Source organism: Pantoea sp. AS142, assembly GCF_037152305.1.
GTDB lineage: Bacteria > Pseudomonadota > Gammaproteobacteria > Enterobacterales > Enterobacteriaceae > Pantoea.
In genome coordinates, this window is sequence record NZ_JBBCMO010000011.1 from 115,344 (window position 1) to 172,586 (window position 57,243).

The following is a 57,243-nucleotide window of genomic DNA, read 5'->3' on the forward strand; positions in this document are numbered from 1 at the left end:
GTAATACGGTTGATATGGACCGCGAACGTGCCAACTTTGTTGATAATAGTGTGAAATATCAATCAGGTCTGACGATTCTCAGTGCGCAAATTAAAAATGTGATGAGCGCGATTAATCAGGGGTAATTATTGATATGTCACTGCTCAGTATTTTTGATATTTCCAGTTCAGCCATGACGGCACAATCGAAGAGGCTGAACGTCAGCGCCAGTAATATGGCCAATGCCGACAGCATCGCTGGCCCGGATGGCAAACCTTACCGAGCCAAAGAAGTTATTTTTAAAGTTGATGGTGCGCCAGATCAGCCAATCGGCGGTGTTCGCGTCAGTGATGTGGTGGAAAGTAACGCACCAGATCGACTGATGTATGAGCCGGGCAATCCTCTGGCGGATGGTAAAGGATATGTGCATATGCCGAATGTGGATGTAGCCGGTGAAATGGTGAATACCATTTCCGCTTCACGCAGTTATCAGGCAGATGTGGATGTAATGAATACGGCAAAAACCCTGATGCTTAAAACGCTGACGCTGGGTCAATAAGGAATAACAGAATGGCCATCTCGCCAATAATGGGCAGCAACAATAACAATGTTAATAACAATAACAGCAATACCACAACTGCGGCCACGGATGGCACCAGTACTGCGGACTTAATGAAAAACTTCATGACGCTGCTGGTTGCGCAAATGCAGAACCAGGACCCGACCAACCCGATGGATAATAACCAGATGACCTCGCAGCTGGCGCAATTTAATACCGCCGCCGGGGTAGAGCAACTTAACGATACGCTAAATAGCGTCGGGACGCTGGTCTCCAGTATGCAGCAGATGAATGCCTCTGCCTGGGTTGGGCGGACGGTGTTGGTCGAAGGCAAATCGGTGATCAATAACAGCGATGAGCAGGGCGCTAATAAAACCTTCTCATTCGCGCTGGATAGCGATGCGGATAATGTCGAAGTGACGCTCACCGACAAGGAAGGCAATGCCTATCATGCCGAACTCCCCCACGTCAAAGCGGGCGTTCAGAGCTACAGCCTTGATGACCTGAGCAACTTTGAGCCTGCCTCACCGCCGGAAGGCACTAGCTATGATGTCTCATTTTCCGCCAGCAACAGCAGTGGCGACGCACCGAAAATCGTGGCACTGAAAAAAGCCAAAGTTGAGAGCGTGGCCTTTTCTTCTGGCGGCTCGCTGCTGGAGTTGGGCATTGATGGCACGGCGACCCTCGGGCAGGTTTACGAAATCGAATAATTCAATAATTTGTTGATGGATCAGGAAAAAGAATAATGAGCTTTTCTCAAGGCCTTAGCGGGTTGAATGCAGCGTCACAAGCCCTGGATGTTGTCGGTAACAACATTGCGAACTCCCAGACGGTCGGGTTTAAGACAGGATCTATTGCCTTCGCCGATGTCTTTGCCGGTTCGCAGGTGGGTATGGGGGTACAGGTCTCCGCGGTGAATCAGAGTTTCACTGATGGCGTCCTGGGCGCAGGCACAGGCAGTCTGGATATGGGTATCCAGGGCAACGGTTTTTTCCGTTTGCAGAATGAAGCCGGGCGCGTCTTTTACAGCCGCAATGGGCAGTTCCAGAAAGATGCCAACGGCTACGTCATCAACAACCAGGGGATGTTTCTGACCGGTTATCAGGCCACCGGTACCCCGCCAACGATTCAGCCGGGTGCTGCGGTCGGTCCGATTCAGATCCCTGACGGACAGATGCCGGCTCGCGCCTCGGACAGCGGTACGCTTAACGGCAACCTGCCCTCGGGAAGTGATGTGGTTACTAATACCACCTTTGATCCGACCGACAGCACCAGCTACAGCACCGCGCCAACCATGATTAACGCCTATGACAGTCTGGGAAACAAGCACACTATCAACGTTTACTTCGCGAAAACGGCGGATAACCAGTGGACGGCCTATTCCAAAGATATGACCGCGCCGGGCGATGGCTTTCAGCAGACCGCCCTGCAGTTTGATACCTCCGGCCAGCTAACCACCAATCCGGCGAAACTCCACGTTCAGGGCGCGGCGTATCACGGCGGCGAAGCGCTTAATTTTGACTTAGACCTGACCGGCATGACCCAGCAGGCGTCAGAATTCTCGATGAACAGTCCCACTACCACCGGTTATGCGCCAGGCCTGATGAATGGTTACACCGTCGGCGATAATGGCCAGGTCATCGCCTCTTACAGCAACGGCCAGCAGCAGTTACTGGGTCAGGTGGTGTTAAGCAACTTCACCAACCCAGGCGGCCTCTCGTCGCAAGGCAATAACTGCTGGAGCGAAACGCCGGAGTCGGGTCAGCCGGTCACCGGTACCTCCGGTTCGGGTAATCTGGGCACTTTATACGGTAATAAGCTGGAAGCCTCTAATGTCGATCTGAGTAAAGAGATGGTCAACATGATCGTCTACCAGCGTAACTACCAATCCAATTCACAAACCATCAAAACCCAATCAGAGCTGCTGCAAACTCTGGTTAACCTTGGCTAACGGCGGCTCATTATGGATCGTGCGATTTATACCGCAATGGGCGCGGCTACTGCTGCGCTCAACCGCCAGGCGATAACGGCGAATAATCTGGCCAACGCCTCAACCACAGGTTTTCGCGCGCAGCTTATGGCGTATCGGGCGGTGCCGGTGAATGGCCCGTCGGTGCCCACCCGAACCCTGGTGACGGAATCCACGCCCTGGAACGACACCACCATGGGCGCGGTGCATCAGACCGATCGCGATCTGGATGTGGCGTTACCCCAGGATGGCTGGCTGGCCGTTCAACTGCCGGATGGCAGCGAAGCCTATACCCGCGATGGCAACATTGAGGTCAATAGTGAAGGTGGCTTGCAGGTTCACGGTCTGCCGTTGTTGGGTGATGGCGGCCCGCTTAGCGTGCCGCCCCAGTCGCAGATCACCATTGCTCCTGACGGCACCCTGAGTGCGCTGGGTGCTGGCGATGAGCCAACGGCGCTGGCGCAGGTCGGGCAGGTGAAGATGGTGAAAGCCGATGCCCGTTCTCTTCAGATGGGCGAGGATGGCGTGTTTCATCTTAGCGACAGCACATCAGCGGGCAGCAGCGCGCCATTGCCAATGGACCCCTCTCTGCGACTGATGCCGGGCATGCTGGAAAGCAGCAACGTCAGCCCGGTGAAGACCATGGTCGATATGATCGCCACCGCCCGTAGCTTCGATATGCACATGAAAATCATCAGCACCGTTGATGACAATGAAAAAAGCGCCAATCAGCTGCTAATGCTGAGTTAACCCCCGGCGAGGAGAAATCAAACCATGATCCGTTCTTTATGGATTGCAAAAACCGGTCTCGAAGCCCAGCAGACCAATATGGATGTGATATCCAATAACCTGGCCAACGTCAGTACCAATGGGTTTAAACGCCAGCGTGCGGTATTTGAAGACCTGATTTATCAGACGTTACGTCAGCCTGGCGCTCAATCCTCTGAGCAGACCACTATCCCGTCAGGCCTGCAGATTGGTACCGGCGTCCGCCCGGTAGCGACGGAACGTATTCACAGTCAGGGCAGCCTGACGCAGACCAATAACAGTAAAGATGTGGCGATTCAGGGTGGCGGTTTCTTCCAGATCCAGTTGCCGGACGGCACCACCGGTTACACCCGCGATGGTTCGTTCCAGTTCGATCAGAATGGACAGCTGGTTACCTCCAGCGGCTATCCGGTCCAGCCTGCTATTACCATCCCCCAGGATGCTGAGTCGCTGACCATCGGCAACGACGGGCTGGTTAGCGTTACCCTGCCGGGACAAACCGCACCGCAGCAGGTAGGTCAACTGACGCTCACTACCTTCATCAATGAGTCTGGACTGGAAAGCCTGGGTGAGAATATTTACCACGAAACCCAGGCATCCGGCGCACCCAATGAAACGACGCCAGGGCTGAACGGTGGCGGGACGCTCAAACAGGGCTATGTCGAAACCTCCAACGTCAATGTGGCGGAAGAACTGGTCAATATGATCCAGACTCAGCGCGCCTATGAGATAAACAGTAAGGCGGTATCAACATCCGATCAGATGTTGCAGCGGCTGTCGAATTTATAACGCGGGTCGCCGCGGGCTGTTAGCGGTGCCGCGGCATTAAGATATGTGGTTATAACATGAATGGTAAGGCTTATCCGGCGAGGAGTCTCGTCGCTTCCCCTCGCATTTTGCGCAGTTCTGGCACTCTGCTCTTTAGCATCATAGGGATGTTAGCGCTCAACGGCTGTGCTTATATCCCGCACACGCCATTGATTGAGGGAAAAACGACCGCCGAACCGGTAGCCGCAATGCCAGCGGTCAACAATGGCTCGGTGTTCCAGAGCGGTCAGGCGATGAATTACGGTTATCAGCCGATGTTTGAAGATCGTCGGCCGCGTAACGTCGGCGATATTCTGACCATCGTATTGCAGGAGAACGTCAGCGCCAGTAAAAGTTCCTCGGCAAATGCCAGCCGCGGGGGGTCTGACTCGCTGGCGTTTGATGCGACACCGAAATTTTTGTCCGGCTTATTCGGCAGCGACAGGACCAATACCAGCATCAGCGCAAAAAATGATTTCACCGGCAAGGGCGGCGCAGCGGCCAAAAACACCTTTAGCGGTACGCTGACGGTAACGGTGAATCAGGTTCTGGAAAATGGCAATTTGCGGGTGGTGGGTGAAAAGCAGATTGAGATCAATCAGGGAACGGAGTTTATCCGTTTCTCCGGTGTGGTAAATCCTCGCACCATCAGTGGCAGTAATACCGTCTCTTCGACGCAGGTGGCTGACGCCAGAATTGAGTATGTCGGCAATGGCTATATCAACGAAGCGCAGCAAATGGGCTGGTTACAGCGCCTTTTCCTTAACCTTTCTCCGTTTTAACTCACTGATTATGAAAATCGCACACATGAAGCGCTATCTGACTCTGCTCTGCGTGGGTCTGAATTTATTACTCCCGGTCGCCGTGCATGCAGAACGCATCCGCGATTTTACCTCAGTACAGGGCGTTCGCAGCAATTCACTGATGGGATATGGTCTGGTGGTGGGTCTGGATGGCTCCGGCGATCAGACCATGCAGACGCCGTTTACCACCCAAAGCCTGAGCAATATGCTCTCTCAGCTGGGGATTACCGTTCCGACTGGCACCAATATGCAGCTAAAAAATGTGGCCGCGGTGATGGTGACCGCGGAACTGCCCGCCTTTGCCCGCGCAGGCGATAAAATTGATGTGGTGGTCTCCTCGATGGGCAACGCCAAAAGTCTGCGCGGCGGCACGCTGCTGATGACGCCACTTAAAGGTGTGGATAACCAGATTTATGCGTTAGCTCAGGGAAATTTACTGGTGAGCGGCGCGGGTGCGCAGGGGGGCGGCAGCCGGGTTCAGGTTAACCAACTCAACGGCGCCCGCATCAGCAATGGCGCGATGGTTGAGCGGGAAGTTCCGACCAGTTTCGCGGATGACAATGTGCTGCGGTTGCAGTTGAATGAAGATGACTTTACCTTTGCGCAGCAGATCAGCGACGAAATCAACCGACGCTATGGCGGGGCGACGGCGTCGGCGGAAAATGCCAGAACGGTCCGTCTGAATGCGCCGCAGGATAGCGCCGCACGAGTACGTTTCCTGGCAAATATCCAGAATATCCCGATCAAGGCTGATGCGGGCGATGCCCGAATTATTATCAACTCGCGTACCGGGTCGGTGGTGATGAACCGCCACGTTGCGCTGGATGCGTGTGCGGTGGCGCAGGGTAATCTGACCGTCGAAGTGGCGCGCAGCAATCAGGTCAGCCAGCCCGATACACCACTGGCGGGTGGCAGCACGGTAGTCACGCCTGAAACCCAGGTGTCGATGCGCAACAGCGGCGGTTCGCTACAGCGGCTCAATACCAGTGCCGATCTCAACAGCGTTGTAAGGGCATTGAACAGCCTGGGCGCGACGCCAAACGATCTCATGGCCATTCTGCAGTCGATGAAAAGCGCCGGTTGTCTCCATGCCCGACTGGAAACGGACTGATGAGCAAGTCTGACTTTAAAACCGGGGCCGCCTTCGATTTACGTAATCTGGAGGCGCTAAAGCTGACGGCAAAGCGTTCACCGCAGCAGGGGCTGAAAGCAGCGGCTCAGCAGATGGAAGGACTGTTTGTTCAGATGATGCTGAAAAGCATGCGTGAGGCGTCATTTAAAGGCGGGCTGTTTGATAACCCGCAGTCACAGATGTTTACCTCCATGTACGATCAGCAGATTTCACAGGATATCGCGGCGCAGGGAAAACTGGGGTTTGCCGATCAAATCGCTCGGCAGATGGGGGCTGCGGAACCCGCTCCCGCGGCACCCACCCAGGAATCGCTGATTTCGACGCTGATTAATGCCAGCCTGCATCCGCAGCCAGCAGAACCGGGCGCCAGCGTCACGCATCAGCGGACCCCGGCTGGCAACCGGCCAGATAATGACAGCTTTATTTCCCGCCTGATGTCACCCGCCAGAGAGGTGGCGCGTCACAGCGGGATTCCACATCAGCTGATTATCGCCCAGGCTGCGCTGGAGTCAGGCTGGGGAGATCGTGAGATCCTGACCGCTCATGGTAAGCCGAGCCATAATCTGTTTGGTATCAAAGCGACGCCGGACTGGAAAGGTGAAACCACCGAGATCGCCACGTCGGAATATATCAACGGCGCGCTGCGGAAAGTGAAAGCCTCGTTTAAGGTTTATAAAAATTACGCGGAATCCTTAGCTGACTACGCCACGTTTTTAACCACCAATCCGCGTTATCAGAAAGTCATTAATAGCCCGTCAGTTGAAAAGGCCGCGCACGCTTTACAGGAAAGCGGTTACGCAACCGATCCGAATTATGCGAAAAAGTTAATGAATATTGTTCGTTATGTCCAGAATGATCTGGCTAGCGGGGCAGGCCGTTATAAAAAATCGCTGGAAGAATTATTTTAGCGTTTAAGATTTTAGTTTTTTCTGAAACTCACGATTAATTAATAATGATATAAAATTTCCAGGCCAGATCGTGGCCTCGACTCATAAAATATGAGGCTGGTAAAGCGATGAACTTATTTAATATTGCCCAGAGCGGGCTTAGCGCAGCCCAGGCAGCCCTGAATGTGGTGGGTAACAATTTAAGTAATGCAATGACTGACGGCTACAGTCGGCAGAATATTATTCTGGGTGAAGCGGGCGGCCGCGCCACCGGTTACGGTTTCTTCGGCTATGGCGTGCAGACAAATGATGTTAAGCGCAGTTATGACGGTTTTCTTAACAATCAGGTACGCGGTGCCAACGCGCAATTTGAAGGTCTGAACGGACGTTATGAACAGCTGACTCAGATTGATGACATGTTCGGTGACAATACCAACAATATTTCCGTCACGATGGGAAATATGTTTGGTGCAATGGAAAAAATGAGTAGCGATCCCGCCAACGCCGCCGCGCGTCAGGAGGTCTATTCACAGTTTAAAGCGATCGCTAACCAGTATCGAACCAATAGCGACACGCTGAAAGGATTAGAAAAAAGCACTAATACCAAAATCAGTCAGGCAGTGAGCGATATTAATGGCTGTGCTAAACAGCTCGCCAACCTGAATAAAGAAATTGCCAAAGTTCAGGCATCCAGCGGCACCCTGCCATCGGACCTGATGGATCAGCGCGATCAGGTATTGGGCCAGCTTAGCGGGCTGACCGGCATTAAGGTGAATGAGAACAGCACCACCGGGTGCGTAGATGTCACACTGGCGAACGGCTATTCATTAGTGAACGGTGAGGATGTATGTGAATTAAAAGCGCAACCTGCAGCAGATGACCCGAACAAACTGGTGGTGGCATACACCAATAATGCTGGTGACGACATGTTGCTGGATGACGATACCCTGAGTACCGGCACGCTGGGTGGACTGTTTAAATTTCGTAATACCGATCTGAAAGATGCTGAAAATCAGCTCAATCAGCTGGCGTTGAAGATGGCCAGTAAATTTAATCAGGTCAACCAGGCGGGGTACGATCAAAACGGCGATGCGGGTTCGGCTATCTTCTCGCTTGACGATCCTCAGGCGATCGCCAATAGCAATAATAGCGGTGACGCGTCATTGGTCATTTCACGTAGCGACAATAGCGCGGTTCAGGCGCAGGATTATACCCTGACCTTTACTGGCCCATCCGCAAGCGACTGGACGGTAAAAACCGGTGATGGGCAAACTATCACCCCGACTGTCGGGGATGATGGATCGCTGAGTTTTGATGGCGTAACGGTTAAACCGCAGGGCACCCCGCAGGCTAATGACAGTTTTGTGTTTAATCCGCTCGCGGGTGCCGCTGGCTCCCTGACGGTGGCGATCGACGGCGGCGAGAAAATTGCGGCCTCAAGCTCTGCCGACGCAACGGATCAAAGCAATAATGAAAATATCAAAAAGATGCTTGATATTAAAAACCAGCAGTTGATCGGTAAATCAACCTTGAGTGAGGCGTATGCCAGCCTGGTGAGCTCGGTTGGTTCTTCAATGACGTCACTAAAATCGGGCTGTGCTACTGCCTCCGGCGTGCTGGATCAGTGGAGTCAGCAGCAGCAGTCGGTATCAGGGGTCGATATGAACGAAGAATATATCAACATGCAAATGTATACCCAGTATTACCAGGCTAATTCCCAGGTATTACAAACGGCGACGACGCTGTTCGATACCATACTCAGCATTAAATAGCGCTTTCCGTTAGCGATTATTATTACTTAACAGAGGTTATAGCGATGCGCTTTAGTACTCACTATATGTATCAGCACAATATTGATAGCATCACTAAATCAATGGCTACCGGAAATACTATTCAAGCACATCTTGCCGCAGGTCAGACCTTATTAACGCCTTCGGACAACCCGGCAGGTGCGTCTCAGGCAGTCGCATTGCAAAACACATTAGCAAGTATGAGTCAGTATGACACTGCCAGGAGTTATGCGGAGGATACCTTAGGCCAGGAAGACAACACCCTGAGCAGTATTCAAAGCATCCTCACCGGTAGTCTGTCTGAGAAAATTATTGCCGGCGGTAATGGTGCTTATTCAGATCAGGATCGTCAGTCGCTGGCAACTGAATTAAAGGGGATCCGCGGCAGTCTACGCGAGCTGGGCAATAGCTGCGACAGCAATGGCCGCTATATTTTTGCCGGTTATAAAACCGGTAACGCGCCGTTTGCCGACGATGGCAGTTATGTCGGAGGCGATACGCCGCTTACCCAACAGGTCAGTGATAACGTTGAGATGCAGGTTGGCCACACAGGGCAACAGTTGTTTATGAGCGGCACTAGCGATGACCTGCTGAGCGCTATCGATAAAGCGATCGATGCGTTAAATAAACCCATCACGAGCGAGGATGAGCGCCAGGCACTGAAAGATACCCTGGACAGCGTGAATAACAGCGTTAAGAAAAACATTGATCATATAGGAAAAATCCAGTCAGAAGTAGGCTGTAACCTGCAACAACTTGATTCACTTAGCTTTAGCTCAGATGCGCAAAAAATAAATGTGACAGCGCGACTGCAACAGGCGATTGGGTCAGATTCAGATACCCAGATTTCCCAGTCAAAAATTGCTGCGTTCGCTCTCACCTCATCAATGACGGTATTCCAGGCCATGCAACAAATTTCGATTTTTAATTTCAAATGATAAAAATCTATTATTAAATTTTTAACGGCAATGTGAAAACACAGTAATTATTTATCGATTCTTCAGAATCCCGTAGGATTATCATGTTTAAAAATCTTAAAGTCTCGGCAGGGTTAAATACCCTGATGATTGTTTTTGTTCTGTTTTTGGCCATCATCTCTTTTTTCAATTTTACCAGCACACACCGATTTGACAAACAGGTTGAGGATGCGATTACCATTTCCAACGCCTCCAATCCGATTGAGGATGCGGTCGGTAATCTGAATAATGCGGTCGGCCTGGCGGTAATGGACACGTTTATTGAAAAAGATAATTTTGAGAAAAGTGGCGTCCGTAACGCTGATAAAGGGAACATCGCCATTATTGATCAGTTAGTGGCTAAAGCGAATGTCGCTTTCAAAGCATTTAAAAGTCAGCCCTCTCTCTCTACAGAGGAGTATGAGCAGGTTCAGAAAGTTAATAAGGCTTATACCGATCTGTTGAATTTTACCCTGAGTATGCGCGATGCGTTGATCGATCCAGCAGCAGAGCTAGGCGATGTCAGCATGCTGGAGAAACAAACCAGTCAGTATCGTATCGTCATAAAAGATGAAATGGATGAGTATGATCATGTGCTCAAGACGCTGCTGGCGCAGCACAAGCAGCAAGGGGATGAAAAAAATGAAACCATGCTGGCCTGCGCCTATGCCATCCTGATCATCTCAATCATTATTGTAATAATCGCGCGTATCTGGTTAAAAAGGACTGTATTTATCCGTCTTAACCAGACTCGGGAGACGTTCGCGTTGCTGGCATCAGGTAATTTAAGCCAGCCGATTAAAATTGGCGCGGAAAATGAAATTGGTGAAATGCTGGCCGAGCTCGAAAAAATGCGCGTCTCGCTAACCACAACCGTGTCAGATATCCGCATCGGCGTATCCAACATCTATGGCAGCGCCCAGGAAATTGCCAATAGCAACAACGAACTCTCTTCGCGCACCGAGCAGCAGGCGTCCGCTTTACAACAGACCGCGGCCAGCATGGAAGAGTTGAAAATTACGGTGCGTCAGAATGCCGATAATGCGCACAGCGCCAAACAGTTGGTAGAAAGTGCCAACAGCAGCGCGCGCAAAGGCGGCGATGTGATGGTCAATCTCGACAGTATTATGCGTGAGATTACCGAAAACTCGCGCCAGATCGCCGATATCAATGGCGTTATCGACAGTATTGCCAACCAGACCAATATCCTGGCGCTGAATGCGGCCGTGGAAGCGGCGCGTGCCGGTGAACAGGGCCGTGGATTTGCCGTGGTGGCCGGTGAAGTGCGTAGCCTGGCGAAGCGCAGTGCGGATGCGGCGAAAGAGATTCGTCAGCTGATTAATGTCTGCGTCTCCAACATGAGTACCGGTTCGCAAGAGGTGGAGCTGGCGGGTACCGCGATGAATGAAGTGGTGAAATCGGTTACGCAGGTTACGGACATCATGTCGGAGATCACCTCGGCGTCTGATGAGCAAAGCACTGGCATCAACCAAATCGCGCAGGCAGTAAACGAGATGGATTCAGTGACTCAGCAAAATGCCAGCATGGTTGAGCAGGCTGCCAGCGTAGCGCGCAGCGTTGAAGAGTATGCGCATAATCTGGAGCGAGCGGTGTCGCAGTTTTCGCTGCAGGACAATGCGCAGGCAGGTGAAGAAAGCAGCACCAAATATGTCAGCACGGCCGCGATGAAAAAACCGATGGTTAAGAGTGAACTGGCATTCGGTAAAAATAAAACAGAAAGTGACTGGTCAAGTTTTTAATTAAACCAGAACTAAACGGATAAACAAACATCGGTATTTCACTGTTGTTTGTTTATCAATTCTGTTTTTTTTCGGCAGGCGAAATGCGCTTATTTGTACTGGCTTATCAGGCTATTTGATTTTTGGCCGATCGTTAATAATGGTATTCTGTTTTGCTGGCGTGGAATCGTTAATTTTGGATGGTATCTATACCTCAGAAGGTGTGGTTGATAAAAATGCGCTGTGGTTAAAGTACCGTTTTTGGGTGCGCCGGGAAGCGCTAAATTTACAGGTTAAATTACCGGCAAGCGTGGAGTTGGATGACCTTATTCAGGCGGGTGCGGTTGGATTGTTAAATGCTATTGATAATTATGATCCTAAAAAAGGCATCGCACTGAGTACCTATATCAGTCAGCGGGTTCGTTGGGCTTTAATCGATGAGTTACGTGAGCGGGATTGGGTACCAAGGCGAGTACGCAGTAACTCGCGGCGGCTCTCTACCGCCATTCAGCGCATTGAACAGGAGAGCGGCCACCCGGCGTCAGAGGCGGAAGTGGCGCAGGCGTTAGACGTTTCGCTGGCAGAATATCAGTCAATGCTGGCGGAAAATAACAACAGCATGATCTATTCACTGGATGAGTTGCAGGAAGAGTTTGGCGATAGTTTCGAACAACCAGACAGCCATCACGAAGCCTTAAATCCACTTAATGAAGCGCTGTTTTCCCGGTTAGCCGCTCATATCAGCCGGGAAATAAAAAACCTGCCTGAAAGGGAACAAACGTTGCTGAATCTCTATTATCAGCAAGAGCTTAATATGAAAGAGGTTGGCTATATTCTTAGCATCACTGAGACGCGTGTCAGTCAGTTGCACAGTCAGGCGATTAAACGGTTACGCGCCAGGTTAGATTTACATAAATAACCTCATCGTTTATGAATTGCCGCCCGTCAATGCAAAAAGTATAAGCGATTAATAACTATGATGAAAACAGGTATGTACAGTTACGATGATCGGTTGCAAAAGATCTATGCCTTTAATCTCTCTTACTTGCTGCTGGCTCAGAATCTTATCCGGCAGGACGCGTGTACAGCGGGCTTTTTTTTGGGCATCGATGACGAGCTGCTTAATTTGTTAAAGAACCTGCCATTGCCGGAATTATTGCGGCTGGCCTCGGTGGACAGAGTGATCTGTCAGTTACGTATTGAAAGCGAATCCGTGTTAAATAGCCTCACCAAAAGCTCCCGCCTGGAAGCGCTGCAAAGTATTCATACCGGTATTATTTTATCGACTGATTTATTGCACGGCATAGAGAAGATTGCGTCGGACTCTGCTGCTATGAGTAAGGTAGGCAGCATGGATCCTGCAGATAAAAAAACTGTACCGTTTAACCCAATTACGGGTTAACAGCAGCGAATGCTGAATTGACCATGAAATAACACTGTTCAGCCAGTCAAACCCTTTTTGGCTCGCCGGGTAGTTCACTGCTATTAAGGTATCACCTTTTTTTCTGCCGGAATCTCTTCCGAACGATAAAGGTTTTGTTAATAATGAAGAGGTTATTGTGCTGGTTGTTTTGGGGTATATTGTGGTTTTTGCCGCAGTCATTGGCGGTTTTGTACTGTCGGGTGGTGAATTAGGCGCGCTGTTTCAGCCAACGGAATTATTAATTATCGGAGGGGCAGGCATTGGTGCCTTTATCGTCGGTAATAATGCTAAAGCAATAAAAGCCACGATTAAATCGATACCCCTGCTTTTTAAAGGCTCCCATTTCACCAAAGAGGTCTACGTAGACCTGCTGACATTACTTTATCTGCTGCTGGCAAGCGGCCGCCAGAAAGGCATGATGTCGCTGGAGGCGGAGATCGAAGATCCCCAAAACAGCGCCATCTTCGCTAATTATCCCCGCTTACTGGCTGATTCATTCCTGATGAATTTCCTGATCGACTACCTGCGCTTAATGATCAGCGGCAGCACCAACGCGTTTGAAATTGAAGCCCTGATGGATGAGGAGATTGAAACCGCTGACCATGAAGCGGAAGTGCCCGCCGACAGTTTAGGCGCGCTGGGTGATGGTTTCCCGGCTTTTGGTATTGTCGCCGCGGTCATGGGGGTGGTTCATGCGCTGGCGTCCGCTGACCGTCCCGCTGCAGAGCTGGGCGAGTTGATTGCGCATGCGATGGTCGGAACCTTTCTCGGTATCCTGTTGGCTTACGGTTTCGTTAGCCCACTGGCCGCGTTGCTGCGCCAGAAAAGTGTCGAAAAAATCAAAGCCCTGCACTGTATCAAGGCAGTGTTGCTGGCGGCAATTAACGATTCAGCGCCGCAAATCGCGGTTGAATTTGGCCGCAAAACGCTCTACTCCACGGTGCGTCCGAGCTTTTATGAGCTGGAAGAGCACATTCGTGAGGTGAAAGCGGCACCGCAAAGCCCGGCAGCGGAAGAGCCCACATGAGTAAGAAGAATCATGCCGTGGTGGTGGTTAAACGAAAGCGTAAAGCTAAACATGGCGGCAGCCACGGTGGTTCGTGGAAAATTGCTTATGCCGACTTTATGACGGCGATGATGGCCTTCTTTCTGGTGATGTGGCTGCTTTCATCCTCGACTCCTGAAACCCGTGAACAGATCGCAGAATATTTTCAAACGCCATTGCGGGTTGCGCTGGCGCATGGCAATAAATCGAGCCTGAGTGACAGCGTGATCCCCGGTGGCGGCGAGAATGTCATTAAGCAGGATGGTGAAGTGCTTAAGAAAACACTGGATAAGCTGGATCAAAAGAAGAAAAAAACTGACCAGAACCTGGAAACGCTGCGTGAAAAGCTGCGCAGCCTGATTAAACAGGATCCCCGGCTGAGTAATTTCCAGTCTAATCTGCTGCTCTCGTTGACCGAAAATGGTCTGCTGGTACAGATTACCGACAGTCAGGATCGCCCAATGTTTAAGGTTGGCAGCCGGGAACCTGAGCCTTATATGCGTGCCATTCTTGAGGCGCTGGCCCCCGCGCTGAATGAATTGCCCAATCGCATTACGATCTCCGGTCACACCGACTCTTTGCCCTATGCCGCTGGCGATGCCGCCTACGGTAACTGGGAGCTTTCAGCCGATCGCGCCAATGCTTCGCGGCGTGCGCTCATTAAGGGTGGTATTTCGGCCGATAAATTTTTGCGCATTATCGGCATGTCTGACAGCGTCAGCCTCGACAGCAGCGGTCGCGATAACCCACTTAACCGCCGTATAACAATATTGGTTCACAGTAAAGAAAAAGAAAATGAAATTCTTAAAGAGCAGTCGCTTTTAAATAAACTCACTGCATCCCCAGAAACGGAAAAATTATCGTCGGAGCTAAACGTTACCCCTTCCGACGCGCAACGCCATGGGCAGCCGGTTATCTCTTCAGGAAAAATAGAGCAGCAGAGGGAAAATGATGGACATAAGTGATTTTTATCAGACTTTCTTCGATGAGGCTGATGAGTTACTGGCAGATATGGAAAAGCATCTGCTGGATATTGACTTGCTTTCACCCGATAAGGATTTATTAAACGCCATATTTCGCGCCGCCCATTCAATTAAAGGCGGTGCGGGAACCTTTGGCTTTACAGTATTACAAGAAACAACCCATATACTGGAAAACTTACTCGATGAGGCCCGTTGCGGCGAACTACAACTGACCAGTGATATTATTAATTTGTTTCTTGAGAGTAAAGATATTATGCAGGATCAACTTGATGCGTATAAATCTTCACAGCAGCCGGATAATGAAAGTTTCCGTTATATCTGTGAGGCATTACGCCAGATTGCCTTAGAGAGCAAAGCCGGGGAACCTGCGGCTGTGAAGCAGCCTGCCGTTACGGTTCAGGCAGCCCCAAACAGCGCTCAAACACCATCTGCGCCGCAACCGCAACCTGAGTCGGCGTCAGCACCCGGCGGTACGGTGCTCTCTGTCAGACTAGTGGACATCAATGAACTGGACAAACAGCCTTTAATTGATGAGCTGGCTAATCTGGGGACGATCATTAGCCAGCAGCAGGCGGGCAATCAGGTTGATATTGTGCTCGATACCACGACCAGCATCGACGATATCACTGCCGTCATGTGTTTTGTGCTGGAACCGCATCAGATAGTCATCACACCTGCGAACGCGGGTGTAACGGCGGAAACCGCCGCCGTTACGGCCAGCGTCGCGCCACCGGCCCCAGCCGCCGCAGCGTCAACGGCCCGCCCCAAAGCACCGGCCAAATCACCCGCCAGTGAAAGCGGCAGCATCCGGGTGGTGGTGGATAAGGTCGACCAGATTATTAATCTGGTGGGTGAACTGATCATTACCCAGGCGATGCTGACACAGCTTTCATCACGGCTCGATCCCTCCCAGCATGATGCACTGGTGAACAGCATAGCCCAGTTAGAACGTAATGCGCGGGATCTGCAGGAGTCGGTCATGTCGATTCGAATGATGCCGATGGAGTATGTTTTCAGCCGCTTTCCAAGGCTGGTGCATGACCTGGCCAGCAAACTTAATAAGAAAGTTGAGCTGACCCTGCGTGGCGGTTCGGCGGAACTGGATAAAGGGCTGATTGAGAAGATTATCGATCCCCTGACCCATCTGTTGCGCAACAGTCTTGATCATGGCATTGAGCCGGTAGAGGCCCGACTGGCAAAAGGAAAGCCAGAAAAAGGGAATCTGATCCTGTCTGCTGAGCATCATGGCGGCAATATTGTAATAGAGGTGATTGATGACGGGGCCGGGCTAAACCGCGAGAAGATCCTCGCCAGGGCGCAGTCACAGGGGCTGGCGGTGGCTGACAATGCCACTGATGAAGAGGTCTGGATGTTGATCTTCGCACCGGGCTTCTCCACCGCCGAGAAAGTGACTGACGTCTCAGGACGTGGGGTGGGTATGGACGTGGTGAAACGTAATATTCAGGCGATGGGCGGTCACGTCGAAATCTATTCAGAACAGGATAAAGGCTCGACCATTCGCATTATTCTGCCGCTGACGCTGGCGATTCTTGATGGTATGTCGGTGCGGGTTGGTGACGAAATTTACGTTCTGCCGCTCGGCACAGTGATGGAGTCGCGGCTGCCTACAGAGAAAGCGCTCTATCGCATGGCCGGTGATGAACTTATGCTACAGGTCCGTGAAGAGTATCTGCCGCTGGTTGAATTGCGACAGGTGTTCAACCTGCCTGGCCAGGCAGATGAGAGCAATCAGGGCATTGCGGTGATCGTACAGAGTGCGGGCTGCCGCTACGCCTTGTTGGTGGATCAACTGATTGGCCAGCATCAGGTGGTGGTGAAGAATCTTGAGCTTAATTACCGCAAAGTTCCAGGTGTGTCAGCGGCGACCATTCTTGGCGACGGCAGCGTGGCACTGATACTGGATGTCGCGGTATTAGCCATGCTGGCGAAAGAAAAGCGACAGGCAATTAAAGCCGGTTAATAGCGTGCTTTTTTAAGGTGAAAAAATGAATTTATCTGGCTCGGAAAATAAAGCGGCTGGCGATATTGCTGCCCATGAATATCTGGTCTTTAGACTGGGGGATGAAGAGTATGGCATTGATATTCTAAAAGTTCAGGAGATCCGCAGTTGTGAACGGGTGACCCGTATTGCTAACTCACCCGATTTTATTGCTGGCGTGACCAATCTGCGCGGCGTCATTGTCCCGATAGTCGACCTGCGGGTTAAATTCCGTCTGAGTTCTGCTGAATTTAATGAACACACCGTGGTTATCGTGCTTAATTTTGGTAGCCGGGTGGTGGGAATCATTGTCGATGGTGTCTCTGACGTATTGTCACTAATCGCTGAACAAATTCGTCCGGCACCCGAGTTTTCCGTCACGCTCTCGACCGAATATCTGCAGGGGCTTGGCTCGATTGATGACAAAATGCTGATTCTGGTCAATATCGAAAAGCTATTAAACAGTGAAGAGATGGAGCTGGTCGAAAAAAACAGTACGCTCGCGTCCTGCGAATAATCTCTCCGCTTTGACCGCCAGGCCATGACACGTATTTTGTGTCGGCCTGGCGCGTGCTTCTATCCCGATTCGCGCGCGCCCCTGTCGATCTCTTCTCCTCTGATCGTTTCCGTTCACTCGTCTCCACCGAATCATGCACGCCAGACCCTACCGGCCGCGCATGACTCTCCCTATACAATAGCGGTACGGTTACCCGCATGCCGCATGCCGCATGCCGCAGGCTGTTCTGTTGTGGCAGGCGACGACAAACCTAATACGGTCCAATCAAGCTGCGTTGGCTGAGTTCTGCGCGGTTGTAGAGCTCAAAGCATTCGCCGCACAGCAACTTGCTGGCAACGCAGACAAAACAGGACGGACCCGGCTAAGCCCCAGCTAGCCGCAACGGAGGGCATGTCGGGCGATAGCGGTGTACGCTTTCAGCGCTGAAGTGAAGGGCGAAAAGAAAGGTGAAGTCACGTGCAATGGGGCGGAAAAGGGGCAGGGTAGACGTTAACGCGTCGGTGAATCAGCAAATCGTAATGGAGAAAAAGCCCGATGGAGGTGACTACATGCATCGGGCCTTGCAGAGGGTTTGCTACTGACTCGCCAGACTATTTTGATCGATCCGGTAAGCCTGGGCGGTTCAGAATATTAATGCAGCAGGGTTAAAATATTCTGCGGTGACGAGTTAGCCTGAGCCAGCACTGCGGTACCTGCCTGTTGCAACATATTACCTTTCGACATATTCGAGACTTCGGTCGCCATATCGGCATCCTGAATACGTGATTGTGATGCCGTCAGGTTAACCACGGTGTTGTTAAGGTTATTGACTACTGACTCAAATCGGTTCTGAACCGCACCCAAGCCGGAACGCAGAGTACTGACCGTGCCCAGGGCGGCGTCTACCTTAGCCAGCAGTTTATCGGTGCCATCACCAGTAATGTCTGATACGTCATACGAATCCATATTCAGCGACGCGGAATCCATTTTCTTCAGGTCAATAGTAATTGACTGGCCATCATCGGCCCCCACCTGAATGCTCATAGATTGATCGGACGCCAGCACTTTCACACCGTTGAATTCGGTCTGTGCAGAGATGCGGTCAATTTCAGCCAGGCGCTGGGTAATCTCATCCTGGATGGATTTTTTGTCGGAATCAGAGTTGGTACCATTGTTTGCCTGAACGGTCAGGGTACGGATTTTCTGCAGGTTGTCGTTGACTTCGTTTAACGCGCCTTCAGTGGTCTGTGCAATTGAAGTTCCGTCGTTAGCGTTACGGGCCGCCTGGGTCAGACCATTGATTTTTGCACTGAAACGGTTGCTGATTGCCTGACCGGCAGCGTCATCTTTTGCGCTGTTAATACGCAGGCCTGAAGAAAGGCGCTGGATTGCCGTGCCCAGGGTTGACTGTGATTTATTCAGGTTGTTCTGCGCGATTAAACTCAGGGTATTGGTGTTAATGACTTGTGCCATGTTATTTTCCTTCGCTAATAGAGTTGTTAAATTTAGTTATGCGTGTTCACTTCGCATAATATTAAATATCGGCGTGGTGAAAATTCTCTGAAATTTTTTTTACTGCCAGGGTGTCACCAGGCAGTAAAGATACGACTCTCTCTATAGATAAGCGAAAAGTGAAAACCGACCGCAAGGCTACGTTGAAATAATACTACGACAGAAGTACTGACAAAGAAGGTCTTATTTCGGTCAGTAGAGATAATCCATTTTTTTATCCTCTTTAAACCGGCTGGCCGGGCCCTGGAGATTTTTTGTGGCCATATTCTAGCTTGTGCCTTTATTTTTTCTGGCTGGTGCCGATATTTTATAGAGTAAAAGAAAGCGAAAATTTCTTTATATTTACAGGAGATTAACATGGCTATATCATCAACAGCCAGTGCGGGGGTCGGTGGCTGGGATTATACCGATCTATTAAACGGCATGGCGCAAAACGAACAGTTGCGTCTCACCCCTTACACCAACCTACAGACCAGCTGTAAAAATAAAGTCTCTGCATGGGGAAGCATCAGCAGCTTAATGACCGCCCTGCAGGGCTCGGTTAAAAAGCTCAATGGTGAAGCCTTTAACACCATGAAAGTGAGCACGAATACCGCGTTTACCGCAACCGCCACAGACAGCGCCAGTGCCGACACCCATGCGGTAACGGTGGAGGAGCTGGCTACCGCCCACAAGCTGAAAACGGATGCCTTTGACAGCGCCGATAAGCAGCTTGGCAGCGCGACCGAAGATGGCACCCGCACCGTGACCATTACGCAGGGCGATGGTAAAGCGCTGAAGGTGGAGTTGAAGGATGATGAAACCTCACTGAACCAAATCGCCAGCGCCATTAACAAGAAAAATACCGATCAAGGGGGCAGCGTCACTGCCTCTGTTCAGCGTGATGGCAGCGGGCAATATCAGCTTATGATCAGCTCTAAAAAAACCGGTACCGACGGCGAAATGTCGGTCAGTGTTGACGGGGGTGATGACAAACTCAGCGGTATCCTTAACACCAGTAAAGGCGGAAAAGGGTCCAATGAAGCGGGGAGCGACGCGGATAAAATGACCCTCGTTTCTGCGGCTCAGGATGCTAAACTCAGCGTCGATGGTATCGAATACACCCGCTCCAGCAACAACATTAGCGATATTATTACCGGCGTTACCCTTAACCTGAATGCGAAATCAAAAGATAGCGAGCCTGAACAGTTAACCCTGACAGTCGATACCAGCGCGATCAAAACCACGCTGCAGGATTTTGTGAAGCAATATAATGCGCTGTTATCGGAAACCTCTGCCGACAGCAAATATGTCGCACCCAGTAAAGATGATGGCACCAGCAGCAGTACCGGGAAGGATACCGCGAAGAGTGGCGCGCTGATGGGTGACTCGACGCTACGCGGCCTGGTCAATAACCTGCGTAGCGCAGCCAATAACAGCTATGGCAGCAGTTCACTGTCTGATATGGGCATCACAATCGATTCCCAGAGCGGTCAGATGACCCTGAATGAGAGCAAGCTGGATAAAGCAATCGCTGATGACCCGGACGCTATCAGCAAGGTGTTTCAGGGCAGCGGCGATAGCGCCGGTCTGGCCAACACCCTGGGAACTATCGTTACTAAATACCTCGGTGACAGTGATACCAAAACCGACGGGATCATCAAGTCAGCCACCGATGACCTCAATACCCAACTGAAGAACGTCGCTGATCAGGTGACTAAAACTCAGGCGCTGATCGACTCCAAAGTGGAGTTATTAAGAAGTCAGTATGCTAACGCCGATGCACTGTTTAACCAGATGACCAATATGAGTAATACGCTGACCAGCATGTTTGCCAAGGCGTAAGTCCGGCTTATATTTTTATAAAACAGGGCGCGTCCCTGTTTTATTTTCAGGATGTTACGATGTACAAAATGCAATGTTCACAGGTTTATAACCAGGTTTCTCTTGAAATGCGGCTGGCGGGTGCGACGCCACACCAGCTGATCGCGATGCTGTTTGAGGCGGCGCATAATGCGCTGCTGCGCGCAAAAATCTATTTTGAAAAAGGCATTGTGGCGAAGCGTGGTGAAATGATCAGCAAAGCGATCAACATTATCGATAATGGATTACGCGCTTCACTCGATCATGAAAAAGGTAAGGAGATCGCAGCGGATCTTGACCGTCTCTATGAGTATGTTTCACGGCTGCTGCTACAGGCAAATACCCACAGTGATGTGACTAAACTGCTGGAAGCTGACAAATTAATTAGCGAAATAGCGGCAGTATGGGATGAAATACTGCCGATGATTCAGGAAGATTAAGCATGACTGACACGCAAAATGTCACTCTTGATCAGATGAGCCAGAGGTTGCTGGAGCAGCTGAGAGAGGGGCAGTGGGAAGCGGTTTCTGCCAGCTCGCCGCTTTATCTTGCTGCCGTACAGCAGGTAATGAACGCTTACCAAATGACATCCATCCTGGAAGAAAAACAGGCGATGGCCGAACAACTGCAAGCTATCCAGGTAAACCAGGCGGAGATCGTCGGGCGGTTGCGGGCCAGAGTGCATCTGCTGGAACAGAATATGGTCAGGCTACAGCAGGGTAAAGCGGGATGTCAGGATTATGCAGCGCAAATCCCTCGCCGCTTTGGTTGATGCACGACGCGACGGCGTCGCGTCAATGTCATCTTCAGGTTCACTTAATGGTAGTTCACAGTGAGCTGATTATTCACCACCTGCAGGACCGGCATCAGCGGCCCGCGGCGATTAACTGAATAGATAAAACGAAAAACGTCATTCGCCGTACGCGCAGTGCTGAGACGCAGCGTGCCGGATAAGCCTTGCAGCGGAAAGCAGACCGCCTGGGCGCAGAGTTTAATCTGCAGGCCGGGCGGCGGCGGGTTGAGCAGGCTAATCCGCCAGGCCAGTGTGCTGATGGTCGCTGCGGCAGGCAAGGGTGCCGCCGGGCCGATCGGGCGGCTGACCAGTATCTGCTGACCGACACTCACCCGACCGCCGATGCTGCTCCCGCTCCAGCTGCCACTTTCAGCGCTCGCCGCAGCACTCAGCCCAATGCATCCCAGCATTAACAGCCCTGACCACGGTTTCATTGTGGACCACCGAGGGTACAGGACATGTGAACCGTGCGGTTGTGACTGATTTCAAGGTTAGACAGCACCACCAGCTGTGGATAAACCCGTCTTAGAAAGCGTGAAAGCATTAACCTCAGTGACTGATTAACCAGCAAAACCGGCGCGATGCCCATGGCGTTTTGCTGGTTGATAGCCTGTCCGGTCTGCTCAATCATCTTCTCCGCAATGCCCGGCTCCAGCGGACTGCCATTCAGTTTCGCCTGAATCAACAGCCCTTCAAGGGCAGGGTCCAGCCCGATAACCTGAATATCCGGCTCATTACCGAAACATTGATGGGTAATCGCCCGTCCCAGCCGGATACGCACCTGCGAGGTGAGCTCATCGGCATCATGCTGGGTATCGGCCTGTTCGGCCAGGGTATCGATAATAGTGCGCATATCACGAATCGAGATATGTTCCGCCAGCAGGTTCTGTAGCACTTTGTGAAACAGGGAAAGCGACAACGTGCCGGGAATGAAATCCTCAACCAGTTTCGGCATATCGCGGGCGATGCGCTCCAGCAGCAGTTGTGTCTCCTGGCGACTGAAGAGTTCATCGGTGTGCATTTCAATCAGATGATTCAGGTGGGTGGCAATCACTGACGCGGGATCCACCACCGTGTAGCCCATGATCTGCGCATGTTCACGCAGCACTTCATCAATCCAGACTGCCGGTAATTTAAAGGTGGGATCAAGCCCGGCGATGCCCTCAAGTTCCCCTTCCGCACAGCCTGGATCGATAGCCATTAAGCGTTCAGGTTTTACTTCACCGCTACCAATCTCAACGCCTTTTAGCAAGATGCGATAAGCAGTAGGTTTGAGATCCAGATTGTCACAGATATGGATGGCGGGCGGCAAAAAACCCATCTTTTGCGCGAATTTTTTGCGAATTCCGCGGATGCGCATCAACAGCTGGCCATCCTGTGCATCATCCACCATGGCAATAAGCCGGTAGCCTACCTCCAGCCCCAGCACATCTTCCATTTCCACATCGGACCATGACGCTTCTGGTGCCTGCGTCACGTCGCTGACGCTGCTCTGAATGCTGGCCGCCGTGCCTTTTACTCCGCCGGGATGTTTCAGCTGCTGACCCCGCAGCCACCAGGCCAGGCCGAGCAGGGCGCAGGTAAAGAGTAAGAAGACGGTGTTGGGCATGCCCGGAATCACCCCCAGCAGGCCGATAACCCCCGCCGCAAGGATCATCACCCGTGGGCTGTTGAACAGCTGACTAACCATCTGTTCGCCGACATCGGTCTCATTCGAAACACGGGTCACAATCACGCCGGCGGCGGTCGAGATAATCAATGCCGGGATCTGGGCGACCAGGCCATCGCCAATGGTCAGCAGGGTATAGGTTTGTGCAGCATCACTGAAAGAGAGATCATGCTGAACGATACCGATGATCAGGCCGCCGATGATATTGATCGCCATGATCATCAATCCGGCCATGGCATCGCCGCGCACAAATTTACTGGCACCATCCATCGAGCCGTAGAAGTCAGATTCCTGTGTGACCTCAGTACGGCGACGTTTCGCCTCTTCCTCACCAATCAGGCCCGCGTTGAGATCGGCATCAATCGCCATCTGCTTACCTGGCATCCCGTCTAGAACGAAGCGAGCGCCTACTTCGGCGATACGTCCTGCCCCTTTAGTGATGACCATAAAGTTAATAATGATCAGAATGGCAAATACCACGATACCGATAGCGAAGTTTCCACCCACCAGGAAGTGACCAAAAGCTTCCACTACCTGGCCCGCGGCGCCGGCACCGGTGTGGCCTTCCATCAGGATGATGCGGGTAGAGGCGATGTTCAGTGCCAGCCGCAGCAGGGTTGAAAAAAGCAACACAATCGGGAACGAGGAAAATTCCAGCGTTTTCTGGGTAAACATGGCGACCAGCAATATCATCAGTGACAGCACAATATTGAAGGTGAAAAGCGTATCAAGCACAAAGGCAGGCAGCGGCAGCACCATCATGGCCAGAATCATCATGATTAAAATCGGTCCGGCCAGTATTTGCCACTGTGTCTCTTTAAAATTGGGCAGGTGTAGTTTCGTGCTTAAATTTGCCATCATTCCTGACTCTCATGGGCAAAATCCAGCGCCGCAGGCACTGAAAGATTTTCTGGTTTTTTCGGCATACTGCCGCCAGCTTTTCGCCAGCGTCGCAGGTTATAAACCCAGGCGAGGATTTCAGCGACCACGCTATAAAGCTCTGCCGGGATCGGATCGCCAATATCACAGTGACGATAAAGCGCACGCGCCAGCGGGGGTGCTTCCAACATCGGAATTTTGTGCTGCTGACCTTGTTCACGGATACGCAGGGCGATGTCGCCCGCGCCTTTTGCCAGCACCATCGGTGCGGCCATTTTTCCCTCTTTCCAGCTGATCGCGACGGAGTAGTGGGTGGGGTTATTCACAATGACATCCGCCTGGGGCACATCTTCCATCATCCGGTTATGCGCCATTGCGCGGCGCAGTTGCCTGATGCGGTTTTTTACATGGGGATCTCCTTCACTCTGTTTGAATTCGTCACGGATCTCCTGGCGGGTCATACGTAGTTTTTTTATGTAACTCATTAACTGATAAAAAACGTCGTAGCCCATCATGGGAATAAGTGCGCAAATCACCATAATTAGACAGTGAGAGATCAGACGGTGAGCATCACTCAGTGAATCGGACAGCGATTCATTAGCCAGCTGAATAAAATGACTTTTATTCTTAATAAAAAATAAGATAAATGCGCAGCCCACTAACATGCTTTTCATCAGGCATTTGGCGAGTTCAGAAATAACCTGAAAAGAAAACAGCCGTTTCAAACCCGCGCCCGGTGAAAGGCGTGTAAGGTCAACTTTCAGCGACGTTTTGCTGAAGTGCAGACCGCCAATAAAAGTTGATGAGGCGACTGCTACAAAAAAAAGCCCCAGCAGCAGCGGTAATAACGCGGTTAACATCAGCGATATTAATCCACTGGTCTTATGCAGCATGCTGGTGATATCGGTCAGCAGCAGACGATCAAACATCAGGCCGTTATGCAGCAGTTGCGCCAGCTGGTCAGCGGTTCTTTCGCCACTGACAAAAATCAATGACCAGCCAGCCAGTAACATCATTAAAGATGTCAGCTCTTTTGAACGAGGAATCTGCCCCTCTTCACGCGCTTTCTGGCGTCGCTGGGGCGTGGGTTCTTCGGTTTTTTCTACATCACTTTCTTCAGACATGACTCAACCTGGCTTGCCGGTTTCGCAACGCTCAGTGGCTGACAGACGTCAGGCTGTCAGGACAAAATAAACGGATTTAGTGGCCCTGTTGCTTGCTGACCATTGCTTAAAAGCCCAGGTCGGCAAGCAGATCATCCACCTGATCCTGACTGGCGACCACGCCAGCTTGCGACTGGTCAATCTGTGGGCCATTTTTCAGACTTTCCGGTTCAATGGCGGCGGGCAGTGTCATACCAGACATGTTTTCTATCAGCACCTGAATCAATTCATTTTCAATATTTTCAATCAGATGCATCATCCGTTGAATCACCTGACCGGTCAGGTCCTGGAAATCCTGCGCCATCATAATTTCCATCAGCTGCGCATTAGTTTGATCGGCCAGCATCGGCACATCATCCAGAAAATGCCGGGTATCATTCACCAGATCGCGAGCTATCGGCAGCTCAACCGGCTCCTCAAACCAGGCGTCCCAGCGCCCGGTCAGCGCCTTTGCCTGACTATTTAACTGGTCCTGCAACGGGCGTGCTACTTCAACGCAGGTTAATGCCCGGTCTGCCGCCTGCGAGGTTTTATTAACAATATAATTAAGGCGCTCACGGGTATCCGGTATCGCCTCGGCTGCATCCATAATGGCCCGATCAAGGCCAAGGCTGGACATACCGTTACGCAGCTGGCGGGTTAAATGGCCGATGCGCGAAAAAATCGATTTAAAATTATCTGACTCTGGCTTACTTGCTTGACTATCCACTACTTACCACCCAATTTTTTCGAAAATTTTATTTAACTTTTCTTCCAGAATGGCGGCAGTGAAAGGTTTAACAACGTAGCCACTGGCACCAGCCTGTGCCGCAGCAATAATGTTCTCTTTCTTAGCTTCAGCCGTGACCATTAATACCGGCATTGTGCTCCAGGCGGGTGTATTACGGATTTGCGTCAGGAGTTGCAGTCCGTCAATATTGGGCATATTCCAGTCGCTGATGACAAAGTCAAACGCCGTTTGCTGCATTTTATTCAGGGCATCCTGGCCATCCTCAGCTTCTTCGACATTATTAAAGCCAAGGTCTTTTAGTAAATTACGCACAATACGGCGCATGGTGGCAAAATCGTCGACAACGAGGAAACGTAAGTTTTTATCAGCCATAATATAATGGTCCTGTTAATTGTGCCTTTATCTGGGGCTCAGTGGTGTATAACAATCGGCAGCCCGGAATATGAACGTTATCCGTGCCTAAATTCGGCGCGCCTGGCCAATGATGTTTTTCAGAATGGTGTGTGCAATCTGATCGAGATCGACGATTTCACTCACCGCATTCAGGGCGACAGCTTCACGAGGCATACCGTAAATCACGCAGGTCTTTTCGCTCTGCGCCAGCGTTTTGGCGCCGGTCTGATGTAATTCAAGCAGTCCTCTTGCGCCGTCATGTCCCATGCCGGTCAGGATCGCCCCGACGGCGTTTTTGCCAGCCGCTTTAGCGACTGATTGCAACAACATATCCACTGAAGGACGGTGGCGATTAACCGGCGCCAGGTCATTTAAACGGATATGGTAATTAGCACCGCTGCGGTAGAGCTCCATATGGCGGCCACCGGGTGCAATATAGGCGTGGCCGGGCAGTACACGTTCACCATCTTCGCCTTCTTTAACCGAGATCTGGCATATTTTATCCAGCCGCTCAGCAAAGGAACGCGTGATCCCTGGCGGCATATGTTGAGCAATCACAATGCCGGGACAGGAGGCGGGCATAGGCATCAGAACCTGGCGAATCGCCTCGGTACCGCCGGTTGAGGCACCAATGGCGATAATCTTTTCGCTGCCAACCAGCGGCGTGTTAATGATCCCGGGACGTTGCGCAGAATTCAGACCTCGACGGATATGCGCTTTCGCGGCGGCACGAATTTTTTCTGCAATCAATTCCGCGTACTGCAACATCCCTTCATGCACACCCATTTGCGGTTTAGTGACAAAATCGACGGCACCTAATTCCAGCGCGCTCAGGGTGATATCTGATCCTTTGCTGGTGAGTGACGAGATCATGATCACCGGCATTGGTCTCAGGCGCATCAGGCGTTCGAGGAAATCGAGTCCATCCATGCGCGGCATTTCAACATCCAGCGTCAGCACATCAGGGTTATGCTGTTTGATCAAATCGCGAGCGATAATCGGATCCAGCGCCGTCGCCACCATCTCCATATCGGGTTGCTGGTTAACAATATTGGTCATGATGGTACGAATCAGGGCTGAGTCATCAACACAAAGTACCTTTATTTTGCTCATACCTTATCCTTCGCCAGATAATAAACCGACTGACCTTGCAGACGGAAAGGGCTGTCCATATTATTGAAATGCTCTGAATGACCGACAAACAGCAGGCCACCTGGCTTTAACAGTTTTGCGAAACGGTTTAACAGCCGTTTCTGATTAACTTTGTCGAAATAGATCATCACATTCCGACAAAAAATAGCGTCGAAAGGTGCAGGAATTTCCCACTTTTCTGCGATCAGGTTTAACTGCTGAAAATGCACATCTCTTTGTAAAATGTCTCTGACTTTGACCTGCTGCTGCCCATCGGCGGTAACCTTGCGCAGGAAATATTTTTTTTTCTGTTCCTGCGTCAGGTTATTGATGTCATTCAGCCGATAGGTGCCGGTCTTCGCTTTGGTCAGAACATGGGTGTCAATATCGGTCGCCAGAATGCGCGGGCCGGTAAAATTACTTCCCAACACCTCGTCCAGCGTCATGGCGAGAGAATACGGCTCTTCACCAGTCGACGCCGCCGTACACCAGACGTTATAACCGCCGCTTCTGCTGCTGCGTGCATGCTCCGCCAGAATCGGGAAGTGATACGCCTCGCGGAAAAAAGAGGTCAGATTCGTTGTTAATGCGTTGATAAATAATTGCCATTCATCATGATTAGGCGTTGATTCAAGCAGCGTTAAATAGCGTCTGAAACTGTCAATTCCCAGCGAACGTAAACGCGGTGCGAGCCGGTTATAAACCATATCACGACGCTGGCGGGTAATAACAATGCCTGCTCGCTGATAGATTAAGTTAATAATTTTATCTAACTCTGTATCGGTAAGGTTACATTGTGCATGCCGGTCAGCGAGAGCGGCTTTACTTTTATTCATTGTGTCAGGCATGGGGATAGCCTCTAAGTCGATAAGTCAGGCGAAATATTCAACCGGCCGCGGCATCGTATACCGCCAGGTGTAAACTGGCGGCTTGGTATGCGCACATTAAATTTCTGGAAAAGCCGGATAAGACGGCAATGATGTGCCGATGGCGAAGAATTCGGGCCGGCTGCAAGAGAAAGCGCTCGCTGGCGGGAAATAGCCGCCATCACGTTTTTATTATAATGACATGCCCATAATTTCCTGATAGGCATTAGCAATTTTATTACGTACCTGAATGCCCAGATTGAGTGTGATGGATGATTTCTGCAACGAGACCATAACATCATTCAACCCGATATCTGATGCGCCTTTCATAAAATTCTGAGACTGATCTTTAGCCGCATTCTGTGCCTGGTTGATGCTGTTGATACTGTTAAGCAGCAGATCGGAAAACGGCGAATTATTGGTTGCTGCCGCACCCTCTGCACGATCAGCTTTATTCAGGTCCGATAGTTGGCGGGCCTGAAAGTGAATTTGATCGATAATTCCAGCCATTGACTGAATAGACATCGCTTGAATCCTTCACTCTCTTGATTTTTTATCCGGCGTTATCTGTTTGCCAGTTCAATCGCAGCATGTTAACCGGGAAAGCGTAAAAAATATAATATGAATAGCTGACAGAAGTTTTCGCTTATTACCGATTAAGGTGGCGAATATTTTGTACATAATACGCGGCCTGAATGGGCTATATGAAATGCTGAAACGGCATGAGTGCTTACCAATGAATGATGCGTTAATCAGTCATATCGCGTTTACATTGTGTCATTATATTTTTTACAGGAAAATGGCATGAATGCCACAATTAGCGGAAATAACAACAAAAATACCCTGAATTTATTGGCAGCGTTTGAGCGATTTCGTTCAAATCCGAGAATCATCTTTATTATTATTGCTTCTGCTGCGATCTCGATTGTTATTCTTCTTTTTTTCTGGGCTAAAACACCGGATTATCGCGTGTTATATAGCAATATCGGTGACCAGGATGGCGGTGCCGTAGTTGCGCAGTTGACCCAAATGAACGTGCCTTACCGTTTTGATGAACGGCGCGGTGCGATTATGGTGCCCGAAGATCAGGTTTATGGGATACGGCTAAAGCTGGCTCAGCAGGGCTTGCCTAAGGGAGGATCGGTTGGGTTCGAATTACTGGACCAGGAAAAGTTTGGTATCAGTCAGTTCAGCGAACAGATTAATTACCAGCGCGCGCTGGAAGGAGAGCTTTCCCGCACCATTGATACTCTGGGGCCGGTAAAAAGTTCACGCGTTCACCTGGCGCTGCCGAAAACCTCGCTGTTCGTACAGGAGCAAAAACCGGCGTCGGCGTCGGTCACGCTTAACCTGTTTGGCGGACGGTCGCTGGATGCGGGTCAGATCAGCGCGATCAGCCATCTGGTCTCCAGTGCGGTCACCGGAATGTCGGCTGATGATGTCACCATTGTGGACCAGAATGGCCACCTGCTGACCCAAAGCGGCGACCGCGCCACGCAGACTTCGCAACTGAACTACATCAACATCGTAGAAAGCGATTTTCAGAGCCGTATTCAGGCCATTCTGACGCCGATTGTCGGCAGCAATAATGTGCGGGCGCAGGTTACGGCCAAAATCGATTTCTCCACCAATGAGCAAACGGCGGAACAGTATCAGCCCAACAGTTCACCGGATAAAAAGTCTATCCGCAGCCGCCAGAGTAGCTGCAGTGAACAGGGCGGTAAAGAGGCGGTCGGCGGCGTGCCGGGGGCACTGAGCAATCAACCCCCGGTGCCCACTTCTGCCCCCATCGATGCGCCGGTTGCCGCAGGCGCTAAGGGGAATACGGCTGTTGCCAGACGTATTCCTTACAACACCCATAACGATGAAACCGTCAATTACGAGCTGGATCGTACTCTGACGCATATCCGGCGTAATCCCGGTGAAATTGAACAACTTTCCGCTGCGGTAGTGATCAACTATCTGCCCGGTAAAGATGGTAAGCCGGTTGCGCTGCCAAAAGCGCAGATCGACCAGATCAATCAGCTGGTTAAAGAGGCGATTGGCTTCTCGGCGCAGCGTGGCGATAGCCTGAGTGTGGTTAATTCACCGTTTACCCAGTCTGACGAAGACGTCGCGGTACCGCTCTGGAAGCAGCCGGAAATGATCAGCGTAATGCTGCAGGCCGGACGCTACCTGTTGCTGCTGCTGGTCGCCTGGTTGCTGTGGCATAAAGCGGTTCAGCCTTTTTGGATTAAACATCAGCAACTGGCGCTACAACGGCTCGAAATGGAGAAACAGGCGCGTCAGGCTGAGCTGGATGCGGAAATCAGCCGCAAAGAGAACATTGAGAAAAATAAAGCCAGACAGCGCGTGGATACTGAAATTACCACTCAGCATTTACGACATCTCGCCGAGCAGGAACCGCATGTTCTGGCTGCGGTAATACGTAAGTGGTTGATGAGGGAGCAAAAGCCGTAATGAACGCAGCCGAGAAGTGTGCCATGGTGATGTTAACGCTGGGCGATGAGTGCGCAGCGGAAGTTTTCAAACATCTTAATTCCCATGAAGTGACGCAGATCAGTAGTGCCATGTTCAATATTGAGGGCATTACCCACGATAACCTGGCGGGGGTAATGAAAGAGTTCGAGCGCGACGTCTCTGATTTCGCGGCGCTGAACTTCAATACCAACGATTATCTGCGCAACGTATTGGTGAAAGCGCTGGGCGAGGAGCGCGCCTCCAGTTTGCTGGAAGATCTGCTGGATACGCACTCCCACGCTAACGGGCTTGAAACGCTTAACTTCATGGAGCCGCAGTCGGTCTTTGATGTGATCCGTGAAGAGCATCCGCAGATTATCGCGACGATCCTGGTGCATTTAAAACGGGCGCAGGCGGCGGATGTGCTGGCGAAATTTGACGAGCGTGAACGTAATGACATCATGCTGCGTATCGCGACCTTTGGCGGCGTTCAGCCTGCGGCCTTGCAGGAACTCACCGAAGTACTGAATAACCTGCTGACCGGCCAGAATATGAAGCGCAGCAAAATGGGTGGCGTAAGACCAGCGGCTGAAATTCTTAACCTGATGAAATCCCATCAGGAAGAGGCAGCGATCGATGCAGTGCGTGAATTCGATCACGAGCTGGCGCAGAAAATTATTGATGAGATGTTCCTGTTCGAAAATCTGGTGGAACTCGACGACCGCAGCATTCAACGTCTGTTGCAGGATGTCGACAACGAGACGCTGATCGTTGCGCTGAAAGGGGCAGAGCAACCGCTACGCGACGCCTTCTTCCGCAACATGTCAAAGCGTCTTGCCGCCATTATGATGGAAGATCTCAATTCGCGCGGTCCGGTGCGTATGTCGCAGGTTGAGGCTGAGCAGAAAAATATTCTGTTGATTGTTCGCCGCTTAGCGGAAAGCGGCGAAATTGTGCTGGGCGGAGGTGAAGATGTCTACGTCTGATAGCGCATCGCCGGACAGCTGGCAGCGGTGGCAGCCGGAAAGCCTGCTGGAGAGTGTTACACCGGTTAGCCCAGAGGCACCGCAAACCACCCCGGTGGGCGATCCAGCTACCGATCTGCATTTTCAGGCCGAACTGGCCCGGCTACGTCAGCAGGCTGAGCAACAAGGCTATGCGGCGGGTGAGCAGAGAGGACTGGAACAGGGAAAGGCTATCGGGTATCAGGAAGGATTCAGCCGGGGGGAAAAAGCGGGACTGGCGCAGGGTGTCGGCGAGGCCACCGCTCAGCAACAGCAGCTGGTCAGCCGGTTTACGTTACTGATTAATGAATTTCAGGCTGCGCTGGATAGCCTCGACAGCGTCATTCCTGCCCGTTTAGTGCAACTCTCGCTGAATGCAGTCCGCACTATGTTCGGTAAGCAGATTGTGTGTGACACCTCGCTGTTACTGCAAAAGATCGAGCATCTGCTGCAGGAGAACGTTCAGTTTACCAACCATATCGTCTTATCGGTTAGTGAGGAGGATTTCCCGCTGGTGCAGCAGCAGTTAGGTGAAATTCTGGCTGGACACAACTGGGCGTTACGCGCCGATGAAAGCATGGTGCCGGGCGGGTGTCGTATTACGGCGGCAGAAGGCGAGCTGGACGCAACGCTCTCAACCCAGTGGGAAAGACTGTGCAATCTGAGTAAGGAAAATTACGGCTCATGAGCATGCGTCTTAAAAACTGGCTCGACACCATCGTGCGGAGCGAGCAGCAGATCATGACGCTGCCGCCTTACCAGCAGTATGGCAAGCTGGTGCGCGCCACTGGCCTGGTGATGGAGGTGGTAGGGTTAAAACTCCCGATAGGCACGCTCTGCATGATTGAGCGAAAACGCACCGGTGGCACAGAGTTTGTCGAAGGTGAAGTGGTCGGCTTTAACGAACGGGTGCTGTTTATCATGCCGCTGGAGAATGTGGATGGCATATTGCCGGGCGCCCGCGTATGCGGCCAGCCGGATGCTACGTCCAACGGCAAACAGTTACCGCTTGGCCCGGCATTACTCGGTCGGGTGCTGGATGCCAGCGCCCGACCGCTTGATGGCTTACCCGCCCTGAGCCGCAAAAGTGCAGGTTCGCTGTTTACCGCAACCTACAACCCGCTGCTGCGTGACCCGATTAAGCAGGTGCTTGATGTCGGCGTGCGGGCGATTAATGGTTTACTGACCGTCGGACGCGGCCAGCGAATGGGGCTGTTCGCCGGCTCCGGCGTCGGTAAAAGTGTGCTGCTGGGCATGATGGCTCGCTATACCAAAGCAGACGTGATTGTGGTCGGGCTGATTGGCGAGCGGGGCCGCGAAGTAAAAGACTTTATCGAGAATATCCTTGGTGAAGAGGGACGAAGCCGTTCGGTGGTGATTGCCGCGCCCGCCGATGTTTCTCCTCTGTTAAGGATGCAGGGCGCGGTCTACGCGACCCGGATCGCGGAAGATTTCCGCGATCGCGGCAAAGATGTTTTGCTGATTATGGATTCACTGACGCGCTACGCGATGGCGCAACGCGAGATCGCGTTAGCGATCGGTGAACCGCCCGCCACTAAAGGTTATCCGCCGTCGGTGTTTGCGAAGTTACCCGCGCTGGTGGAGCGTGCCGGTAATGGCATCAAAAACGGGGGATCGATTACCGCCTTCTATACCGTGCTGACCGAAGGTGACGATCAGCAGGATCCGGTGGCTGACGCTGCGCGCGCTATCCTTGATGGACACATTGTGCTGTCACGCCAGCTTGCTGAGTCGGGACATTATCCGGCTATCGATATAGAAGCCTCAATCAGCCGGGCTATGACCGAGCTGCTCAGCGCCACGCACTACAAGAAAACTCAGCGTTTCAAACAGCTTCTTTCCGCTTACCAGCACAATCGCGATCTGATCAGCGTCGGCGCCTATGCGGCGGGCAGCGATCCGCGGCTGGATGAAGCCATCGCGCTCTACCCAAACATGGAAGGCTATTTGCAGCAGGGAATTTATGAATGCAGCGAATATGAAAATGCCCTTGAACAGCTGGATGCGCTGTTTCCTTCGACCTGACAATAAAGTGAGTAGTGATAATGGCAACCCGTTCGCCAATGGAAATGCTGCGTGAAAAAGCAAAAGAGCAACTGGATGCGACTACCCAGCAGTTGGGTAAAACCCGCCAGAGCTATGAGAAAGCGTGCGCCCAGCTGCGCCAGCTGGAGAGTTATCAACATGAGTATCAGCACCAGCTGACTGCCCGTACGACGGACAAAGGATTACTGAATTCACATATCCTGAGTTATCAGTTGTTTATCGATTCGCTAAACCAGGTGGTCAAACAATATAGCACTCACGTCACGGCCTGCGAGAACGCGGTTAATCAGGCAGTTTCAGCATGGAAACGTGACCACCTGCGGCTTAACGCCTTCACAACGCTTATCAGCCGTGCTGATGCGGTTGCCCGCAAAAAAGAGAGTCGCCTGGAGCAAAAAATGATGGATGAGTTCGCCAGCCAGACTTTATTAAGGAAGACATTTATATGATGGTTACCCGAATTGCCGCGACAAAGCCAGTGGCTGGCAATACGCTGGCGCAGAATGAAGCACCAGCTGATGCGCAGGCATTTAGCCATCTTCTTGATGAGAAAACCGCGGCTTCAGCCACAAAATTGCCGCGGGCAGCTCGCGGAGCTGCGAGGGCAGATTCCCCTGCGCCAGCTGACAGCGACTCTGCAGAGAACGTCGATGAGACCAGCAGCCCGGCAGCGGAGAGTGTTGCGAGCGAGTCGCTGCTGGTTTTCCTGAATCCGTTTCGCGAAAGCCTACCGACGGATGAAGACGCTAAAAAAGAAACGCAGCTGGCGCAGAAAGATGCCCTGCCGGGCAGTGACTTACCGTTTGGCAGCGCTCTGCCGCTGGGGCTGCTTAACCATGCTGATGTTGTGCCACCGGCCGTTGAGACGACGCCAGTGACTGTTGAGGCAACGGCGGCTGATGAAGATAACGATAGCGCCGCGCTGGCAGCGGCTTCCTTGCCACCGGTGACCGCGGATGCCACCCCAGCGCCTGCGGATGAGGAGGTTACCTCCGCCTTCACCCACCGTTTCGCATTGGCAGCCGGGCTGAAACCGACCGCCAGCCAGCAGGATGCTCAGACCGGCGCCGCCGCTCTGACCCCTTTCGGCGCGGTTAGCACGGCGGCAGTCCAGAATCCTCTCGCACCACAACCGGCGACGAGCGTGCTGCCGGTGAAAGGCGTCGACCTTTCTCACCCGGCAGAACGGGTAAAAACGCTGCCCGATGTGGCATTGTCGCCCGCGACGGTGAACCCGCCCGCCAACGCCGCGGTCACTGAAGCGCCTGCCGCCAGCGGCCTGCTTACCCAGCAGATGGGTACGCCCGCCTGGCAGCAATCTCTTGGTCAACAGATCGCCTGTTTCACCCGTGATGGCGTCCAGCACGCTGAATTACGCTTGCACCCCGAAGAGCTGGGCTCGATTCAGATCACCCTGCAACTCAAAAATGAACAGGCACAAATGCACTTTGTTTCGGCCAGTCATCAGGTACGCGCAGCGATTGAGGCGGCGGTTCCCCATCTGCGTATGTCGCTGGCCGAGTCGGGCATCGAGCTGGGTCAGAGTAGCGTGGGTGCCGATTCCTCCTCTGGCTGGAAAGATTCCGGTCCGTCGGAGCAGTCTGGCCGGCAGAATTTCGCCGAAGCGCAACCTAGCGCTAATAATCCTGATCGCGAAGAACGGATTGAAACATCTGTCAGAACAGTGAGTTATAGCAGTGGTATTAATACCTTTGCGTGAGGGACATTTAATATGGGGAATTGTTGACAGTTGTTTCATCTTTTAAGTCAATTACCCAGCGGGTGAATAGAATAGAATGCTCCGCTCATCCCGGACGTCGCAAAAAGTTAAACCTGACAGGATCGTGAACACGATATTTAAAAATAATGCCAAAAACAAAAAAGAATGCTTCCGGAAACGGAAGTAAACGCTCATTTATTATTTTGCTGCTCATGTTAATTATTCTGGGGTTAGGCGGGATTTCTGGTTACATGTATTATCAGATTAATAAAATGAAATATCATCACCAGGATAATAAAAATACAGTATTACCGACGGAAAAAGACATGGCGGCGCAGCCTCCGATCTATATCGAGCTGGAGACCTTTACCGTGAGCCTTAAGCCGGTCGAAAATGATAGCGATCGCGTATTGTATGTTGGCTTAACCCTGCGGCTAAAAGATGAGAAATCAAAGGCGCTGATTGGGCAATTCCTGCCGGAGATCCGTAGTCGTTTATTGCTGCTTTTTTCTCAGCAAACCGGCTCAGAACTGGCCGTCGATACGGGTAAGCATGAGTTAATTAAAAAAATTAAAGACGTTATTAGTCTGCCGCTGACCGGGCAACAGAGCGCAACAGTCGATGATGTCTTATTCAATGCGTTTATTCTACGGTAAATCCTATGTCTGATAGTATATTATCTCAGGCTGAAATTGACCGTCTTTTAAATGGCGGCAACAGCGCAGAAAGTGAGAGTGTTGAGGTGGTCGCTGGGGCTGATGAGATCCGGCCCTATGATCCTAACACCCAGCGTCGTGTTATTCGCGATCGTATGCAGTCGCTGGAAATTATCAATGAGCGATTCGCGCGCCAGTTTCGCATGGATATGTTCAATCTGATGCGCCGTAACCCGGATGTTACCGCAGGCGCTATCCGTATCCAGCCTTACCATGAGTTTGCGCGCAATTTACCCGTGCCTACTAATCTTAATTTAGTGCATCTGAACCCGTTGCGCGGGACGGCACTGTTTGCTTTTTCGCCTCATCTGGTTTCAATGGCGGTGGATAACCTGTTTGGCGGCGATGGCCGTTTTCCGACCAAAGTCGATGGGCGTGAATTCACGCCAACAGAGCAGCGAATTATCAGACGTATCATGTCAATGGCGCAGTCCTCGTACGATGAGGCCTGGAGTTCAATATTTAAACTTCAGACTCAATTTGTGCGATCAGAGACCCAGATAAAATTTACCAATATCACCTCATCGCCCAATGATATTGTAGTGACGACATCATTTTCCATTGAAATTGGTTCGCATATGGGGGAGCTGAATATCTGTATCCCGTTCAGTATTATCGAACCTTTGCGTGAACTGTTAACAAATCCGCCGCGCGAAAACTCACGCCATGAAAATGAGCAATGGCACAATACTTTGTCTTACCAGTTACGGGATACGGAACTGGATTTAGTGGCCAGGCTGGCGGAAATTCCCACTCATGTTTCCCGAATTATGAACTTAAATAAAGGGGATGTCATTTCACTGGATAAGCCTGATGTCATCCAGGTCTATTCTGATGGCCATCCCGTCTTCAGCGGTAAATATGGTCTGCTTAATAAACAGCTGGCGATTAAAGTCGATACTATTTTCGCCCCATCTTTATTACCGTTTAGCAAGGAGAAATAACACATGAGTGACACCAGTCTGCCAACTGATGCTGACGAACAAGGCATTGACGATCTCTGGGGAGAAGCCATGAGCGAGCAGCTGTCTGTCGAAGGCAGCGCTGCCGCCTCGGTACCTGTAAAAGATGAACCCCTGGTCAGTTTGTCAGAAGATCTCAATCTGGTGCTGGATATCCCGGTGAAAATGACCGTGGAATTAGGCCGGACCAAAATGACCATTAAAGAGTTATTGCGTCTGAGTCAGGGCTCAGTCGTACCGCTTGAAGGGCTGGCCGGTGAACCGCTGGATATTCTGATTAACGGTTACCTGATTGCGCAGGGCGAAGTGGTGGTGGTCTCGGATAAATTCGGCGTACGTATTACCGATATTATTACCCCTTCAGAAAGAATGCAGCGTCTGAGCCGATAATGAATACCCCGATTCCCGCCCAGATACAGGCTATTCCCCTGTTAAATGAACCTGCTTCGGCGGGATCAATGTTGCTGAGTCTCAGTGGTGCGCTACTGCTGGTGGTGGTATTGATTGTGATCACCGCTTTGCTGCTACGCCGCAGCCGGTGGGGAGGCACACTCTCCAGCGGGAAAAATCTGCTAACGGTCAGACACAGTTACGCTTTAGGTCAGCGCGAGCGGGTCGTGATTGTGGAAGTCGCCGATCGCTTGCTCCTGCTCGGCGTCACGCCCGGGGGCATTACGATGCTGACCGAAATAGATAAGCATCAGGTCAGTGAAGCGGCTAACGCCTCAACCGGCAGTTTTCAGAAGATGCTGTTACGTAATATCAGTAAAAAAACGGGGAATCACTCATGAGACGGACCACTGGCTGGATCGTCCGTCTGGGGCCGATGTTACTGTTGATCATGCTGTGCTCAGGCTCCGCCTGGGCGGCTAATGGCGATATCATGATTGGGCATGGCGCGCATGGCGAAAACTGGTCTCTGCCGGTACAGACGCTGGTGCTGTTAACCTCGCTGACGCTTCTGCCCGCCGTGCTATTAATGATGACCGGATTCACCCGTATCATTATCGTGCTGGGACTGCTGCGCAATGCGCTGGGTACCGCCTCTTCGCCGCCGAATCAGGTGCTGCTTGGGCTGGCGCTGTTTCTGACCTTCTTCGTGATGTCGCCAGTGCTGTCTCAGGTCTACGATACCGCCTGGCTACCGCTTTCCCAGGATAAAATTTCCATGCAGGAAGCGCTGGAAAAAGGGGCGCTGCCGATGCGTAATTTTATGTTTGAACAGACCCGTCAAACCGATCTGGCGCTATTTACCCGCATTGCCAGACTGCCGAATTACGCCAGCCGTGATGATGTACCGATGCGTATCCTGCTACCGGCTTTTGTCACCAGCGAGCTGAAAAGTGGCTTTCAGATTGGCTTCACTATCTTCATGCCTTTTCTGATTATTGATCTGGTTGTCGCCAGTGTGCTGATGGCGCTGGGGATGATGATGGTGCCGCCAGCGACTATGTCACTGCCCTTCAAGCTAATGCTCTTTGTGCTGGTGGATGGCTGGCAGTTGATCCTCGGTTCACTGGCACAAAGTTTCTATAGCTAAGCGAGAAATAAAATGACGCCAGAAAGTGTAATGGGGCTGGGTTTTCAGTCAATCAAGGTTGCCCTGATGGTTGCCGCGCCGTTACTGCTCGGCTCGATGTTCACCGGTTTGATCGTCAGTATTTTGCAGGCAACCACCCAGATTAATGAATCAACGCTCTCATTTATTCCCAAAGTTCTGACCGTCATCGTGGTGGTTATTGTACTCGGGCCGTGGATGCTGGGGACGTTAATGGATTATATGCACACTGTATTTAGCAATATCGCCACGATAATTCGTTAAATTATGCAAAGCCTGCCATTGCCTGACATCAATTATTATATTAATCACTATTTCTGGCCGCTGACCCGTACCCTGGCATTATTCTCTACGGCACCCATTTTCAGCGAAAAAGTCGCCGTGAAGAAAGTCAGGATTGGGCTGGCAATGCTGATCGCCTTTCTGATTGGGCAAAATCTTCCCGACAGCCAGGTCATGCTGCTGTCGCTGGCAGGTCTCTGGGTTACCTTGAAAGAGATTATTATCGGTGCCGCCATCGGGTTAACGGTGCAGTTTATTTTTGCCGCCATGCGCTACGCCGGTGAAGTTATCGGCCTGCAGATGGGGTTGTCGTTTGCCGCATTTTTTGATCCTTCCGGCAATCAGACCATGCCGGTGCTGGCCAGAATTTTAAATGTGATCTTCACCCTGTTGTTCCTGGCCTTTGATGGGCATCTTTACCTGATTAAGGTGCTGGCCGAGAGTTATACCTTATTACCGATCAGCGCCGCGCCGGTCAGCAATAGCGGATTTTATCTGTTACCTGAAGCCGCGGCGATTATTTTCAGCTGCGGATTACGCGTTGGGATGCCGGTCATTACCCTGTTACTGGCCCTTAACCTGACGCTGGGTTTACTCAACCGCCTGACCCCTCAGCTCTCTATCTTCGTGATTGGTTTTCCTATCTCGATCAGTCTCGGCATGGGGTCACTGTTGTTGGTGATGTATAACTTCCCGCCGATCTTCCACGATCTGATGAATGATATTTTCACCACGGTAAACAGCATCCTGATCGGTTTTCGCTGACTTCACCGGTGGCGGATCGGGCAATGCAGGTCTGGTATCGCGATCCGCCTGGGGCTGGCTTATCCACGGCCGTGCGGCTCATCCCAGTCAAATGCCGGGCCCAACGAAATCACGCCGTTCGGGTTGATAGTTTTATGGCTGCAATAGTAGTGATGACGAATATGCGGCAGATTAACCGTCTCTGCGATACCGGGCATCTGATAAATATCACGCAGGAAACCGCTGAGGTTTCGGTAATCACTGATCCGGTGGCGGTCGCATTTAAAATGGGTCACATAAACCGGATCGAAACGCACCAGCGTGGTCCACAAGCGCAGATCCGCTTCGGTCAGTTGGCAGCCGGTGAGATAACGATGCTGGCCCAGGATCTGCTCCAGCCGTGACAGCGAATGGAATAGCGCGGTAACCGCCTCGTCGTAAGCGGACTGCGACGTGGCAAAGCCAGATTGATAAACGCCGTTGTTGACCGTGTCATATATCCAGCCATTCAGCTCATCAATTTTTTCACGCAGCACAACGGGATAGTAATCACCCGCACGCGCACCCACCGCATCAAATGCACTATTAAACATGCGGATGATATCGGCAGACTCATTGCTGACGATGGTGCTCTGCTGCTTGTCCCACAATACCGGCACGGTTACGCGGCCACTGTATTGCGGATCGGCGTGCAGATAGAGCTGATAGAGGAACGCGTTCTGGTAGAGCTTATCGCCAGTAGCATCCTGAAAACTATCATCGAAGGTCCAGCCATTCTCCAGCATTAGCGGATGTACCACAGACACATCGATCATGCTATCCAGACCCTTCAGCTGACGCATCAGCAGCGTGCGATGCGCCCAGGGGCAGGCCAGCGAGACATAAAGGTGATAGCGATCGCGCTCGGCGACAAATCCCGCTTTCCCCACCGGGCCGGCACTGCCATTCGCGGTAACCCAGTTGCGAAAAGCCGACGCTGAACGCTTGAAATGTCCGCCGGTAGATTTGGTGTCATACCAGGTGTCATGCCAGACACCGTCAATTAACTGTCCCATAATGGCTCCAATGCAAACAGGGCGGGGAAATTTCCCTGCCCTGTTAAGTATATGTGGCAATACGCTTTATGTGAGATTAGCGCGCAATCGCCTGTGGTTTTGTTTTGCTGATCAGGCGATCGATGCTGTAGGCACCAGGGCCCACCAGACCTAACACCAGAAAACCCCCGGCAATGGAAAGGTTCTTCATGAACATCAGCTGGTTCACACCTTCGGCAAAGTTACTGTGAAACAGAAATGCGGTCAGGATAGTGAAGCCCGCAGTGAACAGGGCAGTAAAACGGGTCAGGAAACCAAACAGGATGGCCAGACCGCCGCCAAACTCAAGCAGGATAACCAGCGGCAGCATGAAGCCTGGTACGCCCATCGCTTCCATGTATTGCTGAGTCCCTGCATAACCGGTGATTTTGCCCCAGCCAGCCGTAATGAACAGGATTGGCATCAGGATACGAGCGAGTAACAAACCCGTGTCTTCGAATTTTTTCATCATTTACTCCAGCGCTATCAGTGATGCAGGACAAGCTGCCCGCAGGGTTTATGCCCGCTGAAAGCAGTGCTGCGTCCATTGGGTTGATAGCTGGAGATGATAGTCGCGCAGCGGAAAGGTTGTAAGCGAGATATACTGTCAGTGTTCTTCAGAAATTTTGATGAAGAAAAGCCGGCCGCTTCAGGACCGGCTCTAAGCAGACTTAACGCGGTGGCAAAGCAGACTTGATCATACGCCAGGTACTCCAGGCGCCGAATCCCCGTTTTGCCCAGCGGAGTAGCATGTTGGGACTGCGAACGGAGTAGATAGCCAGCGCGCTGCTGCCAATGGCCAGATAGCGACGTAAGCTGAGGAAGGTGAACCAGCCGCGATCGTAGTGGGCGGTGCCTTCCAGCCAGTCACGCCGCGCAGCGCTTAAATCCAGCCGCTGCTGCTGCACATGCTTAAGCAGTTCATGGATGCGTTCTTCACGCTCGCGGCGGCTCATCAGCGTTGATCCTCAAGTAAATTACGGTCTGTTTCCAGCTCTTTGCGCGTGTGGCGCAACAGCGTGGACTGACGTGATTTGTGAAGCGTCCATAGCCCTAAAATAACCGCCAGCAGTAACAGCGTACCGGTTGTGATGCCAATGGCCATCAGGCGGTACTGCGCATCCACTGCCCAGATAATCAGCACCATCAGGCTCATCAGACCAAATGCCGTGAACAGCATCGTCAGGCCAACCATCAACAGCAGCTGTATCAGGTTAGCTTTCTCATGTTCCAGTTCCACCACTGCCAGACGAACGCGCGTCTCAACCATACCCACCAGCGTGGTCACAATACGCTGGCCGATGTTGATGACCCCTTTCGCAGGGCCGTGGTTATGCTGTGAGTCAGCCATAATTATCGACGCGAAATGAGCATGCCGAGTGCGACGCCAATCGCTGCACCGATGCCCACACCCTGCCAGGGATTTTCACGCACGTAGCCTTCCGCTTTTTGTGCTGCTTCGCGGGTAGTCGCAGCAATGCGCTCACCTGATTCGCCCAGACGTTCACGTGAGCTATCCAGCGCCACACGCGCTTTATTGCGAAGTTTATCCAGCTCGCCTTTGGATTTTTCAGTGCTGCTGCTCAGCACCTCTTCCAGGGTATCGGCAAGGTTTTTCAGTTCAGCACGCAAATGTTCCGACGATGTGTCTTTAGACATAAAATACTCCTTTAACATCAGTTGGTTAAATCCGATTAATAGGGCTCCGCCTGTAACTTTTTCAGTTCCCGGCGCGCTTCATCCAGTTTTTGCTGTTGCTTAGCAATCTTCTCCTTGTCATGGCCCTCTTCACGCTCCTCCCTGAGTGCGTGCTCACGCTCAGCAACTTTCTGCTTCTGGGCGTTAATTCTTTCCAGATGGGCGGCCTCGAGCTTTTTATCACTACAATCTGCCCGGACTTCGGTCAGTGCGCGCGCCAGGCCGTTAACCCGACGCTGATTGTTATGCTTCTGCGCCATCCCGATTTCACGTTGAATATCCTGCTCTTTCTGCTCGCACAGCGACTCCGCCGCCAGCAGCGAACCAGACAGCGAAAACAGCGCAACTCCCAGTAATATTTGATATTTCATCGGTCCTTGACCCTTCCATTGCGACCTGATTCATCATTATCCGCAAAATCTTACGATTCCGGGTGCTGAGAATCGACTCTCGCTTAAGCATAGACACCCCTGGTAAAAAGTTCAAAGAAGACCGGGAGATAGGGAGCCATTCAGACCGCCACATTGTCCTGCGGTGGTCTGAAAAGAAGAGTGATCGGAGGATTACGCCAATGAGAGGAGCTGAGAGTGATCGTGCTGCGCCACAATAAAGCCCTGAGGCAGCAGGCGGCGTAACACCTTCTGAGCCGCCAGACTCTGCTCTTCACTGTCAAAATGGATGATCAATGCATCACCCGCAGGCGTGATGCTTTTGATACGAATACCCTGCGCACTTAATTGCTGATAGAGGTAAAAACCATCGGGCAGGGTTGCGCCAGCATGGGAAACCCGAATCTGCACTACCGTCTCATGCTTCATCAGACCGGGGACCACGCACAGCGCGATCAGCGCAAACGCGCCAGCAATAAACCACGGTAACCACCGTTTAGGAATAGCCTGCAGCAATTTCATTACTCGACTTTCCCGTTCTGATTCGCCTGACGCTTACGCCATAACACCACCAGCGATCCCACCAGACCAAAGACCAGCAGTGCCAGCGGCAGCATCATCAGGAAGAACATCATCTCATCTTCGTAACGACGGAAAATCGGTGTTTTACCCAGTGCAAAGCCGATAACGGTTAAAATCACCACCCACAGGAAAGCACTCACCCAGTTGAAAAACTGAAAACGGGCGTTGCTGAGACCTGACAGACCGGCGATGGTGGGCAGCAGAGTACGCACAAATGCGATAAAGCGGCCAATCAGCAGGGCAGATAAGCCGTGACGGTGGAACATGCTGTGCGCGCGCAGATGATATTGGGCGGGAAGGTGGGAGAGCCATTTCTGTACCGTGGGCGTATTGCCCAGCCAGCGGCCCTGTATATAGCTCACCCAGCAGCCAAGACTGGCTCCTGTCGTTAAAACCAGAATGGTTAATGGGAAACTCATGGTGCCCTTGGCAATCAGTACGCCGACCAGAATCAGCAGACTGTCACCCGGTAGAAATGCGGCGGGCAGAAGGCCATTTTCTAAAAACAAAATCATAAACAGCACGCCGTAAATGGCCCATACCAGCGTGGGATCGGAGAGGGTTTCATAGTCCTGTTGCCACAGGGCGTGCAGCAACGCTTGCAAAATATCCATCAATCATTCCTGAACATCATTGTTAAACATGTCCTACAGGGACTTGAACGCAGACCGGCATTTCGTTATCAATTTTAGGAGCGCAGCCTGGGCGGGATTTTCCGGGTCCTTCCAGAATTGATTGTTAAATCAGCGACTTTAAAACCCCTGTCGCAAAGGGTAATAAAAGGGCGATAACTGTAACAAAAATCGCATGTGTGAAACAGGAAAACTCGCTGGCGAACAGGAGTTTTACCGTGTGAAACGGCGTGTAAAAAGGAGTTTTACATGACCTGACACTATTTCAGATTAACTGACCCTCTCAGGGCATTTTCAGGCACTTTTAGCGGGCGTTATTGAACCCATCAGGCAGGATGACCGGATTTTCACCAAACATATAGCGATCCACGTTAAATTCAAAATCATCCGCCGTCGCGTTAAACAGCATCTGTTTAGTATTTTCCAGATGTTGCCACATCGCCAGTTTACTGGCGGCGGGATCTTTACGCATCAGGGCTTTAAGAATTTGATCGTGGTCGTCGCACCAGCTAAGAATACTGCGCTGGTCAATGTGTTCGTGAAGTTTGAGCCAGTAGGGATTGTGCAGACGATGCAGCCACATTTTTTCCACGATGGCGGCTAAGGCACTGTTCTGAGTGGATTGCGCGATACGAACGTGAAACTGCATATCCCACTCGGAGTCGCGGAAGTGATCCTCCTGGCGGGCTTTTTCCTGGATAGCCATCAGGTCGATAATGTCCTGACGCGTCACCTGGGTGGCAGCGAACTCCGCCACATTACTCTCAATCAGCTGGCGCGCCTGTAGCAACTCAAATGGGCCAAACGTGGCGAACTCAAGCTGGCTGCTGGTGGAGGCGATGCGGTTCTGTTGCTGGCTGGCAATAACGTGAATGCCCGATCCTTTGCGGACCTCAACATAGCCTTCAACTTCCAGCATGATTATCGCTTCGCGTACGACAGTGCGGCTCACTTCCATCTCTTCAGCAATCAGGCGCTCAGCAGGCAGTTTGTCACCCACCGGGTAGGCCCCGGTTTCAATGCGGTTTTTCAGCTCGCTGGCCAGCTGTTGATAGAGTCGACGGGATTCAGTGAGGTCCATAGCACAATCCAGGTAGCAGTCAGATAAGTTGTTATACCACTTCAGGACGGGCGAGGAAATGGGCTGGCTTTCGCCAGCCCGGCAGATTAACTGCGAAGCGCGTTGGCCTGCGGAATAACCGTTTCAGCATTCAGCTCTGAAATAGGTTTATTTTTCAGGACTGTCCAGATGACGACGGCACCCAGCAGATCGAAGACCGCCAGCGCGGCAAACAGTGGGCTGAAGCCGAGTGTATCAGCCAGTGCACCGACGACCAGCGCAAACATGGTGCTGGCGGTCCAGGCGGCCATGCCGGTTAAGCCGTTAGCCGTAGCGACTTCATTGCGGCCGAAAACGTCTGACGACAGGGTGATCAGTGCGCCAGAGAGGGCCTGGTGGGCAAATCCGCCGATGCACAGCAAACCAATGGCGACATAGGGGCTGGTAAACAGCCCGATGGTGCCCGGTGCAATCATTAATACCGCACCCATCGTTACCACCAGCTTACGGGAGACAATCAGGTTAACGCCAAACCAGCGCTGAAACAGTGGCGGCAGATAGCCACCCAGAACGCAGCCGAAGTCCGCGAACAGCATGGGCATCCAGGCAAACATTGCAATCTCTTTCAGATTGAAGCCGTAAACCTTAAACATGAACAGCGGAATCCAGGCGTTGAACGTTCCCCACGCCGGTTCTGCCAGAAAGCGCGGCAGTGCAATGCCCCAGAACTGACGGTTACGGATAATCTCCAGTGCCGACATTTTGCGGGTGTTGCCGGTCTGATGATGCGCTTCCTGACCGGAGATAATATAGTCGCGCTCTTCATCGCTGAGTTTTTTCTGCTGTTTTGGATGTTTATAGAACAGTAGCCAGCAGAGTGCCCAGGCCATGCTCAGTACACCGGTAATGATAAATGCCATTTGCCAGCTGTGCGCCATGATTGCCCAGACCACCAGTGGCGGAGCCAGCATCGCCCCGATAGAAGAACCTACGTTAAAGTAGCCAACCGCGACTGAGCGCTCTTTGGCCGGAAACCATTCGCTGCTCGCCTTCAGACCGGCCGGGATCATCGCCGCTTCTGCCGCACCGACTGCACCACGGGCCAGCGCGAAGCCGCCCCAGCTGCCTGCCATCGCTGTGGCGGCGCAGAAAATTGCCCACAGCACGGCAAACACCGCATAACCGATTTTGGTGCCGAGCAGATCCAGCACATATCCCGCCACCGGTTGCATCAGGGTGTAGCAGGCTGAATAAGCCGCCACAATGTAGGAGTATTGCTGCGTGGTGATATGCAGCTCTGTCTGTAATGTCGGAGCCGCCACTGCAATGGTGTTACGGGTCAGATACCCCAACACCGTGCCGAGCGTCACCAGCCCAATCATGTACCAGCGTAACCCTTTGATCTTACGCATCCTCTACCTCTTCCAGTTCTGTATGCGGTCTTGCCGCTGTTGTTATCTGGAGCGGGACAGCACGTGATGCATCTCTACTCACGCCCGCAGGTTCTGTATCAGCAACCCTGTTTTGACATTGCCATTTGTGGGCCGCTAACGACCTCACGATGGGGCGAGAGCCTAACTTGTTATACAACTTTAAAAGTTGAGAGCCATCACAAAAACCCTTTCTGCACTGTGTGATACTGAAAACCTGCGTAACGACAGCCAGTTAGCGCGCTACGGGTGACAAAAACGTCCATATAGGCATCCAGTCACCGCCGTTTATGTGAGCAGGATCGCAAATAAATCCGTAACAGACTGAAATTGGTATGATAACTTTGGGCCATTAGTGGTTCAGTCGATGAGGAAGCATGTATGTCACGTTTCATGACCGAGGATTTTTTGCTGGATACCGAATTCGCCCGCCGTCTCTATCACGACTACGCGAAGGATCAGCCGATTTTCGACTATCACTGCCACTTACCACCGCAGCAGATTGCCGAAAATTATCGCTTTACCAACCTTTATGATATCTGGCTGAAGGGCGACCACTACAAGTGGCGGGCAATGCGCGCCAACGGTGTAGCTGAGGCATTCTGTACCGGTAACGCCAGCGACCGTGAAAAATTTGACGCCTGGGCACGCACCGTGCCGCACACTATCGGCAACCCGCTCTATCACTGGACCCATCTGGAGTTACGCCGACCGTTCGGCATTACTGATACGCTGCTTTCAGAGAAAACTGCTGATAGCATCTGGCATCGCTGCAATGAACTGCTGGCACAGGATAGCTTTACCACGCGCGGCATCATGCAGCAGATGAAGGTGAAGATGGTCGGTACCACTGACGATCCGCTGGATGACCTGCGCCATCACCGTGTGCTGGCAGACGATGCGAGCTTCAGCGTCAAAGTGCTGCCGAGCTGGCGTCCGGACAAAGCCTTTAATATCGAAGCAGAAACCTTCCTGCCGTGGCTTGAGAAACTGGAGCAGCTGACCGACATCAGCGTGCAGCGTTTTGACGATCTGCGCAGCGCATTACATCAACGGTTGGATCACTTCGCTGCGCACGGCTGTAAAGTCTCCGATCACGCTCTGGATGTCGTCTGTTATGCCGAGGCCGATGACGCCACGCTGGATGCCATTCTGGCGCGTCGCCGCAGCGGTACCACGCCCAACCTACAGGAGACTGCACAGTTCAAAACGGCAGTACTGGTCTGGCTGGGCAGCGAGTATGCCCGCCGTGGCTGGGTGCAGCAGTATCACATTGGCGCACTGCGCAACACCAATCCGCGCCAGTATCAGCTGCTGGGGCCGGATGTTGGCTTCGATTCGATTAATGATCAACCGCTGGCAGAACCGCTGGCACGGCTGCTGGGTGCCCAGAATCTCAATAATGCGTTGCCTAAAACCCTTCTCTACTGCCTGAACCCGCGCGACAACGAAGTGCTGGCGACTATGGCGGGCAACTTTCAGGGCGAAGGTCAGGCGGGAAAAATGCAATTCGGTTCAGCCTGGTGGTTCAACGATCAGCTGGATGGAATGCAGCGTCAGATGACCCAGTTGGCGCAGATTGGCTTACTGAGCCGCTTCGTCGGGATGTTGACCGACAGCCGCAGCTTCCTCTCCTACACCCGCCACGAATATTTCCGCCGGTTACTGTGTCAGATGATTGGCCGCTGGGTAGAGCAGGGGGAAGCACCCGCTGATGAAGCGCTGTTAGGCCAGATGGTACAGAACATCTGCTTCAACAATGCCCGCGATTATTTCGGCATTGAGCTGGGAGCCTGATGATGAAAAGGTTAAATTGCCACGACTTTCCGGGCGCGGTCTATCGTGACCGGGTGATCCAGTTCGGCGAAGGCAACTTCCTGCGCGCCTTTATTGACTGGCAGATTGACTGGCTGAATGAACATCAGGGCACCGATGCCGGGATCGTGGTGGTGCGGCCGCTCAATCGTGAAGTCAGCGACAGCCTGAATCAGCAGGATGGTCTCTACACTACGCTGATCCGCGGACTGAACGATCAGGGCGAGCAGGTCAGCGAAAGCCGGCTGATCCGCAGCCTGAACCGTGAGATCCAGCCCTGGCAGCAGTTCGGCGAATTTATGGCGCTGGCCCGTAATCCCGATCTGCGCATGGTTTTCTCCAATACCACCGAAGCCGGTATCGCCTTTGTCGGCACGGATCAGCTCACTGACCAGCCCGCCAGCAGCTTCCCCGGCAAACTGACGCAGCTGCTATGGGCGCGCTATTCCCACTTCAATGGTGCCAGCGACCGGGGCTGGCTGATCGTGCCATGCGAGCTGATTGACCATAACGGCGACACACTGCGCGACATGGTGCTGCGCTACGCCGATCACTGGCATCTGCCGTCAGACTTTAAAACCTGGGTTCATCAGTACTGTGCTTTCTACAACACCCTGGTCGATCGTATCGTCACCGGCTTTCCGGCGGAAAGCGAGCAGCTGCAAAGCGAGCTGGGTTATGAAGATCGCTATCTGGTGGCAGGCGAATTCTACTATCAGTTTGTGATTCAGGGGCCATCGGCACTGTTCAATGACCTGAAGATGCGGGCGCTGTCGCCGCAGGTTCGTCATGTGGATGACATAGCGCCCTATAAAGCGCAGAAAGTGGCCATCCTCAATGGCGCGCATACCGCAATGGTGCCGGTGGCGTTTCTGGCCGGTATTGAGAGCGTGGGAGAGGCAATGGCCGACCCGGCGATTGCCGGATTTGTGGACAACCTTCTGCGCCAGGAAGTGATCCCAACGCTGGATCTGCCCGCAAATGAACTGCACGCGTTTGCCGATGCGGTAGAGCGCCGCTTCCGCAATCCGTTTATTCGTCATGCGCTGCTGTCGATTGCGCTTAATGGCATGACCAAGTTCCGCACCCGTCTGCTGACGCCACTCCTGACCGCGCATCAGCAAACCGGCGAGTGGCCGACACATACCACCTTTGCGCTGGCCGCGCTGATCGCCTTTTATCGTGGCGAAGCAGCCGGGAAAAGCTGGCTATTGCAGGATGATCCGCAGTGGTTACAGCGCTATGCGGACGCCTGGAAAGCGCTTGATGTGGGTAAGATGTCACCGCAACAGCTGGTGTACGGCGTGCTAAGCGATGCGCAACACTGGGGAGAAGATTTAAACCAGCGGCCCGGACTGGCTGCGGTTGTCACCCAACACCTGCAAAACATTATCGCCCACGGAATGCGTGAGGCGCTGAGCCAACTGAGATAACGCTATGCAAGACGCAATTAAAATTGATCCCCGCGACAATGTCGCCGTGGCGTTACGTGACTTAGACGCGGGTGCCACGATTGAGCTGCCGCCACTGAGTGTGGCGCTGAAACAGGTGGTAGGTCGCGGGCATAAATTTGCCCTGCAGCCTATCGCGCAGGATGCGCTGGTGATCAAATATGGGCTGCCGATTGCCCATGCTACTCAGCCTGTCGCCGCTGGTGAGCTGATTCACTCACAGAACGCCCGCACCAATCTCAGCGATTTGGATCAGTATGCGTATCAACCCGATTTTGTGACGCTGCCGCCGCAGCCGGGAGACCGTGAGGTGCAGATCTATCGTCGTGCCAGTGGCGAGGTCGGCGTCCGCAATGAGCTGTGGATCCTGCCGACTGTCGGCTGCGTCAATGGTATTGCGCGTCAGATCCTGCAGCGCTTTCTCAAGGAAACGCAGCAGGCAGAAGACATTGACGGGGCGTTCCTGTTCAGTCACACCTTTGGCTGTTCGCAGTTGGGGCAGGATCACGAAAATACCCGCACCATGCTGCAAAATATGGTGCGCCATCCTAATGCAGGCGCGGTGCTGGTGATTGGTCTCGGCTGCGAAAACAATCAGGTCGATGCATTCCGTGACACTCTCGGCGCCTTTGAAAGCGATCGGGTTGAGTTCATGGTGTGCCAGCAGCATGATGATGAAATAGAAGCCGGGCTGGAGCGTCTGCACGCGCTCTATCAGAAAATGCGTCACGACCGGCGCGCACCCGGCAGGCTCAGCGAGCTGAAGTTTGGTCTGGAGTGCGGCGGTTCGGATGGTTTATCTGGCATCACCGCCAATCCGCTGCTGGGGCGTTTCTCTGACCAGATGATCGCCAACGGCGGCACCACGGTGCTGACCGAAGTGCCGGAGATGTTTGGCGCAGAACGAATTCTGATGAGCCGTTGTCGCGACGAGGAGACCTTCAGCAAAACGGTGGCGATGATCAACGACTTTAAACAGTACTTTATCGATCACCAGCAGCCAATCTACGAGAACCCGTCGCCGGGCAACAAAGCGGGCGGCATCACCACGCTGGAAGAGAAGTCGCTGGGTTGTACCCAGAAAGCGGGGCAGAGCCAGGTCGTCGATGTGCTGAAGTATGGCGAACGGTTAAAAACGCCGGGCCTGAATCTGCTGAGTGCGCCCGGCAATGATGCGGTCGCCACCAGTGCGCTGGCGGGTGCCGGTTGTCACATGGTGCTGTTCAGTACCGGACGCGGCACGCCTTATGGTGGTTTCGTGCCGACGGTGAAGCTGGCTACCAACACGCCGCTGGCAGAGAAGAAACCGCACTGGATCGACTTTAATGCCGGACGGTTGATCGAGGGGATGAGCATGGATGCGATGCTGGAAGATTTTGTCGACAGCATTGTGGCAATTGCCAGCGGTCAGCCGACCAACAACGAAAAGAACGATTTCCGCGAGCTGGCGATTTTCAAAAGCGGGGTGACGCTTTAAATAAAAAAGCGACCCGCTAATGTGTGGGTCGCTTGAGAATGTTGATAAAGTCCGGCTCAGTGGCGGTGAGACCGAGCCTGCGAAGGGAGCAAGGGAACACGGCCAGATCGGAAAGTCGCAAAGGCCGTCATCCATGACACGCACGTCCCGCGCGATTACGTACCTCTTCCCTGAGGTGCGCCCGTAGCCGGGCCAACGCTCTGCGTTGTTCAAAAACGCTCCCGGCGTTTTTGTCCATGGCGCGGGACGCTTTCCTCATCGCTGAACGTTCCCTGCGCGTTGAGTGTATCCGTTGCGGCCGGATTCACCCTGAAATGGGCGTGTCAGCAGGCTGAAGCGACCCGTAGTTATCCCTGCGGGTTGCCTTTTCATTTTATTGAATCAGGCCCGGCTGGTTTCGCGCTCCGCTTCCGCCTGGCAGACTGCCGCAGTAAACAGAATATCCGTTGAGGAGTTCAGCGCGGTTTCCGCTGAGTCCTGCAATACGCCGATAATAAAGCCGACGGCCACTACCTGCATTGCCAGATCATTCGGAATGCCGAACATGTTACAGGCCACCGGGATCAGGAGCAGCGACCCCCCCGCCACGCCCGAAGCACCGCAGGCACAAAGTGACGCCACCAGACTCAGCAGAATCGCCGTTGGCACATCAATGTTGATCCCCAGCGTATGTACCGCCGCCAGCGTCAGCACGGTAATGGTGATCGACGCACCCGCCATACTGATGGTCGCGCCCAGCGGAATCGACACCGAATAGGTATCCTCATCCAGATCCAGACGTTTTGCCAGCGCCATATTCACCGGAATGTTGGCGGCAGAGCTACGGGTAAAGAAGGCGGTGACGCCGCTTTCACGCAGGCAGGTAAAGACCAGCGGATAGGGGTTACGGCGGATTTTATAGAACACAAGCAGTGGGTTCACCACCAGCGCCATCAGCACCATACAGCCCAGCAGCAGCGCCAGCAGATGGGCATATTGCCACAGCGCGCCAAAGCCGGTTGAGGCCAGAATCGACGCCACCAGACCAAAAATACCCACTGGCGCGCAGCGGATGACGCAGCGTACCAGCCAGGTTACCGCCTCAGAGGCATCATTGAGAAAGGCGCGGGTGCTGTCACTGCTGTGACGGAACGCCAGCCCGAGGCCAATGGCCCACACCAGAATGCCGATGTAGTTAGCCTGCATCAGGGCCGTGATCGGATTCGACACCATGCTCATCAGCAGCCCACGTAACACTTCAGTGATGCCGGAAGGGGGAACGATTTCCGTGGTGCCAACCGCCAGCGTCAGCGTCTGCGGGATTAGATGGCTGAAGACAACCGCAACGACCGCTGCGAAAAAGGTGCTGAGCAGGTAGAGGAGGATAATCGGCCGGATGTTGCTCTTCTGGCCATGCTGGTGGTTGGCAATTGAGGCGATCACCAGCATCAGTACCAGCAACGGCGCGACTGCTTTCAGCGCACTGACAAACAGTTCACCCAGCAGACCGACCGCCAGCGCGGCATCGTGTGAAATCCAGGCGAGCGCCACACCGGCGATCAGCCCAATCATGATTTGCTTCACCAGGCTACCGGCGAGCAGCGTGCCCAGACGTGCGGAGAGAGTTTTCTGCATAATATTTTCTATATTTTGTCGCGGGTGTAGTTTCAGGCGCGACGTTTTACATCGGCTAAAACGGTTTGCCCGGCGGAGTATAAGGAAAAGATCGGACGAGAAAAGAGAAAATTCTGTCACTGTGGAGCAGGTCGGATATTTATTATGCTGGATAGTGGAAGTGTGACAGAGGGATGACATGGCGCGGCAGGTTGCCGCAAAATAAAACAGGGGCATCCGCTGCCCCTGCAGGTAATTATGGTGCGAGCTTTTTCTGGTCTCTTTTGCGGTTAACCCAGGCATTAATCAGCAGGGTTGACGCCAGAATGAGACCGACCACACTCAGCGAGATCCCCACCGGAATATGATAGATATCCATAATCAGCATCTTAAAGCCGATGAACACCAGCACAATCGCCAGGCCATATTTCAGCATTGAGAAACGTTCCGCCACGTTGGCCAGCAGGAAGTACATGGCGCGCAAACCCAGGATAGCGAACAGGTTTGAGGTCAGCACGATAAACGGGTCGGTGGTAACGGCGAAGATCGCCGGGATACTGTCGACGGCAAAGATCACGTCGCTGAATTCCACCATGATCAGTACCAGTAGCAGCGGTGTCGCAAACAGCACGCCGTTTTTGCGGGTGAAGAACTTCTCGCCGTCGAGCTCATCGGTCATGCGTAAATGCTTACGCAGCCAGCGCACGACGGGTTTGTCGCCTACCGCGTGATTATCCTCTTTCGCCAGCGCCATTTTTACACCGGTGAACAGCAGGAAGGCACCGAACACATAGAGGATCCAGCTGAACTGCATGACCAGCCAGCTACCGGCGAAGATCATGATGGTACGCAGCACGATAGCGCCTAATACCCCGTAGATCAGCACACGGCGTTGCAGATTGGCAGGAATTGAGAAGTAGCTGAACAGCATCAGCCAGACGAAGACGTTATCTACCGCCAGCGCTTTTTCCAGCACGTAACCGGTTAGGAAGGCGAGCGTCTGCGTGTTAGCAACTTCCCGACCCGCGCTGCCCTCCAGATACCACCAGAATGCGGCGCTGAACAGCAGTGAGACTGAAACCCAGATCAGCGACCAGATAGCCGCCTGCTTGAAAGACATGGTCTGTGCGCCGCGGCGTCCCTGCAACAGCAAGTCGATAGCCAGCATGATAAGCACCACAACCGCAAAGCTGCCCCAGAGTAAAGGCGTACCCACAGTTTGCATATTCGTATCCTGTCTGAAAATAAAAAAAAGGCTGAAGTCAGAAGACGTCAGCCGCTTATTTTTTGCAAGCAAACCTCGCCTTCCGGCAAGGTCTCACTTACAACACAGAAATCGATTCCGGGTTGCCTGATGACCGGATGCTTTCGCAACGTAGTGACGATCAATCAGCTTACAAGTTACTCCCCTTTGCTGGAGGCTACGTTACGGTTTAGCCGGACAGGAAGCAATCACTCTCAGTCATATTTAGAAATATTTACATAGCAACCTGTCGGCCGGGAAGATCACACCCGTCTGGCGGCGGATTTCAGTCAGCAGCGCTGCGGTAATATGCGAAACCGCAAGCGAAGGGTGGTCCACCTGCCGCTGCTCAACCAGTCGGACAAAAGCGGCTGCTTCATACAGCATGGTGTTGATATGCTGCGGCTGACTCAGCGCCTGCTTTTCCGCGCCGCGCGGCAAAAAGGTTAACTGCTGGCACTCTGATAAGTTTTCAATCACCAGCGCGCCCGCTTCACCCTGAATCTCGCTGGGCAGGCTGGAATCACTCACTTTTGAATGCAGAATTGTCACGTCGAAATCGCCGTAGTTGAGCACGACTACGCCATGCGCATCTACGCCGCTCGCAAGCAACGTCGCGCTGGCCTGCACCTTGTCTGGCTTGCCCCACAGCGCCACCGCGGATGCCAGGCAGTAATAACCGATATCCATAATTGAGCCGCTGGACCAGCGCGGTTCAAAGGTATTAGGGTTCTCGCCGTTAAGATAGCGCGGGTAGCGCGAGGAGTACTGGCAGTAACTCAGCAGCGCTTTTCGCAGTTTACCTACCGCTGGCAGCGCCTGCTGCAGCCGCAGGAAATTAGGCAGGCTGGCGGTTTTAAACGCTTCAAACAGCACCACCTGATGCTCACGGGCGCAGGCAATCATTTGTTCGACTTCTGCCAGGTTAGAGGCCAGCGGTTTTTCGCAAATGACATGCTTACCGTGCGACATAAACAGCAGCGCCTGCTGGCAGTGCAGGGCATTAGGGCTGGCAAGATAGACCGCATCGATCTCCGGGCTGGCGGCCAGCGCGTCCAGCGAGGTAAACGTCCGTTTACAGGGATAATCGGTGACAAACGCTTCTGCCTGCTGCTGGCTGCGTGAATAGACCGCACACAACTTCATCGTCCCGGTTTCATGAGCGGCATCAATAAACTGGCGCGTAATCCAATTTGTTCCCACAATGGCAAAACGAATCACGTCATCTCTCCGACAGTGGTAAAGCGGCAGAGTAACATCTCACCAACGCTGTGCAATGGTGACGGGCGGGCAGGGATTGATCCTGCGATCCGCATTCCAATAATATGCGGAAGCGATGATTTTTATGCATCAACCAGGGAGCGCAGGTGAAAGCAAGTAAGCACGCATTAAACTGGACCACACTGCTCATCGCCATTCCGGTCGGATGTGCGGCATCGCTGGTGACGCTGGCGTTTCGTGGAGTGATTGAACTGATCAACCATCTGCTGTTTGCCCGCAGTGGTGAAATTACCGAATCCTTGCATCTGTGGCCCTGGATCTGCTGGCCGCTGCTGGTGGGGGCGGGCGGGGTGCTGGCAGGCTATTTTCTGCGTTATGCGGTCGCGATAGAGCAGCAGCAAACGGTGAAAACGGATTACCTTGAAGTGATCAATGCCCGGCTCGATGCGGTGCCGACCAAAACGTCGCTGTTTCGCGCCTTATCCTCGATTGCCAGTATCGGCAGCGGCGCGTCGATAGGTAAAGAGGGACCGATGGTGCAGCTCTCGGCGCTGTGCGGCAGTGCGATTGGTCGCCTGTTACCGGCCTCTCTTAACCTGAAAAACAGTGACGTGGTGGCGATGGCTGCCGCGGCGGGTCTCTCGTCGGTTTACCATGCGCCGCTGGCCTCGGCGATTTTCGTGGCGGAGATCGCCTTCGGCATTTCTGCGTTGCAGCGCCTGATACCGTTGATTATTGCTTCCGCTACGGCGGTAATGACCATGTGGACGCTGGGTTTTCGCAGTGCGCTCTATCCGCTGGCGGACGCAAACTTTGCCATGGATCTCAGCAGCCTGCTGATGACGGTGGCGATTGGTTTATGCGCCGGTCTGGCGGGCTGGATACTGATTAAATGCATCGCCCGCAGCAAAGTGCTTTTCAGCCGGGTCGCTTCCCTGCCGCTGCGTCTGGGCGCTGGCGGATTCGCCGTAGGCTTACTGGCGTTGATCTCCACTGATATTCTCGGCAACGGTTACGAGGTGATCGTCAACGTCATGGCGGGCAACTATCTGTTGCCGGGTCTGCTGTTATTGCTGGTGCTGAAAACCCTCGCCACCAGCCTGTCAGTGGGTTCAAACGCTGTCGGCGGACTTTTTACGCCCTCGCTGCTGATTGGCGCGCTGCTTGGCGTGACTCTCGCGACAGTGGGTGCGGCGCTGCATCTGCCGCTCGGCAATGTGCTGCTCTATGCCGCAATTGGCATGGCGGCGGTGCTGGCGGCGGTTAGCCAGGCTCCTTTGATGGCGATGCTAATGGTGCTGGAGATGACGCTCAACAGCAGCCTGCTGTTTCCGTTGATGATCGCCACGGTGCTGGCGTCAATGGTGGTCTATCGCCTGCAATCCGCCAGTACTTATCCGGTCGTGAGTCATCACTTCAGTCGTTCAGAAGCAAAATATGATTTTGATAACATGCGCATTGCCGAGCTGATTATTGCGGGTGCGGCGTTGCAGCCGGAAGAGTCTGTGGGGCAGGCGCTGGCGGTCAGCTCGCTGAAGCGTGAACGCTACGTTTATGTGATCAACGCCGCGGGTGCTTTCCTGGGCGTGGTATCGATTCATGAGATTTCGCGCAGGGTGCTGGCGCAGGAGATCACCCTCGACTCACCAGTGCAGTGCGTGATGGATCAGGATTTTCCGGTGGTGTATCAGAATCAGAGTATGCGTGAGGGCTGGGAAGCCTTTGCTGTGGTCACGCTGGAACGACTGCCGGT

General features: G+C 52.7%; 60 protein-coding genes (2 of these 60 running past the window's edge). 38 read left to right on the plus strand and 22 right to left on the minus strand.

The window, feature by feature from the left end:
• The 18 genes from flgB to cheW all read left to right on the plus strand — a co-directional run.
• Window positions 1-125 carry the end of a flagellar basal body rod protein FlgB gene (gene flgB, locus WFO64_RS18710; protein ID WP_337013539.1) on the plus strand. 289 nt of this gene lie to the left of the window's left edge, so only the last 125 of its 414 coding nucleotides appear in the window; its start codon lies off the left edge, out of view; its stop codon occupies window positions 123-125.
• Between the two features lie 8 nt (window positions 126-133).
• Complete coding sequence (gene flgC, locus WFO64_RS18715) at window positions 134-538, plus strand: flagellar basal body rod protein FlgC (RefSeq protein ID WP_337013540.1); 405 nt, start codon at window positions 134-136, stop codon at window positions 536-538.
• Between the two features lie 11 nt (window positions 539-549).
• Window positions 550-1,248, plus strand: coding sequence for a flagellar hook assembly protein FlgD (locus WFO64_RS18720; protein WP_337013541.1), 699 nt, complete (start codon window positions 550-552; stop codon window positions 1,246-1,248).
• Window positions 1,249-1,283: 35 nt separating this feature from the next.
• The gene (gene flgE, locus WFO64_RS18725; RefSeq protein WP_337013542.1) at window positions 1,284-2,489 is read left to right on the plus strand and encodes a flagellar hook protein FlgE; all 1,206 of its coding nucleotides are present in this window, start codon (window positions 1,284-1,286) and stop codon (window positions 2,487-2,489) included.
• A gap of 12 nt (window positions 2,490-2,501) precedes the next feature.
• Window positions 2,502-3,257: a flagellar basal body rod protein FlgF gene (locus tag WFO64_RS18730; RefSeq protein WP_337013543.1), complete on the plus strand. Its 756-nt coding sequence runs from the start codon at window positions 2,502-2,504 to the stop codon at window positions 3,255-3,257.
• A 24-nt stretch (window positions 3,258-3,281) separates the two neighbouring features.
• Complete coding sequence (gene flgG, locus WFO64_RS18735) at window positions 3,282-4,064, plus strand: flagellar basal-body rod protein FlgG (protein WP_337013544.1); 783 nt, start codon at window positions 3,282-3,284, stop codon at window positions 4,062-4,064.
• 146 nt (window positions 4,065-4,210) lie between these two features.
• The gene (locus tag WFO64_RS18740; RefSeq protein WP_337013545.1) at window positions 4,211-4,864 is read left to right on the plus strand and encodes a flagellar basal body L-ring protein FlgH; all 654 of its coding nucleotides are present in this window, start codon (window positions 4,211-4,213) and stop codon (window positions 4,862-4,864) included.
• Between the two features lie 25 nt (window positions 4,865-4,889).
• Entirely contained in the window at window positions 4,890-5,996 is a 1,107-nt protein-coding gene (locus tag WFO64_RS18745; RefSeq protein WP_442956163.1) for a flagellar basal body P-ring protein FlgI, read from the plus strand.
• Window positions 5,996-6,925, plus strand: a complete 930-nt coding sequence (gene flgJ, locus WFO64_RS18750; RefSeq protein WP_337013547.1) for a flagellar assembly peptidoglycan hydrolase FlgJ — start codon at window positions 5,996-5,998, stop codon at window positions 6,923-6,925. Before WFO64_RS18745 ends, flgJ begins: the two co-directional genes overlap by 1 nt.
• Before the next feature lie 107 nt (window positions 6,926-7,032).
• Window positions 7,033-8,676, plus strand: coding sequence for a flagellar hook-associated protein FlgK (gene flgK / locus WFO64_RS18755; protein WP_337013548.1), 1,644 nt, complete (start codon window positions 7,033-7,035; stop codon window positions 8,674-8,676).
• 44 nt (window positions 8,677-8,720) lie between these two features.
• A complete protein-coding gene (gene flgL, locus WFO64_RS18760) occupies window positions 8,721-9,632 on the plus strand; it encodes a flagellar hook-associated protein FlgL (RefSeq protein WP_337013549.1) in 912 nt (303 codons plus the stop codon).
• An 83-nt stretch (window positions 9,633-9,715) separates the two neighbouring features.
• Window positions 9,716-11,410 carry a methyl-accepting chemotaxis protein gene (locus WFO64_RS18765; RefSeq protein WP_337013550.1) on the plus strand — a complete coding sequence of 565 codons (1,695 nt, stop codon included), beginning with the start codon at window positions 9,716-9,718 and terminating at the stop codon, window positions 11,408-11,410.
• A gap of 175 nt (window positions 11,411-11,585) precedes the next feature.
• Entirely contained in the window at window positions 11,586-12,308 is a 723-nt protein-coding gene (locus WFO64_RS18770) for an RNA polymerase sigma factor FliA (RefSeq protein WP_337013551.1), read from the plus strand.
• Window positions 12,309-12,380: 72 nt separating this feature from the next.
• Window positions 12,381-12,791, plus strand: a complete 411-nt coding sequence (gene flhD / locus WFO64_RS18775; protein WP_337013552.1) for a flagellar transcriptional regulator FlhD — start codon at window positions 12,381-12,383, stop codon at window positions 12,789-12,791.
• 157 nt (window positions 12,792-12,948) lie between these two features.
• Window positions 12,949-13,839 (plus strand): flagellar motor stator protein MotA, encoded by an 891-nt coding sequence (gene motA, locus WFO64_RS18780; protein WP_337013553.1) that lies wholly within the window; start codon window positions 12,949-12,951, stop codon window positions 13,837-13,839.
• On the plus strand, window positions 13,836-14,822 hold the full coding sequence (motB, locus tag WFO64_RS18785) for a flagellar motor protein MotB (protein WP_337013554.1): 987 nt from the start codon (window positions 13,836-13,838) through the stop codon (window positions 14,820-14,822). Before motA ends, motB begins: the two co-directional genes overlap by 4 nt.
• A complete protein-coding gene (cheA, locus tag WFO64_RS18790; RefSeq protein WP_337013605.1) occupies window positions 14,809-16,821 on the plus strand; it encodes a chemotaxis protein CheA in 2,013 nt (670 codons plus the stop codon). Before motB ends, cheA begins: the two co-directional genes overlap by 14 nt.
• Window positions 16,822-16,846: 25 nt before the next feature.
• On the plus strand, window positions 16,847-17,356 hold the full coding sequence (gene cheW, locus WFO64_RS18795; protein ID WP_337013555.1) for a chemotaxis protein CheW: 510 nt from the start codon (window positions 16,847-16,849) through the stop codon (window positions 17,354-17,356).
• A gap of 630 nt (window positions 17,357-17,986) precedes the next feature.
• Here the strand turns inward: cheW and WFO64_RS18800 are convergent.
• Window positions 17,987-18,808, minus strand: a complete 822-nt coding sequence (locus tag WFO64_RS18800) for a flagellin N-terminal helical domain-containing protein (RefSeq protein ID WP_337013556.1) — start codon at window positions 18,806-18,808, stop codon at window positions 17,987-17,989.
• Between the two features lie 396 nt (window positions 18,809-19,204).
• Here WFO64_RS18800 and fliD point away from each other — a divergent pair, with 396 nt between their 5' ends.
• From fliD to WFO64_RS18815, 3 genes are read left to right on the plus strand one after another with little or no spacing between them, the layout of a single operon-like run.
• Complete coding sequence (fliD, locus tag WFO64_RS18805) at window positions 19,205-20,671, plus strand: flagellar filament capping protein FliD (protein WP_337013557.1); 1,467 nt, start codon at window positions 19,205-19,207, stop codon at window positions 20,669-20,671.
• Between the two features lie 59 nt (window positions 20,672-20,730).
• Window positions 20,731-21,129, plus strand: coding sequence for a flagellar export chaperone FliS (fliS, locus tag WFO64_RS18810; RefSeq protein ID WP_337013558.1), 399 nt, complete (start codon window positions 20,731-20,733; stop codon window positions 21,127-21,129).
• A 2-nt stretch (window positions 21,130-21,131) separates the two neighbouring features.
• On the plus strand, window positions 21,132-21,461 hold the full coding sequence (locus WFO64_RS18815; protein WP_337013559.1) for a hypothetical protein: 330 nt from the start codon (window positions 21,132-21,134) through the stop codon (window positions 21,459-21,461).
• 44 nt (window positions 21,462-21,505) lie between these two features.
• On the opposite strand, the gene WFO64_RS18820 is transcribed toward WFO64_RS18815, so the two are convergent.
• The 8 genes from WFO64_RS18820 to fliE form a co-directional block, all read right to left on the minus strand.
• Complete coding sequence (locus tag WFO64_RS18820) at window positions 21,506-21,916, minus strand: flagellar protein FlhE (RefSeq protein WP_337013560.1); 411 nt, start codon at window positions 21,914-21,916, stop codon at window positions 21,506-21,508.
• A complete protein-coding gene (gene flhA, locus WFO64_RS18825; RefSeq protein ID WP_337013606.1) occupies window positions 21,913-24,009 on the minus strand; it encodes a flagellar biosynthesis protein FlhA in 2,097 nt (698 codons plus the stop codon). Before flhA ends, WFO64_RS18820 begins: the two co-directional genes overlap by 4 nt.
• Entirely contained in the window at window positions 24,009-25,154 is a 1,146-nt protein-coding gene (gene flhB / locus WFO64_RS18830) for a flagellar biosynthesis protein FlhB (RefSeq protein WP_337013561.1), read from the minus strand. Before flhB ends, flhA begins: the two co-directional genes overlap by 1 nt.
• A gap of 106 nt (window positions 25,155-25,260) precedes the next feature.
• Complete coding sequence (gene cheZ, locus WFO64_RS18835; protein WP_337013562.1) at window positions 25,261-25,902, minus strand: protein phosphatase CheZ; 642 nt, start codon at window positions 25,900-25,902, stop codon at window positions 25,261-25,263.
• 3 nt (window positions 25,903-25,905) lie between these two features.
• Window positions 25,906-26,295, minus strand: a complete 390-nt coding sequence (gene cheY, locus WFO64_RS18840; protein ID WP_337013563.1) for a chemotaxis response regulator CheY — start codon at window positions 26,293-26,295, stop codon at window positions 25,906-25,908.
• 87 nt (window positions 26,296-26,382) lie between these two features.
• Window positions 26,383-27,429, minus strand: coding sequence for a protein-glutamate methylesterase/protein-glutamine glutaminase (locus WFO64_RS18845; protein ID WP_337013564.1), 1,047 nt, complete (start codon window positions 27,427-27,429; stop codon window positions 26,383-26,385).
• Complete coding sequence (locus WFO64_RS18850; RefSeq protein WP_337013565.1) at window positions 27,426-28,295, minus strand: CheR family methyltransferase; 870 nt, start codon at window positions 28,293-28,295, stop codon at window positions 27,426-27,428. Before WFO64_RS18850 ends, WFO64_RS18845 begins: the two co-directional genes overlap by 4 nt.
• 210 nt (window positions 28,296-28,505) lie before the next feature.
• The gene (gene fliE / locus WFO64_RS18855) at window positions 28,506-28,838 is read right to left on the minus strand and encodes a flagellar hook-basal body complex protein FliE (RefSeq protein WP_337013566.1); all 333 of its coding nucleotides are present in this window, start codon (window positions 28,836-28,838) and stop codon (window positions 28,506-28,508) included.
• Between the two features lie 279 nt (window positions 28,839-29,117).
• Here fliE and fliF point away from each other — a divergent pair, with 279 nt between their 5' ends.
• The 13 genes from fliF (at window position 29,118) to fliR (ending at window position 39,847) form a co-directional block, all read left to right on the plus strand.
• The gene (gene fliF / locus WFO64_RS18860) at window positions 29,118-30,773 is read left to right on the plus strand and encodes a flagellar basal-body MS-ring/collar protein FliF (protein WP_337013567.1); all 1,656 of its coding nucleotides are present in this window, start codon (window positions 29,118-29,120) and stop codon (window positions 30,771-30,773) included.
• Window positions 30,773-31,759, plus strand: coding sequence for a flagellar motor switch protein FliG (fliG, locus tag WFO64_RS18865; RefSeq protein ID WP_337013568.1), 987 nt, complete (start codon window positions 30,773-30,775; stop codon window positions 31,757-31,759). The genes fliF and fliG overlap by 1 nt, the downstream gene beginning before the upstream one ends.
• The gene (locus WFO64_RS18870; RefSeq protein WP_337013569.1) at window positions 31,746-32,465 is read left to right on the plus strand and encodes a flagellar assembly protein FliH; all 720 of its coding nucleotides are present in this window, start codon (window positions 31,746-31,748) and stop codon (window positions 32,463-32,465) included. The genes fliG and WFO64_RS18870 overlap by 14 nt, the downstream gene beginning before the upstream one ends.
• A complete protein-coding gene (gene fliI, locus WFO64_RS18875) occupies window positions 32,462-33,823 on the plus strand; it encodes a flagellar protein export ATPase FliI (RefSeq protein WP_337013570.1) in 1,362 nt (453 codons plus the stop codon). The genes WFO64_RS18870 and fliI overlap by 4 nt, the downstream gene beginning before the upstream one ends.
• A gap of 20 nt (window positions 33,824-33,843) precedes the next feature.
• Window positions 33,844-34,293, plus strand: coding sequence for a flagellar export protein FliJ (gene fliJ / locus WFO64_RS18880; RefSeq protein ID WP_337013571.1), 450 nt, complete (start codon window positions 33,844-33,846; stop codon window positions 34,291-34,293).
• Window positions 34,290-35,564 (plus strand): flagellar hook-length control protein FliK, encoded by a 1,275-nt coding sequence (locus WFO64_RS18885; RefSeq protein ID WP_337013572.1) that lies wholly within the window; start codon window positions 34,290-34,292, stop codon window positions 35,562-35,564. The genes fliJ and WFO64_RS18885 overlap by 4 nt, the downstream gene beginning before the upstream one ends.
• Window positions 35,565-35,710: 146 nt before the next feature.
• Window positions 35,711-36,220, plus strand: coding sequence for a flagellar basal body-associated protein FliL (gene fliL / locus WFO64_RS18890; protein WP_337013573.1), 510 nt, complete (start codon window positions 35,711-35,713; stop codon window positions 36,218-36,220).
• Between the two features lie 5 nt (window positions 36,221-36,225).
• Entirely contained in the window at window positions 36,226-37,224 is a 999-nt protein-coding gene (fliM, locus tag WFO64_RS18895) for a flagellar motor switch protein FliM (RefSeq protein WP_337013574.1), read from the plus strand.
• A gap of 3 nt (window positions 37,225-37,227) precedes the next feature.
• Window positions 37,228-37,632 (plus strand): flagellar motor switch protein FliN, encoded by a 405-nt coding sequence (fliN, locus tag WFO64_RS18900; protein ID WP_337013575.1) that lies wholly within the window; start codon window positions 37,228-37,230, stop codon window positions 37,630-37,632.
• Window positions 37,632-38,033: a flagellar biosynthetic protein FliO gene (fliO, locus tag WFO64_RS18905; protein ID WP_337013576.1), complete on the plus strand. Its 402-nt coding sequence runs from the start codon at window positions 37,632-37,634 to the stop codon at window positions 38,031-38,033. The genes fliN and fliO overlap by 1 nt, the downstream gene beginning before the upstream one ends.
• Window positions 38,034-38,125: 92 nt before the next feature.
• Window positions 38,126-38,782 (plus strand): flagellar type III secretion system pore protein FliP, encoded by a 657-nt coding sequence (gene fliP / locus WFO64_RS18910; RefSeq protein WP_337013607.1) that lies wholly within the window; start codon window positions 38,126-38,128, stop codon window positions 38,780-38,782.
• Between the two features lie 12 nt (window positions 38,783-38,794).
• The gene (fliQ, locus tag WFO64_RS18915) at window positions 38,795-39,064 is read left to right on the plus strand and encodes a flagellar biosynthesis protein FliQ (RefSeq protein WP_337013577.1); all 270 of its coding nucleotides are present in this window, start codon (window positions 38,795-38,797) and stop codon (window positions 39,062-39,064) included.
• Window positions 39,065-39,067: 3 nt separating this feature from the next.
• Entirely contained in the window at window positions 39,068-39,847 is a 780-nt protein-coding gene (fliR, locus tag WFO64_RS18920) for a flagellar biosynthetic protein FliR (protein WP_337013578.1), read from the plus strand.
• A gap of 59 nt (window positions 39,848-39,906) precedes the next feature.
• On the opposite strand, the gene WFO64_RS18925 is transcribed toward fliR, so the two are convergent.
• The 10 genes from WFO64_RS18925 to WFO64_RS18970 form a co-directional block, all read right to left on the minus strand.
• Window positions 39,907-40,881, minus strand: coding sequence for a glutathione S-transferase family protein (locus WFO64_RS18925; protein ID WP_337013579.1), 975 nt, complete (start codon window positions 40,879-40,881; stop codon window positions 39,907-39,909).
• A gap of 76 nt (window positions 40,882-40,957) precedes the next feature.
• Window positions 40,958-41,368, minus strand: coding sequence for a DoxX family protein (locus WFO64_RS18930; protein WP_337013580.1), 411 nt, complete (start codon window positions 41,366-41,368; stop codon window positions 40,958-40,960).
• A gap of 202 nt (window positions 41,369-41,570) precedes the next feature.
• The gene (locus tag WFO64_RS18935) at window positions 41,571-41,855 is read right to left on the minus strand and encodes a YqjK-like family protein (protein WP_337013581.1); all 285 of its coding nucleotides are present in this window, start codon (window positions 41,853-41,855) and stop codon (window positions 41,571-41,573) included.
• Complete coding sequence (locus WFO64_RS18940; RefSeq protein WP_082203994.1) at window positions 41,855-42,250, minus strand: phage holin family protein; 396 nt, start codon at window positions 42,248-42,250, stop codon at window positions 41,855-41,857. The genes WFO64_RS18935 and WFO64_RS18940 overlap by 1 nt, the downstream gene beginning before the upstream one ends.
• Window positions 42,251-42,252: 2 nt before the next feature.
• Complete coding sequence (locus WFO64_RS18945; RefSeq protein WP_337013582.1) at window positions 42,253-42,558, minus strand: DUF883 family protein; 306 nt, start codon at window positions 42,556-42,558, stop codon at window positions 42,253-42,255.
• Between the two features lie 35 nt (window positions 42,559-42,593).
• The gene (locus tag WFO64_RS18950) at window positions 42,594-42,968 is read right to left on the minus strand and encodes a DUF1090 domain-containing protein (protein WP_337013583.1); all 375 of its coding nucleotides are present in this window, start codon (window positions 42,966-42,968) and stop codon (window positions 42,594-42,596) included.
• Between the two features lie 192 nt (window positions 42,969-43,160).
• Window positions 43,161-43,508, minus strand: coding sequence for an EnvZ/OmpR regulon moderator MzrA (mzrA, locus tag WFO64_RS18955; protein WP_337013584.1), 348 nt, complete (start codon window positions 43,506-43,508; stop codon window positions 43,161-43,163).
• The gene (locus WFO64_RS18960) at window positions 43,508-44,182 is read right to left on the minus strand and encodes a DedA family protein (RefSeq protein ID WP_337013585.1); all 675 of its coding nucleotides are present in this window, start codon (window positions 44,180-44,182) and stop codon (window positions 43,508-43,510) included. The genes mzrA and WFO64_RS18960 overlap by 1 nt, the downstream gene beginning before the upstream one ends.
• 322 nt (window positions 44,183-44,504) lie before the next feature.
• Window positions 44,505-45,281: a transcriptional regulator ExuR gene (gene exuR / locus WFO64_RS18965; RefSeq protein ID WP_337013586.1), complete on the minus strand. Its 777-nt coding sequence runs from the start codon at window positions 45,279-45,281 to the stop codon at window positions 44,505-44,507.
• An 86-nt stretch (window positions 45,282-45,367) separates the two neighbouring features.
• Window positions 45,368-46,672, minus strand: coding sequence for an MFS transporter (locus WFO64_RS18970; RefSeq protein ID WP_337013587.1), 1,305 nt, complete (start codon window positions 46,670-46,672; stop codon window positions 45,368-45,370).
• Window positions 46,673-47,071: 399 nt separating this feature from the next.
• Between WFO64_RS18970 and uxaC the strand changes: the two genes are divergently transcribed.
• From uxaC to WFO64_RS18985, 3 genes are read left to right on the plus strand one after another with little or no spacing between them, the layout of a single operon-like run.
• Entirely contained in the window at window positions 47,072-48,487 is a 1,416-nt protein-coding gene (gene uxaC, locus WFO64_RS18975) for a glucuronate isomerase (RefSeq protein WP_337013588.1), read from the plus strand.
• A gap of 2 nt (window positions 48,488-48,489) precedes the next feature.
• Window positions 48,490-49,938: a tagaturonate reductase gene (locus tag WFO64_RS18980; protein WP_337013608.1), complete on the plus strand. Its 1,449-nt coding sequence runs from the start codon at window positions 48,490-48,492 to the stop codon at window positions 49,936-49,938.
• 4 nt (window positions 49,939-49,942) lie between these two features.
• A complete protein-coding gene (locus WFO64_RS18985) occupies window positions 49,943-51,433 on the plus strand; it encodes a UxaA family hydrolase (protein WP_337013589.1) in 1,491 nt (496 codons plus the stop codon).
• 381 nt (window positions 51,434-51,814) lie between these two features.
• On the opposite strand, the gene sstT is transcribed toward WFO64_RS18985, so the two are convergent.
• From sstT to WFO64_RS19000, 3 genes are all read right to left on the minus strand, one after another.
• A complete protein-coding gene (gene sstT / locus WFO64_RS18990) occupies window positions 51,815-53,047 on the minus strand; it encodes a serine/threonine transporter SstT (RefSeq protein WP_337013590.1) in 1,233 nt (410 codons plus the stop codon).
• A gap of 235 nt (window positions 53,048-53,282) precedes the next feature.
• Complete coding sequence (locus WFO64_RS18995) at window positions 53,283-54,251, minus strand: TerC family protein (RefSeq protein WP_337013591.1); 969 nt, start codon at window positions 54,249-54,251, stop codon at window positions 53,283-53,285.
• A 243-nt stretch (window positions 54,252-54,494) separates the two neighbouring features.
• Window positions 54,495-55,490 (minus strand): Gfo/Idh/MocA family protein, encoded by a 996-nt coding sequence (locus WFO64_RS19000; protein WP_337013592.1) that lies wholly within the window; start codon window positions 55,488-55,490, stop codon window positions 54,495-54,497.
• Between the two features lie 146 nt (window positions 55,491-55,636).
• Here WFO64_RS19000 and WFO64_RS19005 point away from each other — a divergent pair, with 146 nt between their 5' ends.
• Window positions 55,637-57,243: the 5' portion of a chloride channel protein gene (locus WFO64_RS19005; RefSeq protein WP_337013593.1), read on the plus strand. The gene runs 82 nt beyond the window's last position; only the first 1,607 of its 1,689 coding nucleotides appear in the window; its start codon is at window positions 55,637-55,639; its stop codon lies off the right edge, out of view.

Coding starts and splice junctions, on each gene's coding strand:
- flgC (WP_337013540.1), top strand. CDS start 134: ATGTCACTGCTCAGTATTTTTGATATTTCCAGTTCAGCCATGACGGCA.
- WFO64_RS18720 (WP_337013541.1), top strand. CDS start 550: ATGGCCATCTCGCCAATAATGGGCAGCAACAATAACAATGTTAATAAC.
- flgE (WP_337013542.1), top strand. CDS start 1,284: ATGAGCTTTTCTCAAGGCCTTAGCGGGTTGAATGCAGCGTCACAAGCC.
- WFO64_RS18730 (WP_337013543.1), top strand. CDS start 2,502: ATGGATCGTGCGATTTATACCGCAATGGGCGCGGCTACTGCTGCGCTC.
- flgG (WP_337013544.1), top strand. CDS start 3,282: ATGATCCGTTCTTTATGGATTGCAAAAACCGGTCTCGAAGCCCAGCAG.
- WFO64_RS18740 (WP_337013545.1), top strand. CDS start 4,211: ATGTTAGCGCTCAACGGCTGTGCTTATATCCCGCACACGCCATTGATT.
- WFO64_RS18745 (WP_442956163.1), top strand. CDS start 4,890: ATGAAGCGCTATCTGACTCTGCTCTGCGTGGGTCTGAATTTATTACTC.
- flgJ (WP_337013547.1), top strand. CDS start 5,996: ATGAGCAAGTCTGACTTTAAAACCGGGGCCGCCTTCGATTTACGTAAT.
- flgK (WP_337013548.1), top strand. CDS start 7,033: ATGAACTTATTTAATATTGCCCAGAGCGGGCTTAGCGCAGCCCAGGCA.
- flgL (WP_337013549.1), top strand. CDS start 8,721: ATGCGCTTTAGTACTCACTATATGTATCAGCACAATATTGATAGCATC.
- WFO64_RS18765 (WP_337013550.1), top strand. CDS start 9,716: ATGTTTAAAAATCTTAAAGTCTCGGCAGGGTTAAATACCCTGATGATT.
- flhD (WP_337013552.1), top strand. CDS start 12,381: ATGTACAGTTACGATGATCGGTTGCAAAAGATCTATGCCTTTAATCTC.
- motB (WP_337013554.1), top strand. CDS start 13,836: ATGAGTAAGAAGAATCATGCCGTGGTGGTGGTTAAACGAAAGCGTAAA.
- cheA (WP_337013605.1), top strand. CDS start 14,809: ATGGACATAAGTGATTTTTATCAGACTTTCTTCGATGAGGCTGATGAG.
- cheW (WP_337013555.1), top strand. CDS start 16,847: ATGAATTTATCTGGCTCGGAAAATAAAGCGGCTGGCGATATTGCTGCC.
- WFO64_RS18800 (WP_337013556.1), bottom strand. CDS start 18,808: ATGGCACAAGTCATTAACACCAATACCCTGAGTTTAATCGCGCAGAAC.
- fliD (WP_337013557.1), top strand. CDS start 19,205: ATGGCTATATCATCAACAGCCAGTGCGGGGGTCGGTGGCTGGGATTAT.
- fliS (WP_337013558.1), top strand. CDS start 20,731: ATGTACAAAATGCAATGTTCACAGGTTTATAACCAGGTTTCTCTTGAA.
- WFO64_RS18815 (WP_337013559.1), top strand. CDS start 21,132: ATGACTGACACGCAAAATGTCACTCTTGATCAGATGAGCCAGAGGTTG.
- WFO64_RS18820 (WP_337013560.1), bottom strand. CDS start 21,916: ATGAAACCGTGGTCAGGGCTGTTAATGCTGGGATGCATTGGGCTGAGT.
- flhA (WP_337013606.1), bottom strand. CDS start 24,009: ATGGCAAATTTAAGCACGAAACTACACCTGCCCAATTTTAAAGAGACA.
- flhB (WP_337013561.1), bottom strand. CDS start 25,154: ATGTCTGAAGAAAGTGATGTAGAAAAAACCGAAGAACCCACGCCCCAG.
- cheY (WP_337013563.1), bottom strand. CDS start 26,295: ATGGCTGATAAAAACTTACGTTTCCTCGTTGTCGACGATTTTGCCACC.
- WFO64_RS18845 (WP_337013564.1), bottom strand. CDS start 27,429: ATGAGCAAAATAAAGGTACTTTGTGTTGATGACTCAGCCCTGATTCGT.
- WFO64_RS18850 (WP_337013565.1), bottom strand. CDS start 28,295: ATGCCTGACACAATGAATAAAAGTAAAGCCGCTCTCGCTGACCGGCAT.
- fliE (WP_337013566.1), bottom strand. CDS start 28,838: ATGTCTATTCAGTCAATGGCTGGAATTATCGATCAAATTCACTTTCAG.
- fliF (WP_337013567.1), top strand. CDS start 29,118: ATGAATGCCACAATTAGCGGAAATAACAACAAAAATACCCTGAATTTA.
- fliG (WP_337013568.1), top strand. CDS start 30,773: ATGAACGCAGCCGAGAAGTGTGCCATGGTGATGTTAACGCTGGGCGAT.
- WFO64_RS18870 (WP_337013569.1), top strand. CDS start 31,746: ATGTCTACGTCTGATAGCGCATCGCCGGACAGCTGGCAGCGGTGGCAG.
- fliI (WP_337013570.1), top strand. CDS start 32,462: ATGAGCATGCGTCTTAAAAACTGGCTCGACACCATCGTGCGGAGCGAG.
- fliJ (WP_337013571.1), top strand. CDS start 33,844: ATGGCAACCCGTTCGCCAATGGAAATGCTGCGTGAAAAAGCAAAAGAG.
- WFO64_RS18885 (WP_337013572.1), top strand. CDS start 34,290: ATGATGGTTACCCGAATTGCCGCGACAAAGCCAGTGGCTGGCAATACG.
- fliL (WP_337013573.1), top strand. CDS start 35,711: ATGCCAAAAACAAAAAAGAATGCTTCCGGAAACGGAAGTAAACGCTCA.
- fliM (WP_337013574.1), top strand. CDS start 36,226: ATGTCTGATAGTATATTATCTCAGGCTGAAATTGACCGTCTTTTAAAT.
- fliN (WP_337013575.1), top strand. CDS start 37,228: ATGAGTGACACCAGTCTGCCAACTGATGCTGACGAACAAGGCATTGAC.
- fliO (WP_337013576.1), top strand. CDS start 37,632: ATGAATACCCCGATTCCCGCCCAGATACAGGCTATTCCCCTGTTAAAT.
- fliP (WP_337013607.1), top strand. CDS start 38,126: ATGATTGGGCATGGCGCGCATGGCGAAAACTGGTCTCTGCCGGTACAG.
- fliQ (WP_337013577.1), top strand. CDS start 38,795: ATGACGCCAGAAAGTGTAATGGGGCTGGGTTTTCAGTCAATCAAGGTT.
- fliR (WP_337013578.1), top strand. CDS start 39,068: ATGCAAAGCCTGCCATTGCCTGACATCAATTATTATATTAATCACTAT.
- WFO64_RS18925 (WP_337013579.1), bottom strand. CDS start 40,881: ATGGGACAGTTAATTGACGGTGTCTGGCATGACACCTGGTATGACACC.
- WFO64_RS18930 (WP_337013580.1), bottom strand. CDS start 41,368: ATGAAAAAATTCGAAGACACGGGTTTGTTACTCGCTCGTATCCTGATG.
- WFO64_RS18935 (WP_337013581.1), bottom strand. CDS start 41,855: ATGAGCCGCCGCGAGCGTGAAGAACGCATCCATGAACTGCTTAAGCAT.
- WFO64_RS18940 (WP_082203994.1), bottom strand. CDS start 42,250: ATGGCTGACTCACAGCATAACCACGGCCCTGCGAAAGGGGTCATCAAC.
- WFO64_RS18945 (WP_337013582.1), bottom strand. CDS start 42,558: ATGTCTAAAGACACATCGTCGGAACATTTGCGTGCTGAACTGAAAAAC.
- WFO64_RS18950 (WP_337013583.1), bottom strand. CDS start 42,968: ATGAAATATCAAATATTACTGGGAGTTGCGCTGTTTTCGCTGTCTGGT.
- mzrA (WP_337013584.1), bottom strand. CDS start 43,508: ATGAAATTGCTGCAGGCTATTCCTAAACGGTGGTTACCGTGGTTTATT.
- WFO64_RS18960 (WP_337013585.1), bottom strand. CDS start 44,182: ATGGATATTTTGCAAGCGTTGCTGCACGCCCTGTGGCAACAGGACTAT.
- exuR (WP_337013586.1), bottom strand. CDS start 45,281: ATGGACCTCACTGAATCCCGTCGACTCTATCAACAGCTGGCCAGCGAG.
- WFO64_RS18970 (WP_337013587.1), bottom strand. CDS start 46,672: ATGCGTAAGATCAAAGGGTTACGCTGGTACATGATTGGGCTGGTGACG.
- uxaC (WP_337013588.1), top strand. CDS start 47,072: ATGTCACGTTTCATGACCGAGGATTTTTTGCTGGATACCGAATTCGCC.
- WFO64_RS18980 (WP_337013608.1), top strand. CDS start 48,490: ATGAAAAGGTTAAATTGCCACGACTTTCCGGGCGCGGTCTATCGTGAC.
- WFO64_RS18985 (WP_337013589.1), top strand. CDS start 49,943: ATGCAAGACGCAATTAAAATTGATCCCCGCGACAATGTCGCCGTGGCG.
- sstT (WP_337013590.1), bottom strand. CDS start 53,047: ATGCAGAAAACTCTCTCCGCACGTCTGGGCACGCTGCTCGCCGGTAGC.
- WFO64_RS18995 (WP_337013591.1), bottom strand. CDS start 54,251: ATGCAAACTGTGGGTACGCCTTTACTCTGGGGCAGCTTTGCGGTTGTG.